Origin of the sequence: Ruegeria sp. HKCCD7221, from assembly GCF_013031225.1 — a bacterium.
GTDB lineage: Bacteria > Pseudomonadota > Alphaproteobacteria > Rhodobacterales > Rhodobacteraceae > Ruegeria.
The window spans coordinates 56,099-112,404 of record NZ_WPZE01000007.1 but is presented as its reverse complement, the minus strand read 5'-3'; the positions used below and the strand labels follow the sequence as shown (position 1 = coordinate 112,404).

At 57.7% G+C, this 56,306-nt stretch carries 54 protein-coding genes and 1 pseudogene (2 of these 55 running past the window's edge); 32 read left to right on the top strand and 23 right to left on the bottom strand.

Annotation, left to right across the window (positions count from 1 at the left end):
* Both rpsR and rpsF read right to left on the bottom strand, forming a co-directional pair.
* A protein-coding gene (gene rpsR / locus GOX73_RS16230) for a 30S ribosomal protein S18 (RefSeq protein ID WP_005608650.1) crosses the window boundary here: on the bottom strand, positions 1 to 150 show its 5' portion. Its footprint begins 78 nt before the window's first position; the window shows 150 of its 228 coding nt (coding positions 1-150); its start codon is at positions 148 to 150; the stop codon falls past the left edge of the window.
* Positions 151 to 177: 27 nt separating this feature from the next.
* Positions 178 to 531: a 30S ribosomal protein S6 gene (rpsF, locus tag GOX73_RS16225; protein ID WP_171122168.1), complete on the bottom strand. Its 354-nt coding sequence runs from the start codon at positions 529 to 531 to the stop codon at positions 178 to 180.
* 288 nt (positions 532 to 819) lie between these two features.
* Here rpsF and GOX73_RS16220 point away from each other — a divergent pair, with 288 nt between their 5' ends.
* Together GOX73_RS16220 and GOX73_RS16215 are read left to right on the top strand one after the other, a co-directional pair.
* Positions 820 to 1,338 (top strand): hypothetical protein, encoded by a 519-nt coding sequence (locus GOX73_RS16220; RefSeq protein ID WP_171122169.1) that lies wholly within the window; start codon positions 820 to 822, stop codon positions 1,336 to 1,338.
* A 126-nt stretch (positions 1,339 to 1,464) separates the two neighbouring features.
* Positions 1,465 to 2,037, top strand: coding sequence for a YceI family protein (locus GOX73_RS16215; RefSeq protein ID WP_171126532.1), 573 nt, complete (start codon positions 1,465 to 1,467; stop codon positions 2,035 to 2,037).
* Between the two features lie 58 nt (positions 2,038 to 2,095).
* On the opposite strand, the gene GOX73_RS16210 is transcribed toward GOX73_RS16215, so the two are convergent.
* Positions 2,096 to 3,322: a cytochrome b/b6 domain-containing protein gene (locus GOX73_RS16210; RefSeq protein WP_171135008.1), complete on the bottom strand. Its 1,227-nt coding sequence runs from the start codon at positions 3,320 to 3,322 to the stop codon at positions 2,096 to 2,098.
* 171 nt (positions 3,323 to 3,493) lie between these two features.
* Here GOX73_RS16210 and fabD point away from each other — a divergent pair, with 171 nt between their 5' ends.
* The 7 genes from fabD to mltG all read left to right on the top strand — a co-directional run bounded on the left by fabD (position 3,494) and on the right by mltG (position 9,825).
* On the top strand, positions 3,494 to 4,432 hold the full coding sequence (gene fabD / locus GOX73_RS16205) for an ACP S-malonyltransferase (protein WP_171135007.1): 939 nt from the start codon (positions 3,494 to 3,496) through the stop codon (positions 4,430 to 4,432).
* A gap of 41 nt (positions 4,433 to 4,473) precedes the next feature.
* The gene (fabG, locus tag GOX73_RS16200) at positions 4,474 to 5,211 is read left to right on the top strand and encodes a 3-oxoacyl-[acyl-carrier-protein] reductase (protein ID WP_171135006.1); all 738 of its coding nucleotides are present in this window, start codon (positions 4,474 to 4,476) and stop codon (positions 5,209 to 5,211) included.
* Positions 5,212 to 5,420: 209 nt separating this feature from the next.
* The gene (locus GOX73_RS16195; RefSeq protein WP_008756330.1) at positions 5,421 to 5,654 is read left to right on the top strand and encodes an acyl carrier protein; all 234 of its coding nucleotides are present in this window, start codon (positions 5,421 to 5,423) and stop codon (positions 5,652 to 5,654) included.
* Between the two features lie 140 nt (positions 5,655 to 5,794).
* Positions 5,795 to 6,334, top strand: a complete 540-nt coding sequence (locus GOX73_RS16190) for a GNAT family N-acetyltransferase (protein WP_171126535.1) — start codon at positions 5,795 to 5,797, stop codon at positions 6,332 to 6,334.
* Between the two features lie 118 nt (positions 6,335 to 6,452).
* A complete protein-coding gene (locus tag GOX73_RS16185; protein WP_171122175.1) occupies positions 6,453 to 7,196 on the top strand; it encodes a HisA/HisF-related TIM barrel protein in 744 nt (247 codons plus the stop codon).
* Positions 7,197 to 7,398: 202 nt separating this feature from the next.
* The gene (gene fabF / locus GOX73_RS16180; protein ID WP_171122176.1) at positions 7,399 to 8,664 is read left to right on the top strand and encodes a beta-ketoacyl-ACP synthase II; all 1,266 of its coding nucleotides are present in this window, start codon (positions 7,399 to 7,401) and stop codon (positions 8,662 to 8,664) included.
* Positions 8,665 to 9,825: an endolytic transglycosylase MltG gene (gene mltG, locus GOX73_RS16175; protein WP_171126536.1), complete on the top strand. Its 1,161-nt coding sequence runs from the start codon at positions 8,665 to 8,667 to the stop codon at positions 9,823 to 9,825.
* 34 nt (positions 9,826 to 9,859) lie between these two features.
* Here the strand turns inward: mltG and GOX73_RS16170 are convergent, their stop codons facing one another.
* Positions 9,860 to 11,122 (bottom strand): DEAD/DEAH box helicase, encoded by a 1,263-nt coding sequence (locus tag GOX73_RS16170; RefSeq protein ID WP_171126537.1) that lies wholly within the window; start codon positions 11,120 to 11,122, stop codon positions 9,860 to 9,862.
* 516 nt (positions 11,123 to 11,638) lie between these two features.
* Here GOX73_RS16170 and GOX73_RS16165 point away from each other — a divergent pair.
* The 5 genes and pseudogenes from GOX73_RS16165 (at position 11,639) to GOX73_RS20795 (ending at position 16,421) form a co-directional block, all read left to right on the top strand.
* Positions 11,639 to 12,001, top strand: coding sequence for a hypothetical protein (locus GOX73_RS16165; RefSeq protein WP_254429222.1), 363 nt, complete (start codon positions 11,639 to 11,641; stop codon positions 11,999 to 12,001).
* Between the two features lie 52 nt (positions 12,002 to 12,053).
* Positions 12,054 to 13,280 carry a DNA-packaging protein gene (locus tag GOX73_RS16160; protein ID WP_171126607.1) on the top strand — a complete coding sequence of 409 codons (1,227 nt, stop codon included), beginning with the start codon at positions 12,054 to 12,056 and terminating at the stop codon, positions 13,278 to 13,280.
* A 125-nt stretch (positions 13,281 to 13,405) separates the two neighbouring features.
* Positions 13,406 to 13,945: a luciferase family protein gene (locus GOX73_RS20805; protein ID WP_371808656.1), complete on the top strand. Its 540-nt coding sequence runs from the start codon at positions 13,406 to 13,408 to the stop codon at positions 13,943 to 13,945.
* A gap of 151 nt (positions 13,946 to 14,096) precedes the next feature.
* A pseudogene (locus GOX73_RS20800) lies at positions 14,097 to 14,927 on the top strand (phage portal protein); the annotation flags it as partial.
* Positions 14,904 to 16,421: a phage tail protein gene (locus GOX73_RS20795; protein ID WP_371808657.1), complete on the top strand. Its 1,518-nt coding sequence runs from the start codon at positions 14,904 to 14,906 to the stop codon at positions 16,419 to 16,421. The pseudogene GOX73_RS20800 and the gene GOX73_RS20795, both read left to right, overlap by 24 nt.
* A 158-nt stretch (positions 16,422 to 16,579) precedes the next feature.
* Here the strand turns inward: GOX73_RS20795 and GOX73_RS16150 are convergent, their stop codons facing one another.
* Complete coding sequence (locus GOX73_RS16150; protein WP_171122180.1) at positions 16,580 to 16,918, bottom strand: TraR/DksA C4-type zinc finger protein; 339 nt, start codon at positions 16,916 to 16,918, stop codon at positions 16,580 to 16,582.
* A gap of 84 nt (positions 16,919 to 17,002) precedes the next feature.
* Between GOX73_RS16150 and cysE the strand changes: the two genes are divergently transcribed.
* Positions 17,003 to 17,812 (top strand): serine O-acetyltransferase, encoded by an 810-nt coding sequence (gene cysE / locus GOX73_RS16145; RefSeq protein WP_171122181.1) that lies wholly within the window; start codon positions 17,003 to 17,005, stop codon positions 17,810 to 17,812.
* 7 nt (positions 17,813 to 17,819) lie between these two features.
* On the opposite strand, the gene GOX73_RS16140 is transcribed toward cysE, so the two are convergent.
* The 7 genes from GOX73_RS16140 to pgk form a co-directional block, all read right to left on the bottom strand.
* The gene (locus tag GOX73_RS16140; RefSeq protein WP_171126539.1) at positions 17,820 to 18,056 is read right to left on the bottom strand and encodes a hypothetical protein; all 237 of its coding nucleotides are present in this window, start codon (positions 18,054 to 18,056) and stop codon (positions 17,820 to 17,822) included.
* Between the two features lie 156 nt (positions 18,057 to 18,212).
* Positions 18,213 to 19,517: a pyruvate dehydrogenase complex dihydrolipoamide acetyltransferase gene (locus tag GOX73_RS16135; RefSeq protein WP_171135004.1), complete on the bottom strand. Its 1,305-nt coding sequence runs from the start codon at positions 19,515 to 19,517 to the stop codon at positions 18,213 to 18,215.
* 12 nt (positions 19,518 to 19,529) lie between these two features.
* Positions 19,530 to 20,900 (bottom strand): pyruvate dehydrogenase complex E1 component subunit beta, encoded by a 1,371-nt coding sequence (locus tag GOX73_RS16130; RefSeq protein ID WP_171126541.1) that lies wholly within the window; start codon positions 20,898 to 20,900, stop codon positions 19,530 to 19,532.
* A 3-nt stretch (positions 20,901 to 20,903) separates the two neighbouring features.
* The gene (locus GOX73_RS16125; protein WP_171126542.1) at positions 20,904 to 21,293 is read right to left on the bottom strand and encodes a VOC family protein; all 390 of its coding nucleotides are present in this window, start codon (positions 21,291 to 21,293) and stop codon (positions 20,904 to 20,906) included.
* Positions 21,294 to 21,296: 3 nt separating this feature from the next.
* Positions 21,297 to 22,292, bottom strand: a complete 996-nt coding sequence (gene pdhA / locus GOX73_RS16120; RefSeq protein WP_171122186.1) for a pyruvate dehydrogenase (acetyl-transferring) E1 component subunit alpha — start codon at positions 22,290 to 22,292, stop codon at positions 21,297 to 21,299.
* Positions 22,293 to 22,445: 153 nt separating this feature from the next.
* Positions 22,446 to 22,745, bottom strand: coding sequence for a septum formation initiator family protein (locus tag GOX73_RS16115; RefSeq protein ID WP_171122187.1), 300 nt, complete (start codon positions 22,743 to 22,745; stop codon positions 22,446 to 22,448).
* Positions 22,746 to 22,870: 125 nt separating this feature from the next.
* Positions 22,871 to 24,061, bottom strand: coding sequence for a phosphoglycerate kinase (gene pgk / locus GOX73_RS16110; RefSeq protein ID WP_171126543.1), 1,191 nt, complete (start codon positions 24,059 to 24,061; stop codon positions 22,871 to 22,873).
* Between the two features lie 132 nt (positions 24,062 to 24,193).
* Between pgk and GOX73_RS16105 the strand changes: the two genes are divergently transcribed.
* A complete protein-coding gene (locus GOX73_RS16105; protein WP_171126544.1) occupies positions 24,194 to 24,700 on the top strand; it encodes a peptidylprolyl isomerase in 507 nt (168 codons plus the stop codon).
* The gene (locus GOX73_RS16100) at positions 24,693 to 25,241 is read left to right on the top strand and encodes a peptidylprolyl isomerase (protein WP_171126545.1); all 549 of its coding nucleotides are present in this window, start codon (positions 24,693 to 24,695) and stop codon (positions 25,239 to 25,241) included. Before GOX73_RS16105 ends, GOX73_RS16100 begins: the two co-directional genes overlap by 8 nt.
* Before the next feature lie 51 nt (positions 25,242 to 25,292).
* Here the strand turns inward: GOX73_RS16100 and aqpZ are convergent, their stop codons facing one another.
* The 6 genes from aqpZ to GOX73_RS16070 form a co-directional block, all read right to left on the bottom strand.
* A complete protein-coding gene (gene aqpZ / locus GOX73_RS16095) occupies positions 25,293 to 25,979 on the bottom strand; it encodes an aquaporin Z (protein ID WP_171126546.1) in 687 nt (228 codons plus the stop codon).
* Positions 25,980 to 26,068: 89 nt separating this feature from the next.
* On the bottom strand, positions 26,069 to 26,878 hold the full coding sequence (locus tag GOX73_RS16090; protein ID WP_171126547.1) for a zinc-dependent peptidase: 810 nt from the start codon (positions 26,876 to 26,878) through the stop codon (positions 26,069 to 26,071).
* Between the two features lie 121 nt (positions 26,879 to 26,999).
* A complete protein-coding gene (locus GOX73_RS16085) occupies positions 27,000 to 27,500 on the bottom strand; it encodes a polymer-forming cytoskeletal protein (RefSeq protein ID WP_171122193.1) in 501 nt (166 codons plus the stop codon).
* A complete protein-coding gene (locus GOX73_RS16080; protein WP_171126548.1) occupies positions 27,490 to 28,815 on the bottom strand; it encodes a DUF5930 domain-containing protein in 1,326 nt (441 codons plus the stop codon). The genes GOX73_RS16085 and GOX73_RS16080 overlap by 11 nt, the downstream gene beginning before the upstream one ends.
* Before the next feature lie 179 nt (positions 28,816 to 28,994).
* The gene (locus tag GOX73_RS16075) at positions 28,995 to 29,831 is read right to left on the bottom strand and encodes a ferritin-like domain-containing protein (protein ID WP_371808655.1); all 837 of its coding nucleotides are present in this window, start codon (positions 29,829 to 29,831) and stop codon (positions 28,995 to 28,997) included.
* 63 nt (positions 29,832 to 29,894) lie between these two features.
* On the bottom strand, positions 29,895 to 30,356 hold the full coding sequence (locus GOX73_RS16070) for a peroxiredoxin (RefSeq protein ID WP_171126549.1): 462 nt from the start codon (positions 30,354 to 30,356) through the stop codon (positions 29,895 to 29,897).
* 68 nt (positions 30,357 to 30,424) lie between these two features.
* Here GOX73_RS16070 and GOX73_RS16065 point away from each other — a divergent pair, with 68 nt between their 5' ends.
* The 4 genes from GOX73_RS16065 to GOX73_RS16050 all read left to right on the top strand — a co-directional run bounded on the left by GOX73_RS16065 (position 30,425) and on the right by GOX73_RS16050 (position 36,972).
* On the top strand, positions 30,425 to 33,811 hold the full coding sequence (locus GOX73_RS16065; RefSeq protein WP_371808654.1) for a DUF3971 domain-containing protein: 3,387 nt from the start codon (positions 30,425 to 30,427) through the stop codon (positions 33,809 to 33,811).
* A gap of 44 nt (positions 33,812 to 33,855) precedes the next feature.
* On the top strand, positions 33,856 to 34,902 hold the full coding sequence (gene queA, locus GOX73_RS16060) for a tRNA preQ1(34) S-adenosylmethionine ribosyltransferase-isomerase QueA (RefSeq protein WP_171126610.1): 1,047 nt from the start codon (positions 33,856 to 33,858) through the stop codon (positions 34,900 to 34,902).
* Positions 34,903 to 35,014: 112 nt separating this feature from the next.
* Complete coding sequence (locus tag GOX73_RS16055; RefSeq protein ID WP_171122197.1) at positions 35,015 to 36,286, top strand: MFS transporter; 1,272 nt, start codon at positions 35,015 to 35,017, stop codon at positions 36,284 to 36,286.
* A gap of 110 nt (positions 36,287 to 36,396) precedes the next feature.
* Complete coding sequence (locus GOX73_RS16050; protein WP_171126551.1) at positions 36,397 to 36,972, top strand: DUF924 family protein; 576 nt, start codon at positions 36,397 to 36,399, stop codon at positions 36,970 to 36,972.
* Here the strand turns inward: GOX73_RS16050 and GOX73_RS16045 are convergent.
* On the bottom strand, positions 36,969 to 37,403 hold the full coding sequence (locus GOX73_RS16045) for a hypothetical protein (RefSeq protein ID WP_171126552.1): 435 nt from the start codon (positions 37,401 to 37,403) through the stop codon (positions 36,969 to 36,971). The genes GOX73_RS16050 and GOX73_RS16045 overlap by 4 nt on opposite strands.
* Before the next feature lie 216 nt (positions 37,404 to 37,619).
* Between GOX73_RS16045 and lpdA the strand changes: the two genes are divergently transcribed.
* Entirely contained in the window at positions 37,620 to 39,014 is a 1,395-nt protein-coding gene (lpdA, locus tag GOX73_RS16040; protein ID WP_171126553.1) for a dihydrolipoyl dehydrogenase, read from the top strand.
* A 141-nt stretch (positions 39,015 to 39,155) separates the two neighbouring features.
* Here lpdA and GOX73_RS16035 read toward each other — a convergent pair whose 3' ends face one another.
* Positions 39,156 to 40,541, bottom strand: a complete 1,386-nt coding sequence (locus tag GOX73_RS16035) for a dipeptidase (RefSeq protein ID WP_171126554.1) — start codon at positions 40,539 to 40,541, stop codon at positions 39,156 to 39,158.
* 331 nt (positions 40,542 to 40,872) lie between these two features.
* Between GOX73_RS16035 and hemA the strand changes: the two genes are divergently transcribed.
* From hemA to GOX73_RS16015, 4 genes are all read left to right on the top strand, one after another.
* Positions 40,873 to 42,096, top strand: a complete 1,224-nt coding sequence (gene hemA / locus GOX73_RS16030; protein ID WP_171126555.1) for a 5-aminolevulinate synthase — start codon at positions 40,873 to 40,875, stop codon at positions 42,094 to 42,096.
* Positions 42,097 to 42,224: 128 nt separating this feature from the next.
* On the top strand, positions 42,225 to 43,439 hold the full coding sequence (locus tag GOX73_RS16025) for a helix-turn-helix domain-containing protein (RefSeq protein ID WP_171126556.1): 1,215 nt from the start codon (positions 42,225 to 42,227) through the stop codon (positions 43,437 to 43,439).
* 71 nt (positions 43,440 to 43,510) lie between these two features.
* Positions 43,511 to 44,632 carry a flavodoxin-dependent (E)-4-hydroxy-3-methylbut-2-enyl-diphosphate synthase gene (ispG, locus tag GOX73_RS16020; protein ID WP_171126557.1) on the top strand — a complete coding sequence of 374 codons (1,122 nt, stop codon included), beginning with the start codon at positions 43,511 to 43,513 and terminating at the stop codon, positions 44,630 to 44,632.
* A 132-nt stretch (positions 44,633 to 44,764) separates the two neighbouring features.
* Positions 44,765 to 45,331 (top strand): hypothetical protein, encoded by a 567-nt coding sequence (locus tag GOX73_RS16015; RefSeq protein ID WP_171126558.1) that lies wholly within the window; start codon positions 44,765 to 44,767, stop codon positions 45,329 to 45,331.
* A 55-nt stretch (positions 45,332 to 45,386) separates the two neighbouring features.
* Here the strand turns inward: GOX73_RS16015 and GOX73_RS16010 are convergent, their stop codons facing one another.
* Entirely contained in the window at positions 45,387 to 46,145 is a 759-nt protein-coding gene (locus tag GOX73_RS16010; RefSeq protein ID WP_171126559.1) for a DsbA family protein, read from the bottom strand.
* Positions 46,142 to 47,524 carry a M48 family metalloprotease gene (locus GOX73_RS16005; protein ID WP_171126560.1) on the bottom strand — a complete coding sequence of 461 codons (1,383 nt, stop codon included), beginning with the start codon at positions 47,522 to 47,524 and terminating at the stop codon, positions 46,142 to 46,144. Before GOX73_RS16005 ends, GOX73_RS16010 begins: the two co-directional genes overlap by 4 nt.
* Here GOX73_RS16005 and GOX73_RS16000 point away from each other — a divergent pair.
* The 6 genes from GOX73_RS16000 (at position 47,523) to GOX73_RS15975 (ending at position 56,173) form a co-directional block, all read left to right on the top strand.
* Positions 47,523 to 48,680, top strand: coding sequence for a pyridoxal phosphate-dependent aminotransferase (locus GOX73_RS16000; protein WP_171135003.1), 1,158 nt, complete (start codon positions 47,523 to 47,525; stop codon positions 48,678 to 48,680). The genes GOX73_RS16005 and GOX73_RS16000 overlap by 2 nt on opposite strands.
* A 72-nt stretch (positions 48,681 to 48,752) precedes the next feature.
* Positions 48,753 to 49,973, top strand: coding sequence for an N-acetylmuramoyl-L-alanine amidase (locus tag GOX73_RS15995; protein ID WP_171126562.1), 1,221 nt, complete (start codon positions 48,753 to 48,755; stop codon positions 49,971 to 49,973).
* A gap of 95 nt (positions 49,974 to 50,068) precedes the next feature.
* A complete protein-coding gene (locus GOX73_RS15990) occupies positions 50,069 to 52,558 on the top strand; it encodes a PBP1A family penicillin-binding protein (protein WP_171126563.1) in 2,490 nt (829 codons plus the stop codon).
* A 90-nt stretch (positions 52,559 to 52,648) separates the two neighbouring features.
* Positions 52,649 to 53,773 carry a peptide chain release factor 2 gene (gene prfB, locus GOX73_RS15985; RefSeq protein WP_171126564.1) on the top strand — a complete coding sequence of 375 codons (1,125 nt, stop codon included), beginning with the start codon at positions 52,649 to 52,651 and terminating at the stop codon, positions 53,771 to 53,773.
* A gap of 186 nt (positions 53,774 to 53,959) precedes the next feature.
* On the top strand, positions 53,960 to 55,354 hold the full coding sequence (locus GOX73_RS15980; protein ID WP_171126565.1) for an amidase: 1,395 nt from the start codon (positions 53,960 to 53,962) through the stop codon (positions 55,352 to 55,354).
* 36 nt (positions 55,355 to 55,390) lie between these two features.
* The gene (locus GOX73_RS15975; protein ID WP_171126566.1) at positions 55,391 to 56,173 is read left to right on the top strand and encodes a DUF2189 domain-containing protein; all 783 of its coding nucleotides are present in this window, start codon (positions 55,391 to 55,393) and stop codon (positions 56,171 to 56,173) included.
* A gap of 9 nt (positions 56,174 to 56,182) precedes the next feature.
* Here the strand turns inward: GOX73_RS15975 and GOX73_RS20790 are convergent, their stop codons facing one another.
* Positions 56,183 to 56,306: the final stretch of a helix-turn-helix domain-containing protein gene (locus tag GOX73_RS20790; protein ID WP_254428709.1), read on the bottom strand. 629 nt of this gene lie beyond the right edge of the window; only the last 124 of its 753 coding nucleotides appear in the window; its start codon lies off the right edge, out of view; it ends in the stop codon at positions 56,183 to 56,185.

Here is a 56,306-nt window from a genome sequence, read left to right as displayed (position 1 = left end):
CGAAACGGCGGTGATGCGCGAGGGAACGATCTTGCCACGCTCAGAGATGTAGCGCTGCAGCAGACGGGTGTCTTTATAGTCGATCTTCGGCGCGTTCTCACCCGAGAACGGGCAGACCTTGCGGCGGCGGAAAAATGGTTTTGCGGCCATGGTTTATGTCCTTTCGTCAGGCGTTGATCAGCGGCGCTCGCGGCGGCCTTCGCGCTCATCGCGCTTCTGCATCTGGACCGAAGGGCCCTCGGCATGCTCGTCGACCTTGATGGTCAGAACGCGCATAACATCGTCGTGCAGTTGCATCAGGCGCTCCATCTCGTCTTTCGCAGCCACAGGCGCGTCAGTCTTGAGGAAGGCATAATGGCCTTTGCGGTTTTTGTTGATCTTGTAAGCCATCGTCTTGACGCCCCAGTACTCGCTGTCGACGACGCTGCCGCCGTTGTCAGCCAGAACGGTGCCGAAATGTTCGACAAGGCTTTCTGCCTGCGCGTTGGACAGATCCTGACGCGCGATCACTACATGCTCATACAGTGGCATGTGCACTCCTGTTTATATCAAGGCGCACTTCAAAGGCGGGGCCATTCAACCCTTCGCGACCCTGCCACGAGAGGCTGCGCGATTCATACGATTAGCGAAGGATGGCCCCGTATACACGTTTATGGCCGGGGGGCAAGTCCCGTCACATATGCCTTGGTGAAGTCCTGCTATTTCCTTTGGGTTGCCCAATTCCTGACGCTTTTCAATTCGAAATTGAATTGCATACCGGGACAAAAACCGGACCACACACCGGACCCAAGTCGGCAACCTGAAAACAGGGTGAGAAAAATGACCGCGATTAATACGAATACGTTTGAACAGTCCGCGAGCAACGCGGCTTTTGAAAAATCAGTTCCAGTCCTCATCACTTTCGCCCCCAACTGGAAGGTGCGGATGGTTCTGGCCCGCGTTGTAGGCGCCTTTCTGATTGTAATGTCCTTTTCGATGTGGCTGGCACCGGGCTCGGTCATGGCTGCGGAAGTATGGCCAATCAAACTGGTTGCATCGCTTGCTTTCTTGATCGTTGGGGTCAGTCTGCTGACAATTCAGGTTCTGGATGCGCGGCCTGATGCCTATTTCGACCCGATCCGCCGCGAGGTTCGGGTGTTGCAAAAGAACGAAAATGGACGCCCTCAGACCGTACTGCGTCGTAGCTATGACACACTGGGTGGTGCCAAATTTTCCGACGATCAGGTTGAGCTTTTCGATGTCGATGGCAGCCTGCTGATGAAGTTGCCGCTACAGTCGGCGGATGTCAGCCGAGCGCTGAAGGGTCAATTGAGCGGAAGTGTAACAATCTTCGCGTGATTTCCACTCTGTTCAAAAAGGAACAGATGTTGTGAGAGAATAAGACTTGTGTGCCGCCCTTGGGCGGCACATTTTCGTTATCGAGCAACCCAACAGGTTTGCATCCATAACATTGCGGAGATTGTCATGAAATCCACACTTCTTGCTGCTGCACTGGCCGTATCAGCGACTTCGGTGTTTGCGAGCGCTGAAAAATACGTTCTGGACCCCAGCCACAGCCAAGTCATCTTCAGCTATAACCACCTTGGCTTTTCGACCACTTACGGCATGTTCTCGGGTTTTGAAGGCGAGATCATGTTTGATCAGGAAAACCCGGCAGCTTCGAGCGTGACCGTGTCCATGCCTGTTGTCGAGATGTTCACAGGTTGGAAGCCGCGCGAAGATCACTTCATGACCGAGGATTTCTTTGGCGCAGCCGAAGGTGATCTGGTGACATTCACCTCGACCGGTATCGAGGTCACTGGCGAGAATACTGCGAATATCACAGGTGACCTGACCATGAATGGCGTGACCAAGTCGGTTGTACTGGACGCCAAGCTCAATCAGGTTGGCGAACACCCGATGGCTGGCAAGCCTTGGGCGGGTTTCGACGCAACAACGACACTTGTGCGCAGCGAGTTCGACCTTGGCCAATTCGCGCCTTTCGTTGGTGATGAGGTTGAGGTGCGCATTTCCGTCGAGGCCCAGAAAGCCGACTAAGGCGACCTTAGATATCGAATGCGAAACCGCCGGAGCCATAAGCTCCGGCGGTTTTTCATTATTCGCCGCGTGTCGCGGTCAGGTCCACCGAGACAACAACAGCAAAGCCCAAGGACTCTTCGGTGGGCTGTGATGTGCCGATGTCGAAATCCATACGGTTCAGCTCTAATTGCCCGTTGACGGTTGCGCGATCGCCTTCAAGGTCCAACGTGAATGGCAGAATGACATCTACGGATTTGTCACGGATTGACAGGGGCCCTCGTGCCTCATACCCGGTTTCGGTTTTGTACAGGTCTGCTTTGAACTGGGCTGTTGGAAACTGCGCGCTGTCAAAGAAATCCGCGCCCATGGCCTGACCGCTGACGGTGCCAAGGCTGAGCGATGGGATAGCAATCATCACCTCGGCTGACCCGGCTAGCCCGGGCTGTTCCGGCTCATCAAACGCGATGGCGGCGGTCCATTCCTCGAATTGACCTGTCACGGGGCTGCCCAATTGTGCGATCGTTATGGCTAGGGTACCCTCTTGAACTTGCCAGTCGGATTGTACCTCGGCCAGTTCGGTGGTGTCGGTGTCGGCGTGGGAATGATGGTCGAATGCACCGATGCTCCATCCGCTGATCAGAACTGCGCCCCAGACAGCCAGTGCTGTAAAAGCCGGAATGGCCGAGTGATGTTGCGCAGGTGGTTCAGGTGCCTTTGCGTTGCCCGGCAGCATTCGCCGAAGGGTGCTGTCCTTGTCGACGACATGGTGCTTGAGCGCCCCGGCAATGTGCAGGACCAGAGATCCCGCAAGTGTCCAGACGAACAGCCAATGCAGACTGGCTGTGAGCTCTGCCAGATGCGCGGATTTTGGAACGAATGGCAAGTTTTGCCCGAACGGCCACAGGATCGGCGCAAAACCTTCCGCCGCTGCGTGATGCACCCAACCGGTCAGAGGGACCAGAACCAATGACCCATAGAGAAGCCAATGAACGGTCTCGGCGGCGAAGGCTTCGGGTTTGTTATCGGCGTTCAAGAGGCCGGGCTTGGTTTGTGAGAAAGCCCAAAGGATACGGGCGAGCGCGACGAAGAAAACCGTGATGCCCACAGTCTTGTGCATTGAAAACAGACGAGCAGCCCGCGCGATGTCGTCCTCGGTGGTTGGGACCGTCGGATCATAAATGGCATGGGCAATGTCGTTTGCGATCCAGCCCAGCGGTAGGGCGGTCAAAATCAACAGGGCGGTCAGCCAATGAAAGGTCTTTGTGACGCTGCCATAACTGGAGAAGGTATTCGTCGCGGACATCTGATGCTCCGGAGGTAGTATCGCTTTGATCAACCTATCGCCATACAGTCAGGACACAATAGCGGGCCGCGCACAGCTATGGTGCCAAGGCGCAGACCCAAGGCAGTGCTTGTGCCGCGCGGTCACACGGTTTACACCCCGCCGCAACCTAACGTCATCCAAGAGGTTGCAATGACACGCGCATTTGTTTTCCCCGGGCAGGGCGCCCAGACCATCGGAATGGGCAAGGCTCTGGCCGAGGCGTATCCCACCGCGCAGGCGGTATTCGACGAGGTCGATGAGGCATTGGGCGAAAAGCTGAGCAGCCTGATCTGGGAAGGCGATATCGCTGAACTGACTCTGACCCAGAATGCACAGCCCGCATTGATGGCGACGTCGATCGCAGCGATGCGCGCATTGGAGGCTGAGGGCGTTTCCGTCACGGATGCCGCATGTGTGGCGGGTCATTCGCTGGGCGAGTATTCTGCTCTGGCAGCGGCTGGTGCGTTGTCTGTTTCGGATACGGCGCGCCTGTTGCGCACCCGGGGACAAGCGATGCAAAGCGCTGTTCCAGTGGGCGAGGGCGCAATGGCCGCGATCCTTGGGCTGGATTTGGATGCCGTCCGCGCTGTGGCCGACGAAGCCGCGCAGGGTGAGGTTTGTCAGGCTGCAAACGACAACGATCCGACGCAAGTTGTGGTTTCGGGCGCGAAGGCCGCTGTGGAACGCGCTGCTGAAATTGCCAAGGAAAAAGGTGCCAAGCGTGCCGTGATGTTGCCGGTGAGCGCGCCTTTCCACTGCGCGTTGATGCAGCCTGCGGCGGATGTGATGGCTGAAGCTCTGGCAGGGGTTGAAATCAAGGCGCCTGCCGTGCCGCTGATCGCCAATGTCCGCGCCGAGGCCGTTAGTGACCCGGATCTGATCCGCCAGTTGCTGGTCGAACAGGTCACAGGCTCGGTCCGCTGGCGCGAAAGCGTTCAGTACATGGCCGCGCAGGGCGTGACCGAAACGTGGGAGATCGGGGCAGGCAAAGCCTTGTCGGGCATGATCCGCAAAATCGACCGCGCGATCGCGGGTAAAGCTGTTGGCACGCCGGATGACGTGCAGAATGTGACCCGGGCCGAATCGTAAGACACAGCGCATCGCTGGATGCGTATGAAAAGGATAATCGAATGTTTGATTTGACAGGTAAGAACGCACTGATCACCGGTGCCTCGGGCGGGATTGGCGGTGAGATCGCGCGCGTTTTGCATTCTGCGGGCGCGACTGTTGCGCTGTCGGGTACTCGGGTTGAGCCGTTGGAAGCCCTTGCTGGCGAACTGGGTGGTCGCGCCCATGTGCTGCCCTGTAATCTGAGTGACCCCGAGGCTGTGGCAGCCCTGCCGAAGCAGGCGGCCGATGCGATGGGGTCGGTCGATATTCTAGTCAACAACGCAGGTATTACCCGCGACAACCTGTTTATGCGTATGTCGGACGAGGAATGGCAGAGTGTGATCGACGTCAACATGACCTCGACCGCGAAGCTGTGCAAATGCGTGCTGCGTGGCATGATGAAGGCGCGTTGGGGCCGGATCATCAACATCTCGTCTGTTGTGGGGGCCACGGGCAACCCCGGTCAGGCGAACTATGCCGCGTCCAAGGCGGGAATGGTTGGTATGACCAAGTCTCTGGCCTATGAGGTTGCCAGCCGCGGGATTACAGCGAACGCTGTGGCACCGGGATTCATCACGACCGCAATGACCGACAAGCTGACAGACGACCAGAAGGCGGGAATTCTGGGACAGGTTCCTGCAGGTCGCATGGGGGATGCCTCGGAAATTGCGGCGGCGGTTCTGTATCTTGCCAGCCCCGAAGCTGGATATGTTACCGGAACCACCTTGCATGTTAACGGCGGTATGGCCATGTTGTGAGCGCGGATCGGGGCAGGTGCGAAAGCGTTTGCCTCGGGCGTTGTCTGTGCTATAGGCGGCGCATAAATGCAGGGGTCGGCCACATGGTCGGCCTTCTACTTTCCCGGTAATCCGGGACCTTAACCGCCCGGATCGGGCAAATCAAAGCCAGCCTGAGCGGGCAAGGGCAGAACCGGGCACTACGCCCTGAAACGGAATGAGGAATAGACATGAGCGACGTCGCAGATCGCGTTAAAAAGATCGTTGTTGAGCACCTGGGTGTCGAAGAAGACAAAGTGGCGGAAAACGCTTCTTTCATCGACGATCTGGGCGCGGACAGCCTGGACACTGTTGAACTGGTCATGGCCTTCGAAGAAGAGTTCGGCATCGAAATCCCCGATGACGCAGCCGAGACCATCCAGACCTTTGGCGACGCCGTCAAGTTCATCTCTGAAGCGTCCTAAGACCTTCGAATTCAGTAAAAAGCGGCGCTTCCGGGCAACGGAGGCGCCGTTTTTTGTGCCCCAGCGGAATTCTTGCTTGTCAGCCGTGATATTCCTACGCAACCATTTGGGCGAGGCATAAATATCTGAGCGGGCAGGGCATGATACGATCCACCCCGATGATCAACACGGCACGTCTGACGCTTTGCGGCATGCGGCCCGAGGATTTTAACCGGTTCGCCGAAATCTGGCGCAACCCCTGTGTCGTGCGCCATATCGGCGGCACGCCTCGATCCCGTGGCGAAGCGTGGGATTCGTTCCTTAGAAACGCAGGGCACTGGCAAATGGCCGGATTTGGCCAGTGGGCGGTCATTCAACAATCGAATCGTCAGATGATCGGGCAGGCGGGGTTTTTCTATGGAAATCGTGCCTTGGGCGACGACTTTGACAGTTTTCCTGAGGCTGGATGGGTTCTGGCCCCCGAAGCGCAGGGTCGGGGTTTGGGCTTGGAGGCGGCGCAGGCCGCGCATGATTGGTTTGATCGAATTATGCCTGGGCCATTGGTTGCATTGGTGAATTCTTCAAATTCGTCTTCTCAGAAGCTGGCGGAAAAGCTGGGGTACGAGTTGATCAGAGAAAGCGAGTTCCAAGGTTCACCCGTTCATCTTTTGCGTCGAAACGGACCTCCTATGCGCCACTGAAACGCAAGGTGCGATGCCGCAAATTGCCCGTAGTTTGCCGAAACTGGAAGAACGCGGCCCCTGTTCTCTGACTATGATATTCTGAATTTCCAGATTGATTGGGCGGAGGAGCAAGCTCATGAGGATTTACCCCACGATGGAACTGCAGGGCGGCCGGTGCGTTACGCTGGACAAGGGCCGCTTGGACGAGGCCATGATTTGGCATGTGAATCCTTCAGAAACGGCGCATGGCTGGGCCACTGCCGGAGCTGAGTGGATGCACCTGACGGATTTCGACGCAATCGAAGGGCGCGACACGAACTCGGAACTGGTCGAAGAGATTATCCGTTCGGCAGAGATTCCCGTGCAGTTGGCGGGTGGCATGCGGACCCGCGAGCAAGTTGAATATTGGATCGACAAGGGCGCCGGGCGGATCGTGATCGGTACCTTGGCGGCCTGGGACCCCAATCTGGTCAAAGAGCTTGCCAAGCTGCATCCGGACCAGATCGTTTTGGCCGTGGACGTCTGGCAGGGTCAGGTCATGACCGAGGGCTGGCGCAGTCAGAGCGCCTTTACCCCCGAGGCATTTATTGAGGCATTCGCCGACACGCCTTTCGCCGCCATTCTCGTGACTGATATCGACAGCGATATGGAAGACGTTGAGGCGCAGTTGGGTTTGATCTCGGGTCTGGCCGAAAAGTCTCGTACGCCTATCATCGCAAGCGGCGTTGTGCGTACTGCGGATGACATTTCTCGTTTGGCCTACATCCCCAATATCTCGGGTGCACTTGTCGGTCGGGCGTTGTTCCGCAAGACGATTGACTTGTCAGAAGCCCTGAGCGTCGCAAGCGCGGCTCATGAGCCCGTGGCGGAATTTCAGTAAGATAAGCCCGAATGCTCTGTCCTCCTCCTCATCTATTTTGAGGGGGCGGATTATTTTTTTAGGCTTGGGGTTACCGCTTTCGGCATTTCTTTGCCTTTCGCAGCGTCAGGTGTTCAACGCAGAATTTGCTGTTGCTCTTGCCCCCGCACCCCGGCACGGGGTATGAGCGTTTCTTAAACACGAAGCAGGCAAGAGGCACTTCATGCGCAGAGTCGTTGTAACCGGTCTGGGATTGGTCACTCCGTTGGCTAGCGGGGTCGAGGAAACCTGGTCACGGCTGTTGGATGGAGAATCCGGCGCGGGACCAATCACGCTGTTCGACGCCGAGGCAAGTGGGGTCACGACGACCTATGCCTGCGAAGTCCCCCGCGGCGATGGAACAAACGGGACGTTCAACCCCGATGAATGGATGTCGCCAAAAGAGCAGCGTAAGGTTGAAGACTTCATTCTATATTCGATCGCGGCTGCTGAAATGGCCTGCAAGGACGCGGATTGGCTTCCCGAAGATGAAGAGGCGCGCCTACGTACCGGTGTTCTGATCGGTTCGGGGATTGGTGGTCTGGGATCCATTGCGGAAACGGCGAACTTGATCCGTGACAAGGGGCCACGCAGGGTGTCCCCCTTCTTTATTCCCGGCGCGTTGATCAACCTGGCCTCGGGTCAGGTTTCCATCCGCCACGGTTTCAAGGGGCCGAACCATTCGGTGGTGACTGCATGTTCGACAGGCGCCCACGCAATCGGCGACGCAAGCCGGATTATCCGTGCAGGAGACGCCGATGTCATGGTCGCAGGTGGCGGCGAAGGCTGCATCTGCGAGATCGGCATCGCGGGTTTCAATGCCTGCAAGGCGCTATCGACCAAATATGCAGATAACCCCAAAGCCGCGAGCCGTCCTTACGATGTTGATCGTGACGGGTTTGTCATGGGTGAGGGGTCCGGAATCGTCATTCTGGAAGAATACGAGCACGCCAAGGCGCGTGGCGCGAAGATTTATGCCGAAGTGTTGGGATACGGCATGTCCGGCGACGCCTACCATATCACCGCCCCCAGCGAGGATGGTGATGGTGCAGAGCGTTCAATGCAGGCCGCGCTGCGCAGTGCCGGGCTGGAGCCAAAGGATCTGGACTATATCAACGCGCACGGCACGTCGACCATGGCGGACACAATAGAGCTGGGCGCAGTTGAACGTTTGCTAGGCGAACACGCCGCAAACGCGACCATGTCCTCGACCAAATCTGCCACAGGCCACCTGCTTGGGGCTGCTGGCGCGATTGAGGCGATCTTTTCTATCCTGGCAATCCGGGATCAGGTGGCCCCGCCGACGATCAATCTGGACAATCCCGCTGTTGAAACACCTATCGACTTGGCTCCGAACGCCAAGCGAGAGCGTGAGATCAACGTGGCACTGTCCAACTCGTTCGGGTTTGGTGGCACGAATGCCAGCGTGATCTTCGGAAAGGCCAGCTAAATGTGGCGCGCTCTGGCGTCCAATATGCTGACCATTCTGGTGGTCGGCCTGTTCTTGTCGGGCGGACTTATCCTTTGGGGGCAGTCGCGCTACAAAAACGAAGGCCCACTGGAAACCGCGATCTGCCTTCAGGTCGAGCGCGGGTCCAACATGACCGAAGTCAGTCAGAAACTGGAGGATCAGGGCGCGATCAGTAGCGCGATGATCTTCCGTATGGCGGCAGATTACACGGACAAAGCCCCGCAGTTGAAAGCGGGCAGTTTCCTGGTGCGCGAAGGTTCGTCGATGGAGCAGATCATCGACGAAATCACGCGTAGCGGTGCCAGTACCTGCGGGTCCGAAATTGAGTACCGCATTGGTGTGACGCGTATCCAGACTCGGGTGCGTGAGTTGAATCCCGCAACGCTCGATTTTGATGAGATTGCGTCATTCGATGTCGCCGAAGAGGAGGCACCTGCGGCCTATACCGAGAAACGCAATGACGCTGATACGCGCTATCGGGTTTCGGTGGCCGAAGGCGTTACTGCGTGGCAGGTGGTCGAAGGGCTGAAGCAGATTGATGCGCTGACCGGGGAAGTTACCGAAATTCCTGCAGAGGGAATGTTGGCACCCGACAGTTATGATGTGGTACGCGGCGCTGACAGGAACGCCATTCTGCAGGGTATGCAGGACAGGCAGCAGTTGCGCGTCAACGCGGTCTGGGAAAAGCGACAGGATGATCTGCCAATCAGCAGCCCGGAAGAAATGCTAATTCTCGCGTCGATCATCGAAAAGGAAACAGGCGTTCCGCATGAGCGTGGACAAGTGGCCAGTGTTTTCGTGAACCGACTTGAGCGTGGCATGAAGTTGCAGACAGACCCGACCGTCATTTACGGCGTAACGAAAGGTCAAGGGACCTTGGGCCGCGGCTTGCGTCGGAGTGAACTTCGCCGCGCAACGCCTTGGAATACGTATGTAATTGACGGTTTGCCGCCAACTCCGATTGCAAGTCCAGGTCTAGCAAGCCTGGAAGCCGCCGTAGCCCCGGAAGACACGAACTATGTGTTCTTTGTTGCGGACGGTACAGGCGGGCATGCTTTTGCGGAAACGTTGGACGAGCATAACCGTAATGTCGCCAAATGGCGTGAGATAGAAGCCGAACGCCAAAGTTCAGGAAACTAAAAAAGGTGCCGCGTGTTGCGGCACCTTTTTCAATTCATGCGGCCGGTTTTCTTTTCTGCCGCCGACGCTGGTTTGATCTGGGCTTGGCCGACGCGTTGGCGGCCTGTGGCTTTGGCCCACGACGGCGGAACCCGCCACGTTTGCGCGGTTTTTTGGGCTCTGCAAACTCGGGCATTGTGCCGCTGGCGACGGGGATTTCGATCTTCATCAGCTTTTGAATCTGCTTCAACTGATCCAGTTCATCCGGCGCACAGAATGCAATAGCTTCACCTTCGCGACCTGCGCGAGCGGTGCGGCCGATCCGGTGCACATAGTTGTCGGGCACCTCGGGCAGGTCATAGTTAATTACATATGCCACGCCGGGAATGTCGATGCCGCGCGCGGCCACGTCAGTTGCCACAAGCACGTTGATCTCACCCGCGCGAAACGCCTTGATTGCACGGTCGCGTTGGCCTTGGCTTTTGTTGCCGTGAATGGAGGCCGCGTTAAAGCCGTCAGCGACGAGGTCTTTCATCAATCGCTCTGCGCCATGCTTGGTGCGCGCAAATACCAATGTCAGAGCATCGGCGTCTTCAGACAGAATCTCGCGCAGCTTGGCGGGCTTTTCCGCCCGGCTCAGGAAGTGGATCGACTGTGTGATCTTGTCAGCCGCCTTCCCCGGAGGAGAGACCTGAATGCGCTGGGGGTTCGTCAGATAGGTCTGGCTGATTTCTTCCATCTGCTTGGGCATCGTGGCGGAAAACAACATGGTTTGACGCGGTGTGCCAAGTTCGGGCGCGATACGGCGCAAGGCGTGAATGAACCCCATGTCCAGCATCTGGTCAGCCTCGTCCAACACCAGATGGCGGACCGAGCTGAGATCAACAGCGCCGCGTTCCATCAAATCAATCAGGCGACCGGGTGTTGCGACAAGGATATCGGTTCCGCGTGCAAGGAAGGAAATCTGCTTGCCGATGGACTGACCACCCACAACGGTTGCGACGCGGATTTTTGTTTTTTTTGTCAGGGTTCGCAGGCTTTCCGCGATCTGATTGACCAGCTCACGCGTCGGCGCAAGGATCAACGCCTTGGCTGTCTTGGGGGCAGGTTTGCCGGGTTGCGCCAGCAGGTGATCAATCAGCGGCAACCCAAAGGCCAGAGTTTTTCCGGTGCCGGTTTGCGCCAGCCCCATAATGTCGTGACCCTGCAGCGCCATCGGAATGGCCTGATTCTGGATCGGTGTGGGTTGCGTAAAGTTTGCGCGTTTCAGCGCGTCATTCAGGGCCGGGGCAAAGCCCAGCATGTCAAAGTCGAACAAGTAATCATCCTTTTCAATCCGTGGCCGCCTATTAGCCACGAACAAATACATCGACACGTGCGCACCGCACGAGCCTACAGGGTTTCGCGAAGCCTCGGGACGCGCAGGCGAGCCCTGTGCCGTCCGGCCATCGCAACAAGAACCCTGCGTGAAGGGGAACTGGAGAGGTTTGGGCGCTGTAAGGTCGAATACGACCGTCTATGCTCACGCGGCAGCGCTGTGTTTCGGGGCACATGCGTGTTTGGCGAGGGAATGTCAAGTTTGCCGTTGTGTAATAGGCGAGTTTCCCAATCGGTGTGCTTGTTATCAAGGATATGGCGGGTCGTGATCCAGAGGTGGAAGGTCTTGAGAAATAGTTAAATTACAGGTCGGTTCCTGTTGCGTGAGTGTTGCGTAACTATTTGACTTTACGAACTTATTATCCTAGACTTGGTGTCATGCTAGAAGAGGTGGGTATCGGCCGCGGGTAAGCCCGGTGGCCGATTTTTGCTTCTCTCGTGCGGAGAAAACTCACGCATGAGGTCACAGGCACACATGACTTTGATTACCCCGGAAGAGCGGATTACCCAGACGGCTGACTTGTTGCAGTCGCTTGAGCGATCCATTCGCGATCTGCGCGAAGCAGCGGAAGAACTGCGCAGGCAGATCGGTGCCGGGGAGGATGCAGACTTTGCCGGAGCAGGCAAGCAACTGGGTCAGTTAGAGGGGCTGATCCGAAGTTGCCAGAAAGTGGAGATAAGCTTTGTCGAACAACATCACAGACAAGCCGGAATTGCCCAAGGGGGCTATGCGCTCGACCTTCAGCGCGCTCGATTTGAAATCGGGTGCAGGCTGGCTCGCCTCCGCCGATGCTGCGGTGAGGGACAGATTTCTGAGTGAGATCGGGGAGGGGGGGCTGTGTGCCCTCCCTTTCCTGTTCGAGTTTTGGGCGCTGCCGCATCAATTGCCGCCCGAGGGGGATTGGCGGTCGTGGGTGATCATGGGGGGGCGCGGGGCAGGTAAGACACGCGCAGGGTCCGAGTGGGTGCGTGCGATGGTCGAAGGGTCTAAGCCGCTGGACAGGGGAGAGGCCAGTCGGGTGGCGTTGGTGGGCGAGACATTTGATCAGGTGCGCGACGTGATGATTTTTGGCGATAGCGGGATTTTGCAATGCTCGCCCCCGGATCGTCGACCTGTTTGGAAGGCATCGGAACGCAAGTTGATCTGGCCCAACGGAGCCGAGGCGCAGGCGTTTTCGGCGCATGATCCCGAAGGGCTGCGCGGCCCGCAATTCGATGCCGCGTGGGTAGACGAACTGGCCAAGTGGAAAAAGGCCGAAGAGACCTGGGATATGTTGCAGTTTGCCTTGCGTCTGGGTGAGCGGCCGCGGGTCTGCGTGACGACCACGCCGCGCAATGTGAAGGTTTTGAAGGATTTGCTGGCCTCTCCGTCCACCGTGCAGACCCACGCGCCGACCGAGGCGAACCGGGCCAATCTGGCGGACTCGTTTCTGGCCGAGGTACGCGCGCGCTATGCTGGTACGCGGCTGGGGCGGCAGGAATTGGATGGGGTTTTGCTCTCGGATGCTGAGGGCGCGTTGTGGACAGGCTCGATGCTGGATGCGGCGCGGGTAGATAAAGCGCCCGGTTTGGATCGTATCGTAGTGGCGCTGGACCCTGCGGTGACAGCGGGGGCGCATGCGGATGCCTGTGGTATCGTAGTGGTCGGCGCGCAACTACAGGGGCCGCTTGAGGAATGGTGCGCCTATGTGCTGGCCGACCGCACTGTGCAGGGCGTTGGTCCTGCGGGCTGGGCGCAGGCGGCGATTGACGCGATGGATGAGTTCGGGGCCGAACGGCTGGTGGCCGAGGTCAATCAGGGCGGGCAACTGGTGGAAGAGGTCGTCCGGCAGGTGGACCCTCTGGTCCCGTTCCGCGCTGTGCGGACCTCACGCGGCAAGGTGGCGCGGGCCGAGCCTGTGGCGGCGCTTTATGAGCAGGGGCGGGTGGGCCATGTGGCCGGGCTGGACGCGCTGGAGGAGCAGATGTGCCAGATGACCGCGCGTGGGTTCGAAGGTCAGGGCTCGCCCGACCGGGTCGACGCGTTAGTCTGGGCGCTGCATGAGTTGGTTGTTGGGCCTGCGGGGTTGTATCGGCGGCCTAGGGTGCGGAGTTTGTGAAGAGGCCGCAGCGGAGAGCCTAGTACCCCCCCCAACTATGACACCAAGCTCGAATGCAAAACGTACCTAGAAGCATTGCTTTGCACCTAAGTTGATGTGATCATTTCGAGAGGGGGGGGCTAGTTATGAGCATCCGGCGCACTTTCCAAATTTGCTTCGCTGTAGCGATGATATGTATTGCTCATAAGCCTTCGCTCGCGCAAAGCATCGAAGTGCCAGAAAGGACAACTCCGAGACCGGAAACAACCCGAGGCGTCCCACATGTTCAGATTGGAGTTGCGCCTGTTCCGGGGTTAACAGAGGACCTATTGAGGCGCGTCAATGAAATTCCTGATGTGGAAGTTCGTGAGACTGTGATCTCAATGCCCGGAGCCAAAGGGTTTTGGTTGGCAGACAACCTTTCGTTAGCGCATCCTGAGGTAATAGTGGGTGGTCGGGAATTTGCACATGTGCATCCTGATGGCTCACTCCACGCATCGCTTGAACCTGAAACGGCTCGGGTCGCGATAGATGCTGGCTGGGCCGTCGCGCACCCCTGGTCGCAAAAACGGCCGGGGTGGGAAGGATTTGTGATGATTTTTACTCCTTCATCGGAAGTCGAGCTAGATGTTGTTTTCCAATTGGTTTTGGCATCATACAACTATGTGACCGGAAGGTCATTGTAGAGGAATTAGTACCTAGCCGGAGAAGCGGATCGTTTCCTGATCGCCTCTACGTTGCCCAACCCCCGAACGCCCTATTCCTGAAGCTTAAACTTCTTTCCGTCATAACTCCTTTTCAACAAGCCGGGCAGAGCGGCGGCAGAAAGGAGCACAGATGGTATTCGATTTCTTGCGTCATAGATCGGCTGAGGCAGCGCCCGAGGCGAAGGCGAGCGCGGCGGGGCCTGTGGTGGCGTGGCAGACGGGTGGGCGCGTGGCGTGGAGCCCTCGGGACGCGGTGTCGCTGACGCGGACTGGGTTTTCGGGGAATCCGGTGGGGTTCCGCTCGGTCAAGCTGATTGCTGAGGCGGCGGCGGCGCTGCCTTTGGTGTTGCAGGATCAGACGCAGCGATTTGATGTGCATCCGATCCTGAACCTCATGCGGCGACCGAATGCGGCACATGGGCGGGCGGAGTTGATGGAGGCTCTGTTCGGGCAGTTGCTATTGTCGGGCAATGCCTATGTTGAGGCGGTACAAGCCGAGGAAGGTTTGCCGCTTGAGTTGCACGTTCTGCGATCCGACCGGATGAGCGTGGTGCCGGGAGCGGATGGCTGGCCCAAGGCTTATGACTATACGGCGGGCGGCAAGACGCACCGGTTCCCGGCGGATGCGATCTGCCACATAAAGTCCTTCCATCCTCAGGACGATCATTATGGGTTCTCGCCTATGCAGGCGGCGGCGATGGCGATTGATGTGCATAACAGCGCGTCGCGGTGGTCCAAGTCACTGTTGGACAATGCCGCGCGGCCTTCAGGGGCGCTTGTGTGGAAGGGCGATGGCCATGGAGTGATGGCCGAGGATCAGTTCCGGCGTCTGTCGGATGAGATCGAACAGAACTATCGCGGGGCGCGGAATGCGGGGCGTCCGATGGTTTTGGAAGGGGGCTTGGATTGGAAGCCGATGGGCTTTTCGCCCTCGGACATGGAGTTTCAGAAGACCAAGGAACCCCTGATGTTGCGGTACGGGTTCGACACGATTGAGCGTGACGGCATCCTTCTGTTCCAGATGCGTGACGGACGAACACCGATCCCTATTGATCCGGAAAAGCTTGCGATCAGTTCGGATATCGAAGGTTCAATCGAACACCGGCGCGAAGCAGAAGCCGAGATGACAGGTCGCGTTCGCCTGCGTTTTGTTCAATCGGACGCAGACCACGACATCGTTGCCGAGGAGGCTGTGCCGCCGGACGCACGTACGCACGCTGTGTCGATAAACGAGATGCCCTTGTCAATGACACGCGCCGAAGGCCGTCAGACATCCGAGCGGTGGCTGAGTGAGGCAAGAATAGCCCGAGAAACGGCACGTTTTGCCCTCCCTCCATCGATGTCCCGTGTGGGCGCGGGGGATGTCGTCAGCTTGAACGGAAGCGACCAGGGTACGCGATATCGTATCGACCGCTTGGAGCAGGCCGAGTTACAAATCGCAGACGCCGTCCGGATTGAACCCGGCATTTATGCGGCCACGGACTTGCCCGACGACACGATCGCCGAGAATCCGTTTGTGGCCCCGGTTCCCGTGTATTCTGTGTTTCTGGATCTGCCATTGATGAGCGGGTCCGAGGCACCGCATGCGCCATATTTGGCGGTGACGGCCAATCCGTGGCCCGGAGGTGCAGCCGTCTATTCCGCGCCAACTGACGAAGATTATGTGCAGGAACAAGTCGTTTCTGGTCAGGCGGTGATTGGCTTGACGGAAAGCCCACTGATGCGTTCAACCGCAGGAGTTTGGGACGAAGGCGCCCCGCTAAATGTCCAACTCATTGATGGCGTTTTGGAATCCCGCCCACGTTCCGCGTTGTTGAGCGGTGCCAATCTTGCTGCGATCGGGGACGGAACGCCCGACAATTGGGAATTATTCCAATTTGCCGACGCCAACCTTCAAGGCCAGGGAACTTACGCGCTGTCTGGGCGGCTTCGTGGGCAGTTCGGAACTGACGCTATCATGCCCGAGGTTTGGCCCGAAGGTTCGGTGTTTGTGTTATTGGACCCACGCGTAGTACAGACCGGGCTGCTTCGGTCAGAGCGCAGGCTTGCGAAGCACTATAGAATTGGGCCGGCTACGCGTGGGTATGATGACCCGTCGTTTGTCCACCAAGTCGAGGCGTTCAATGGCAATGGTTTACGCCCCTACGCCCCGGTGCATCTGCGTGTTCGTAGATCAGGGGCGGGTGATACGTTTTCGTGGATGCGTCGAACCCGAATTGACGGAGGCGACTGGGCCGGAATCGACGTCCCGTTGGGCGAAGAGTCCGAAGCTTATCTGATACAGATTCGGGCTGAAGAGTCATTGGTGCGTGAGGAACTGGTTCAAAATTCCCGCTGGACATATACGTCGGCTGCAAAACTCGCCGACGGTGTGTCCGGTTCCTACACAGTCCAGGTGGCACAGGTTTCGGCCAGCTATGGTCCCGGTCTGCAAGCATTTCTTACGGTAGGTTAGATGGCTAAGTAATTAGCCTTCTTCTTAGAAGCCTTCTCAGGCGACGCGAGCAACAAAAGGCGCCGCCTGCGACACGACATCGCCATTTCGCCTGTATGGTGAGCGAGGCAAAATCACCGACAGAGTGGTGAGAATGCAAAAATAACCAAGTAAACGGCTCACCCGGATGCGCAGCTAACGCACTTGGTGGCCGCATGATCCAAGTTCAGGCGACCAATTGGGATCTCTTCACCGCAGTCTTCGCAGAATCCGTATTCTCCCTCGTCGATCCTAAGCAATGCCGCCTTTAATCTGTTCATTTCGACGTCCCTGTTGGCTTGCTGAGCCTTGGCCATTGCCTGGTTCTGCAACGCGTCCATCCTGCTAAGGCGCCCTATGGCTTGTTGGTCCAGTTCAACAATGGCTTGCGCCTTCTTTCCTGCTTCCGAGTTGTCAGCAAGTTCCGCTAAACGACTGCGTATTCGGGCCTCGAATTCGGCCATCAAAGAAGCATTCATTTTCGTTATCCTGCTGATCACGGGTTTGCGTTTGGCGTTTTTGCCTCTAAATGGCATTCTAGGCGCAGCAAAGGATCAAAAGCCATGTTGGAAACGCGCAGTCACGTTACACCCGTCGACCCCGTCTGGGATCGCATCACGACCGAAGCTCAATTGGCCGTTGAGAATGAGCCGTTGATGGGCGGGTTGGTGCACGCCTGTATTCTGCACCACCGCAGTCTAGATAGGGCATTGTCCTACCGGGTATCGGCCAAGCTGTGCTCGAATGAAATGTCCATGATGGTATTACGAGAGATCGTGGACGAAGCTTATGCGGATGATCACTCGCTGATCGAGGCGGCCCGTGCCGACTTGATGGCTGTGTACGAGCGCGACCCGGCTTGCCATCGCCTGCTGCAGCCGATTCTGTACTTTAAGGGCTATCAGGCAATGCAAGCCTATCGCGTGGCGCATTGGCTATGGCAAAAGAAGCGCTACGATCTGGCGTATTTCTTCCAGATGCGTTCATCCGAGATTTTCGGGATTGATATCCACCCGGCCGCGAAAATAGGCAAAGGGATCATGATTGATCACGCCCATTCCATCGTAATCGGCGAAACTGCGGTTGTCGGTGACAATGTGTCGATGCTGCATTCCGTCACGCTTGGCGGGACCGGCAAGGAAGAAGAACAGCGCCATCCGAAAATTGGTGACGGTGTTCTGATCGGTGCAGGTGCCAAGGTGCTCGGCAATATTGAAGTGGGTCATTGCAGCCGAATTGCTGCCGGATCGGTTGTCTTGCAGGCCGTGCCTGCGTGCAAAACCGTTGCGGGCATTCCTGCAAAGATTGTCGGCGAAGCAGGTTGTGATCAGCCTGCAATTTCAATGGACCACATGCTGGGCAAAGATCAGTAACTCACACTCAGTTCGGGCGGTTGTTCTTTTCGTTCAACCGCTTGAGCCGCTTTTCTTCCCGCCGTTTCTTTCGCTCTTCAATCCGTTTGTTGCGCTCGGCTTCCCATTTGGCGGCCGCGCTTTTGGAATTGAACTTCGAGTTTTCACCTGGATAGCTGTTGGGCTTGGCATAGGCATCCGCAGGTGCAATTGCAGCCAGCATCAACAAAATCAAACCTGTCCGAGTAAGCCGTGTGAAGGTCATGGGGCACCTTTGCATCCGTGTCTGATTTGCAAACAACTTGACGCCCCGCGCGTGCTCAAACAACAGTTGGCCGGATCACGTTTCCTCACTTCCCGGCCAGACACGAAAAAGCCGCGCCAGAACGTGCGGGCGCGGCTGTTGCGGTTTCTCTTGGTGTTAGGCCAGCATGACCATGGGGTTCTCAAGGTTTTCGACAATGGCTTGCAGCAGTTCCGCGCCAAGCGCTCCGTCGATCACGCGGTGGTCCACGGACATCGTTACGGACATCACTGTTGCAACGGTCAGCTCTCCGTCATCGCCTACAACTGGTTTTTTGACGCCTGTACCCACTGCAAGAATGCCAGCGTGCGGCGGGTTCACGATGGCGTCGAAATTGTCGATGCCAAACATGCCCAGATTCGAGATTGCGAATGTGCCGCCCTGATATTCATGCGGTGCCAGTTTGCGTTCACGAGCGCGACCAGCAAGGTCTTTCATCTCGGTCGACAACGCGGACAGCGACTTGGTGTCGGCATCCTGAAGAACCGGGGTGAACAGACCGCCCTCGATAGCGACGGCAACAGCCACATCTGACGGTTTCAACTGCAATACCCGATCACCGGCCCAGACCGCGTTGCAGGCCGGAACCTGCTGCAACGCGTTTGCGACAGCCTTGATGATGAAGTCGTTGACGCTCAGCTTCACGCCACGGCCTTCAAGCTGTTTGTTCAACTGGCTGCGGAACTTGAGCAGCGCATCCAGCTTAATATCGCGACGCAGGTAGAAATGCGGGATGGTCTGCTTGGCCTCGGACAGGCGCGCGGCAATGGTTTTGCGCATCCCGTCCAGCTTGATTTCTTCGTAATCGCGGGTTTCGTACATTTTTGCCACGGCATCCGCCGACGGGCCAGCCGGGGCTGCCGCTGCCGGAGCCGCTGCTGCAGGTGCAGGTGCAGGGGCCGGAGCAGGCGCGGTGGCTGTAGCGCCTTCCACATCTACTTTGACGATACGGCCATGCGGTCCCGAACCGGTGATCTGCGCCAGATCAAGACCCTTTTGCGCAGCGATACGACGGGCCAGCGGCGAGGCGAAGATACGGCCACCGTCGGCTTTGGCCGGTGCTGCCGGAGCAGGGGCAGGTGCCTCGGACGCCCCAGAGGCGGCCTCGTTACCCGCGGCGGCTGCCGGAGCAGCCGCGGGGGCTGCGGTAGCTGCCGCGCTGATGTCGTCAGCGCTTTCGCCATCTTCCAGCAGAACTGCGATGGCGGTGTTGACCTTGACTCCTTCGGTGCCCTCGGGGATCAGGATCTTCCCGATGGTGCCTTCGTCAACGGCCTCAAACTCCATTGTGGCCTTGTCGGTTTCGATCTCGGCCAGCAGGTCGCCGCTTGATACGGTGTCGCCCTCTTTCACCAGCCATTTGGCAAGGGTGCCTTCCTCCATCGTGGGGGAAAGGGCGGGCATCAGAATTTCTGTGGGCATCTGTGTCGCTCCTTACCGGTAGGTCACTTGTTTGACGGCTGCGATCACCTCATCGGTGGTGATCAGTGCCAGTTTTTCGAGGTTCGCTGCATAAGGCATCGGAACGTCCTTGCCGGTGCAGTTGATGACCGGAGCATCCAGATAGTCGAACGCCTCTTGCATCACCACCGAACTGATATAGCTGCCGACCGAGCCTTGCGGCCAGCCTTCTTCGACTGTCACCATACGGTTGGTTTTCATCACCGAGTTAATGATCGCGCCGGTGTCCATCGGGCGGATAGTGCGCAGGTCGATCACCTCGGCGCTGATACCTTCCTCGGCCAGCTTGTCAGCGGCTTCCAGCGCGTATTGCATGCCGATGCCAAAGCTCACGATGGTCACGTCCGAGCCTTCGCGCCAGATGCGCGCCTTGCCCAGCGGGATGGTCAGATCATCCACTTGCGGGACATCGAAAGAGCGTCCGTAAAGGATCTCGTTTTCAAGGAAGATCACCGGGTTGGGGTCGCGGATCGCCGATTTCAGCAGCCCTTTTGCATCAGCAGCCGAGTAGGGCATGACCACTTTCAGACCGGGGATCTGCATGTACCAGGCGGCATAGTCCTGAGAATGCTGTGCGGCCACGCGGGCGGCAGCACCGTTGGGGCCTCGGAACACGATGGGGCAACCCATTTGACCGCCGGACATATAAAGCGTTTTGGCAGCAGAGTTGATGATTTGGTCAATCGCCTGCATGGCGAAGTTAAAGGTCATGAACTCGACAATCGGCTTCAACCCACCAAAGGCCGAACCAACTGCGATCCCGGCAAAACCGTGTTCGGTGATGGGCGTGTCGATCACACGCTTGCTGCCGAATTCGTCCAACAGGCCTTGGCTGATCTTGTATGCCCCCTGATATTCGGCGACCTCTTCGCCCATCAGGTAGACGTCTTCATCGCCGCGCATTTCTTCGGCCATCGCGTCGCGCAGGGCTTCGCGAACGGTTTCGGATTTCATCTCAGCGTCCGCAGGCCAGTCCGGGGATAGATCGACAACCGGTGCAGCAGGGGCAGCGGCAGGAGCGGGGGCCTCAACCGCCGCAGGGGCGGCCTCAGCCACAGCTGCGGCTGCGGGCGCAGCCGTGGGCAGGGCAGAGGCGTCCTCGCCTTCTTCCACGAGGACCGCGATAGGTGTGTTCACCTTGACCCCTTCGGTACCTTCCGCGATCAGAATTTTGCCGACGATGCCTTCGTCAACGGCCTCGAACTCCATCGTAGCCTTGTCGGTTTCAATCTCGGCCATGATATCGCCCGAGGATACGGTGTCGCCTTCTTTGACCAGCCACTTGGCCAGCGTGCCCTCTTCCATCGTGGGCGAAAGGGCGGGCATGAGAATTTCGGTTGCCATGTCTCAGTTTCCTTCCGGGGCCGGGGTAATCATCCCGACGATGTTTCCTTGTCCATCTTCCACATAGGCGCAGCGGCCTATGCCAGGATAATCGGTCGGCGGCAGCGCTTCGGCGCCGCCATTTGCCAATGCCCACGCATAGCGTTCGTCGCAATCTCCGACCTCAAAGGTCATGGTGCCGCCGCGCACCGGGCTACCGGCAGCGGGCGCTTCGCCATGGCGCTGCATCAGGCCACCGGTCAGCCCTAGGCTGCCGCCGATCTGGTCGCCACTGATCAGATGATAGCCGACTTCTTCGCCGCCGGGCATTGGTGTGAACGCCCAGTCGAATAGGCCGGTATAGAACGCTTTGGCCTGTTCGACGTCACTGACGTGAATTTCGAAATGCGGCATCTGTCAGGCCTCGGCGTAGATATCTGTCCAGAGCTCTTCCACAGAAGGCTCGGGGCTTTCTTTCGAGAATTCGGCAGCCTGATTGACGATCTCTTTGATCTCTTTGTCGATCGCCTTCAGGTCGTCCTCGGTCGCGTGTTTGCCGGTCAGCAGTAGTTCGCGCACATGCTCAATTGGATCGCTTTGCTCGCGGACCTTCTGAACCTCTTCGCGGGTGCGATACTTGGCCGGGTCGGACATCGAGTGGCCGCGATAGCGATAGGTTTTGACCTCGAGGATGTAGGGCCCCTTACCAGCGCGACAGTGGGCGACGGCTTTCTCACCGGCCTCTTTGACGGCCAGAACGTCCATGCCATTGACAATTTCACCGGGGATACCGAAGGCCTCACCTCGGTGGTAGATGTCTTTGGTCGAGGTCGAGCGCGCCTGAGAGGTCCCCATAGCGTATTGATTGTTTTCGATCACGAATACGACGGGCAATTCCCACAGGGCGGCCATGTTGAATGTCTCGTAAACCTGACCCTGGTTGGCCGCACCATCACCGAAATAAGTAAAGGTGACTCCACCGTTTTCCTTGTACTTGTCGGCAAAGGCCAGACCTGCGCCCAACGGAACCTGCGCGCCAACGATGCCGTGCCCACCATAGAAGTGCTTCTCTTTAGAGAACATGTGCATCGAGCCGCCCTTGCCCTTGGACAGGCCGCCAATACGTCCGGTCAGTTCGGCCATCACGCCGCCCGGATCCATGCCGCAGGCCAGCATGTGACCGTGGTCGCGGTAAGAAGTAATCCGCTTGTCGCCGTCCTTGGCTGCGGCCTCGAGGCCCACAACAACGGCTTCCTGGCCAATATACAGGTGACAGAATCCACCAATAAGACCCATGCCATAAAGTTGACCGGCCTTTTCTTCGAATCGGCGGATCAGCAGCATCTCTCGGTAGTAGGTGGTCAGTTCTTCCGACGAAACGTTTGGTTTCTTTGCGGTTTTTCGCGCAGCCATTGTGGCGATCTCCCCCTCTCGGCAAGATAGTTTAGCGTTAAACTATCTCATAAAGCATTTGCCGCTTTCTGGCGAGGGTAAATGTGACGCAGCGTCCGATCTTGCGAAAATCGGGTTGCGGCTTGCTAAAAAAACGATCGATTCAGTGGAGGATCAACGGATGACAACCTCATCTGAGCGGATCATTCCCAGCACAGAGCGTGCTTGCTGGTCCAACAAATCCAAGTCCAGATAAGTATCCGACAAACGGCGGGTCAGGTTCTCCATCTCTGCAATTTCTGCCTCGAGTTTGTCGAGGTCGCGCGACAGAGCGTCCCGTTCCGCTGCAATCTCGACCCGTCGGAACAGGCCATAGTCACCTTGCACGGCGGCAAAGGTGAAATAAACACCCAGCATAAACGCCACCATAAAGAATGCGACTGCGCCCAAACCGGGCCGATTGGAACGGGACACTCTGTTTACCGCCGTATGAAGTCTGCCTCAATAACGGGTCCTTTTTGGACCTCTGAAAGCACTATGTCACAGGTGATTCGGGTTGTGAATCCCCTGATTCGACAAAAACGCACGGGCTAGTGGATTTATTGCTCTAGCGCCGCAACACCGGGTAGGGTTTTGCCTTCCATCCATTCCAGAAACGCGCCGCCTGCAGTCGAGATGTACGAGAAATCCTTGGCCGCACCCGACGCATTCAAAGCCGCGACCGTGTCACCCCCACCCGCGACTGAGACCAATTGCCCGGACCGCGTCAGTGCCGCGGCTTTCAGCGCTGCCGCGTTGGTTGCGGTATCGAAAGGCTCAATCTCGAACGCGCCCAGCGGCCCGTTCCAGATCAGGGTCTGGCTTTGTCCGAAGATGTCTGAAATCGCCGCCACGCTGTCGGGGCCTGCGTCAAGGATCATTCCGTCATCCGTACATTGATCGGCGGGCAGAACCTGATGAGGGGCACCTGCTTCGAACTTTTCGGCCACGACGATGTCGGTGGGCAGGACGATGGTACAGCCCGAGGTTTCGGCCTTGTTCATGATCTCGGCTGCGGTGTCTTTCATCGCTGTTTCCGCCAGCGATTTGCCCACGTTCAGATCCTTGGCCACCAGAAACGTGTTGGCCATGCCGCCACCGATAACCAGGTAGTCCACCTTGTCGATCAGATTGCCCAGAAGTTCCAGCTTGGTCGAGACCTTGGCCCCGCCCACAACGGCTGTCACAGGGCGTTTGGGCGCGCCCAAAGCGCCCTCAAGCGCCTCAAGCTCGGCCTGCATCAGCCGACCAGCGCAGGCAGGCAGCATGCGGGCAATAGCCTCGGTCGAGCTGTGAGCGCGGTGCGCGGCGGAAAATGCGTCGTTGCAATACACATCGCCCAGACACGCTATACCGGCAGCCAGATCAGCGTCATTCTTGGTTTCCGCTGCGTGAAAGCGGGTGTTTTCCAAAAGCAGCACCTGACCGGGTTGCAACTGTTCGGCGGCCAGTTCCGCCTCGGTGCCGACGCAATCGGCGGCGAATAGGACAGTCGAGCCAAAAGCGGTCTCAAGCGTCGGGACCAGTTGCTTCAGCGATAGGTTCTCGCGGCGTTCACCGCCGGGGCGTCCAAAATGCGCCAGCAGGATCGGTTTGCCGCCCGCCGCAAGGATGTCGCGTACCGTGGGCACGATGCGCTGGATGCGGGTCGCGTCGGTCACAACGCCGTCGACAACTGGTACGTTGATGTCCACGCGTACCAGCACACGCTTGCCGTTCAGGTCCATATCATCCAGCGTTTTCCAGCCCATCGTTTCATCCTTGTCGTTACAACCGCTTTAGGCGGTTCTTTTCCTGCATTTTGCCCTCAGGTCAATGCGTCACTTGGCATTCATGCGTCCGCGTCATAGGTATTTGCGCAAGATAAACGACAGGAGGGCCTCATGGCCGAGATCAAGGATCCCGAAAACACCATCATCATCGAACTGAAAGACGGCAATGTCGTCATCGAGCTGCTGCCCGATGTGGCCCCCCAGCACTCGGCCCGGATGAAAGAACTGGCCCGTGGTGGTGAGTATGACAACGTGGCCTTCCACCGTGTGATCGACGGTTTCATGGCGCAGACAGGCGACGTGCAGCACGGCGATATGGAAGACGGATTCAACATCCGCATGGCCGGTACAGGTGGGTCGTCGCTGCCGAACGTTCCGGCAGAATTTTCGAAACTGCCCCACGATCGCGGCACATTGGGCGCGGCACGTTCGCAGAACCCGGACTCGGCCAACTCGCAGTTCTTCATCAACTTCAAGGACAATCACTTCCTGAACGGCCAGTACACCGTCTATGGCCGCGTTATCGACGGGATGGAGCACGTGGACGCCATCGTCCGGGGTGAGCCGCCGATGAGTCCCGACCGTATGATCAGCGTTAAGGTGGCAGCCGATGTATAAGCTGGCAGCCGCATTTGCTTTGCTGGCCAGCCCCGCGTTGGCCACTGGGTTGCAGATCGAGATCGAGGGCGAGGGGGCTAATGGCACCGTAACCGTTGATTTGTTTGACGATCTGGCTCCGAAGCACGTTGAACAGATCAGAACCCTTGCCGCCGAAGGCAAGTATGACGGTGTGGTCTTTCACCGCGTGATCGATGGCTTCATGGCACAGACCGGCGACGTGGAACATGGCCGTCTGGGCAGCGATCTGCGTCGTGCTGGCACCGGTGGGTCGGACCGGCCTGACCTGCCTGCCGAGTTCTCGGACTTCAATTACGACCGCGGTGTCGTGGGCATGGCACGGGCGCAAGACCCCAACAGTGCCAATTCGCAGTTCTTCATTATGTTTGCGCCCGGTCCGTTTCTGAACGGCCAATATACTGTTGTTGGACAGGTGACCGACGGGATGGACATTGTCGACGCGATCAAGCGTGGCGATGGCCCCAACGGAGCAGTCATCGGACAGCCCGACGTGATGACAAAAGTTACTGTAACCGAGTAACAAAAAAGGCCCCGACGCAGATTGCGCCGGGGCCTTTTTGTTAGACGGGGCTTAGTCGTCGCCCATGGCTTTCCAGATCACGGCCCCAATCGCACCGCCGATCAGCGGGGCCACCCAGAATAACCAAAGTTGTGAAAGGGCCGGGCCGTCGGCAAACAGCGCAACACCGGTTGAGCGCGCCGGGTTTACGGATGTATTCGTCACCGGGATCGAAATCAGGTGGATCAGCGTCAGGCCCAACCCGATGGCGATGGGGCCGAAACCAGCCGGAGCACCCTCAGACGTCGCGCCCAGAATGATTACGATGAAAAACGCCGTCAGTACGATCTCGATGATCAAGGCGGACATCATCGAATACCCTTCGGGGGACGCTTCGCCATAGCCGTTGCTGGCAAAGCTTCCGACCCCAGTGAATTCGGGTGCGCCGCTTACGATCAGGTACAGGACGACCGCTGCGGTAATTGCGCCGACGACCTGGGCGATCCAATAGGGAATAAGGTCTTTTGCCGGGAACCTTCCACCGATCATCAGGCCAAGACTGACGGCAGGATTGAAGTGCCCGCCCGAAATATGGCCGACCGCGTATGCCATTGTCAGAACGGTTAAGCCAAAAGCGAAAGATACACCCAGCCAGCCGATGCCGACATCGGCGACGACTGCCGCTAAGACGGCGCTGCCGCAGCCGCCCAGTACCAGCCAGAACGTGCCGAAGAATTCGGCCATGAGTTTTGATGACATGAAAAGCCCTCCGAAAAACAATGGGTTCAGTGTAATTCAAAAAACCTGTTTTGTGAAATTTTTAGGGAACCCGGTTCCGCCAAGGCAGGTTAATTCCAGGTTACGGGATCCAGCCGGAACAGCGTGGCCAACTGCTCGTAAATGCCGGGGGCCTCGGACTTCAAGGCGCGGGGCCGTTCAAAAAAGACCTCGACCGATACCGCAAAGAACTCTTCGTGCCCGACGGCGCCATATGGGTCGATGACCGTGTGCCGCCCTTTTTCTACGGATTGAACATGGGCATCGTATGCCGCCAGAAATGCTCGTTCCCACTCGGCGAAGGTCTGGCCTTCGCTGAGGATTGGAACGCCGTTGGTTCCGCCCGACAGATCGTCGATCTGATGTGCGAATTCGTGCAGGACTACGTTTTGTCCATCATGATCATCTAATGCGCCTTGCCTGCTGTGAGACCACGACAGAATGACCGGCCCCCGGTCCCAGCTTTCCCCGGTGCGGATGATTTCCTTTTCGCTGACCACATAGCCGTCCTGCCTGCGTTGCCGGGACTTGAAGGCGTTGGGGTAGATCAGGATCGTGGTGAGGTGATCGTACCAGAGCGTGTTGTTGATAATCAGGAGACATGCCTGCGCGGCGATGGCCAGACGCATTTCTTCCGTGACCTCAAGACCGTCACAACCAAAAAACCGGACCTGATTCAGAAACAGGTTCACCTTGCCGTCGAGGCCTACGCGCAGGTCAGGCGGCAAACGGCGCACTAAGGGAACCTGGGCTTCAATTATGGCGCGCTGTTCAGGGGTAAGTGGGGTGGACAGCAGGGCCTTACGCTCCTGTGTTCTGGCCCAATGGCGATAGGTAAAAAAGCCTGCGATCAACAGAACTAAGGCAAAGAAAATCCACATTTCACAAGCTTATACAGGCGGGTTGCGTCTTGGAACCTGAAAGTGCGCCGTGGTCCAAGGCAAAAAGAAACGCCGCAGGTTTCCCTGCGGCGTTGAATTTTCAATTCGGGCGAAGCAGGTGTTACTGCTTGACCTCAGCCGCCGGATTTGCGCCGCCCTTGGCACTGCGGCCAGGGTTCAGCGGGTCGTCCTGACGCTGGACCGAGCCTTCGAAATGCGCGCCGCTTTCGATGGCGATGGTCTTGTGGATGATGTCGCCTTCGACACGTGCGGTCGAGGTCAGGCGTACTTTCAGACCACGCACACGGCCAACGATGCGACCATTGATTACGACGTCATCTGCGGTGACTTCGCCCTTGATGGTCGCGGTTTCACCAATCGTCAGAAGATGCGCGCGAATGTCGCCTTCGACAGTTCCTTCAACCTGGATATCGCCCGAGGTTTTCAGGTTGCCGGTGATGTGCAGATCCGAAGACAGAACCGACGCCGGAGGCTTGGGCTTGGGCGCGGTGCTCGCCTTGTTTTCTGACGGTGCAGGGGCAGCCGGTGTTGCTGGTGCGGCGGGTTTTGCCGCTTCTGGTGCATTCGAACCGGGCTCGTTGATTTTGCTCTTAGAAAACATTTCTCGCAGCCTTGATGTAAGTCATTGGGTTAACAGGTTTTCCGTTCACGCGTACCTCATAGTGCAGATGCGTGCCGGTCGACCGTCCGGTGCTACCCATATCAGCAATATGATCCCCGCGCGAGACCCTTTGACCAACCTTTACCTTGATCTTGGTATTATGGGCGTAAAGTGTCTCAATTCCGAAGGCATGCTTGATTTTTACCAGCCGTCCAAACCCGGATTGCCAGCCTGCATGGGTGACCACTCCGTCAGCGGTCGCAAATATATCCGTTCCATGTGCACCTGCAAAATCAGCACCGTTATGCATGCGGCGACCTCCGGTCTTGGGGTCGCGGCGTGTCCCGTAGCCACTGGTGAAGCGGACAACCGAGTTTACCGGGCTTGCAAACGGCGCTTTTTCTGCAGCAATGCGATAGAGGTTCAGCTGATCCATCTGCTGCAGCAGGGTATTCGCGCGGATTTCGTCGGGGGTCAGTTCCTCACCGCGCGTGCTGAAGGATATGGGGGTTAGGGGGCCACCCATGCCACTGTACCCACGCCGCACTTCTTCGATGATACGGTCGGTGGGCATTCCTGCTTTGCGGAACATCTTGTCGAGCGGCTCGACAGAGATGACCATTGCCTCTTCTAGCTGACGGAAAATTTCGTCGCTGCGTTCCTGCATTAGCTGGATTTCCAGTTCCAGCTCGTCGCGCTGATCCAGCGCATCCTTGGCATCGGCCGCGATCTGATCACGTTCCATCGCGGTCCTGACCAATGCCTCGGTCATGAAGTTCATTTGGGCAGGGTTGGTGGCATATGCCATCTGCACCTCGCCCGAACCTGCCTCTTGGTTCATCTTGGCCAGCTCTGTGCGGGCTTCTTCGCGCTGCTTCATTGTCGCGCGCAAGGTCGTCTGGATCACTTCGATCCCGGTCTCAAGCTCGCGGCGGCGGTTTTCCGAGGCCAGCAGCTCGGACTGCATGGCGGAAATCTGTTCGAGCGCCGCGTTGAACCGGTCTTGCGCCATCAACGCTTCTTGCGCGCGCACATCGCGTTCGGCCGACAGAACATTCAGCCGTTCCTGATAGGTGGCCTGATCTCGTTTCGCCTGTTCGCGGAAATTGCCCGATCCGATGCTGTCCATCAGCAAGATCGCGGTCGCGACAGCGGTCCAGCCAACAATCACCGCAACGCCAGCAACAGCAGCGACCTGCGTTTCCGAACTAAGCCGGATGAACCGTGTGTCGTTGTCGGATTTCAGAAAAACCCTGCGTTCCGGAAAATGCCGTTCAAGCAGCGAGTGTAGTTTGATTGCCAGACGTGTTCGCACGCGTCTTCCCTCTTCATCCCCAAGATCGGGATCGGTCGTGAGTGATAGCCGTCCCTTGGCCGAAGTGCATAGAGGGAGCTCAGGTTTTGGGCAAGTTTGTTAACCAGTTTACCCAACAAAGTAGGTTTTTCCCGCCAATTCTCGGCGGGAAATTGCCGATAACGTCAACATGAGCACGTTTAATGGTCGTGTCCGGGCTGAGGCAGGTCTTCAGTCAAAGGCCAGTAGAAATCTGGCGGCAACCCCGCTTCGGCGCGTTTTTCCTCGTTGAAAGGGGGCTTCAGGACGCCGTGGAAATACCGCCGAACCAATTCGTGAAACACATCCTTTGGGTCGGTATTCTCACGCCCACATAGGAAATGGAACCACTTTGATCCATAGGCCACGTGCCCGACTTCTTCGGCGTAGATCACCTCGAGTGCAGCGATAGCCTGTTCAGCCGTCGCCTTGCGGAAGATGTCAATCATTCCGGGGGTTACATCCAGCCCGCGGGCTTCCAGCACCATCGGAACCACAGCCAGCCGTCCCATCAAATCCTCGGCCGTATCTTCGGCCGCGCGCCACATTCCCGCATGGGCGGGCAGGGCACCGTAATAGCTGCCCATCTGCTCAAGGCAGTCGCAAACCATCTCGAAATGACGTGACTCTTCTTCTGCGCATTTCACCCAGTCGTCGTAGAAACCGATTGGCATCGGCACATGTCCGAACCGGGCGATGATGTCCCAGTGCAGATCAACGGCGTTCAGTTCGATATGAGCCACGGCGTGCAGCAGGGCAATCCGCCCGGCCTCGGTTCTTGGTCGGCGTTTTGGAACATCGCGGGGCGACAGCAATTCAGGCTTTTCTGGCCGCGACGGGTAAAGCGGTGGGGTCGCTGTCCCAATCTCAATCTCAGGTGCATCACCCTTGCGCGACGCGAACCATTCAGCGGCATAGCGTTTGGAAAGGGCGGTTTTTGCGCGCCCTTCCGCAGTGGTCAGGACTTCGGTCGCCATCTGGGTCAGTGTTTTCGACACCGGGTTTCTCCGCTTTTGCGTTTGCGCGGGTCTTAGACTGGATGGCGGTTGCAGAAAAGAGGGTCAGAGCGCGCGCGCAGCCTCAAGTACCTCATCCACGTGACCGGGAACTTTGACCTTGCGCCAGACACGGGCGATCTTGCCGTCGGCGTCGATCAGAAAGGTCGAGCGTTCGATCCCCATCGACTTGCGCCCATACATGTTCTTTTCCACCCAGACGCCATAGTCCTCGCAAACGGTTGACCCCTCGTCGGATAGCAGAGGGGTCGTCAGGTTGTGCTTGGCTACAAACTTGTCGTGCTTGGCAATGGTGTCCCGCGAAATGCCGAAAATTTGAGCGCCCGCCTCGGCAAAGGCTTGAAGTTGTTCCGAGAAACCGATGGATTCCTTGGTGCAGCCCGGCGTATCATCGCGGGGATAGAAGAAAAGAACGACGGCACCGCCGCGCAGGTCTGACAACGTGACCTCGCCACCGCCGTCGCGGGGCAACGTGAAATCAGGGGCAGTGTCTGTAACGTCGGGCATTGGAAACTCCGTTAAAGGTTTTTAAGTGCTGCCCGTCATCATAGGGCGGCGCGAGCGGGTTGAAAGGCGTGGATAGAAAATTGGTGCAGCACGAAGACAAAAGTGCAGACCATCCGGGCAAACCCCGGCGCGGTCGGTCGCGTCGTCGTACTGCCCTTCGCTGGACGATGTGGTTCGCTCTTTCGCTTGCTGCGATGGCTTTTGCAGGGTGGTTCTTTCTGATTGGTCAGCAACTGCACGCCCCGAACTGGATGCGGGTTCAGGCTGAAAAGCGGCTTGATCAAACGCTGGGCGGGCTGAAAATCCGCTTCGGGGATGCCACCTTTTTTGTAAATGAGCAGTGGCGCCCCCGGCTTCGCCTGACGGATGTGACCATTAGCGATGCCGCCGGACAGCAAATCGCTCAAGTGTCGGACTTGCGCACACGCCTGTCGATGCGGGGGCTTTTGCGGGGGCAAATCCGGCCAAGGCGCATAGTCCTGCAAGATGCCCAGATCGCCCTGACGCGCGGCGAAGATGGCGCGCTATCGCTGACGGTCGGCACCGGCAGCTCGCCTGTACAGCAGGCACCCACACTGGCTGAACTGATCGAAGAATCCGACGATGTATTTCTTTCTCCGATCCTGTCGGGCCTTAGATCGGTTGAGTTGCAGAACCTGACGTTGGACTATCAGGATTTGCGCCTGGGCCGTGCCTGGGTGTTCGACGGAGGGCATATTTCGATTGCGCGCAGCGGGGACGAAATGCGCCTTGCCACCGGGTTTTCGGTTTTGACCGGCCGGGATTATGCCAGCTCGATCGAGGCCAATTATTCCAGCGTTTTGGGCACGCCCGAGGCAAGTTTCGGCATTTCCATCACCGATCTGCCCGCTGAGGATATCGCAGGACAAAGCCTTGCGCTGGCGTGGTTGCAAGAGCTTGACGCGCCGATTTCCGGCGCCCTTCGCGGCAGCGTCGACGATCAGGCCGCATTGGGCCCCCTGTTCGCGACACTGAATATTGCCGCAGGTGTCATCCAGCCGACGCCCGAGACACAACCCATTCGATTTGACTCTGCGCGGACCTATTTCACCTATGATCCCGCTGCGCAGGTGCTGGATTTCAACGAAGTCTCGATCGTTTCCGATCTGGGGTCGGTTCAGGCCAGCGGCTCGGCTTATCTGCAGGGGATTGACGACGGGACATTGGAAAGCCTAACGGCGCAACTGGATCTGAACAAAATTGATATCTATCCCGGTGGTCTTTTCCCCGAGTCACTTGAATCCGCACGGGCAAATCTTGATTTCCAACTGAAGCTGGCACCGTTCGAGGTGCGATTGGGGCAACTGACGCTGGTCGACGCAGACCACACTTTGCGTGCTTCGGGTAATTTGATCGGCCGCCCGGATGGATGGGTGGCGGCGCTGGATGCGCATCTGGATACAATGACTGCCGACCGGTTGCTGAATTACTGGCCTGAAATTCTGGCCCCGAAACCACGGCTCTGGGTGTCTGAAAACCTGTATGAAGGCCAATTTAGGAACGTCGAGTTTGCATTGCGACTGCAACCGGGGCGCAAGCCGGACATTTACTTGGGGCTTGGGTTCGAAAACGCCAAAATCCGCTACGCCAAGACTTTACCCCCCATTCAGGACGCGCAGGGTCGGGTCAGCTTGCTTGACGATCGGTTTACCGCATCTGCCGAAAGCGGGGTGGTGATCGCCGATGCTGGCGGGGCGGTCGATGCTTCGGGCACGTCGTTCATCATTCCCGATACAACAATCAAGGGCCCGTCACCGGCCATTGCCCGGATAAAAGCGCGGGGTTCAGCGACTGCGGCGCTGTCGCTGCTTGATCGCAAACCTCTGGAGTTGTTGACGAAAGCCGGGCTGCCTGTGGATCTGGCTCAGGGTGAGGTCAACCTGTCGGGTACTCTGGCGTTGCCTATGAAGAAAGGTTTGAAATTCGAAGAAACAGAGTTCCACTTCACCGGCGAAATCGACAACGTTGCAAGCGACCGGTTGGTGCCGGGATTCTCGGTCAGTTCAGACCGCCTGAATGTACAGGGCGATCAGAATTCGGTCGAGATTGGCGGGTATGGTCTGTTTGGTGATGTTCCGGTTGACGTGACATGGCGCCAACCCATCGGTGGTTCAGGCCCACAACGCAGCGAGGTTACCGGTGAAATCGAACTGTCGCCCCGTCTGATGACCGAGCTGAAAGCCGGATTACCGCAGGGTATGCTGACGGGGCAGGGAACCGCACAGGTCTCTATCGGCATCGGAGCAGGCGACCCAATAAAGCTGGCAGCGACCTCTGATCTGGTTGGTGTTGCCTTGGCCATACCCGAACTTGGCTGGCGCAAAGGCAGACAGACCGCCGGAACATTGAATGTCGACGCCACGCTGGGCGATCAGTTGCGTGTGGATGAGCTTAAGCTGGACGCGGCGGGTTTGCGTACCACGGCTTCGATCTCGTTTCGCGAAGGGGGGGATTTTAACAAGGTTCAGTTCAGCTCTTTCGATCTGGGCAACTGGCTGGCCGTCCCTGCCGAGCTGGTGAATCGTGGGTCGTCCTTGCCGGATATCCGCGTGCTGGGCGGTGTCATGAATTTGGGTGGTGCCACTTTCGGCGAAGGTAGCAGCGGTGGTGGAGGCGGCGGGCGCGGGCCTGCACTGGACGTCGTGCTGGACCGCTTGCAGGTCACAGAATCGGTCGCGCTGACGGGATTCAACGGATCATTCCAGACGTCGGGCGGCATCACTGGCGCATTCACCGCCGGCGTGAACGGAGGCGCGTCGGTTCGCGGACAGGTCACTCCGCGCGGTGGGCGCAGCGCCGTGGAATTAAAGTCGTCCGATGCCGGTGAGGTGCTGCGATCGGCAGGGGTCATCACTCAGGCACGTGGCGGCTCGCTCGATATGAGCCTCGAGCCCGTTGGCGCGCCCGGGAACTATGACGTTAACCTAAAGATCGTGAATACGCGGATCACGGATGCCCCTGCGATGGCCGCCTTGCTGAACGCGATCAGCCTTGTTGGTTTGTTGGATGAAATGGCGGGGCAGGGTATCTTTTTCTCGACCATTGAAAGCCGGATGCGCATTACGCCGACCGAGGTCAAAGTCCTCAGCGGAAGCGCGGTTGGCCCGTCCATGGGTCTGTCTTTTGATGGGACGATAGATACGGTCGCGGGAATGCTGAATCTGCGGGGTGCGATTTCGCCGATTTATCTGGTCAACGCGATCGGCAGCGTTTTCACCAAAAAGGGTGAGGGCGTTATTGGCTTCAATTATAATCTAACGGGCCCACTGACTTCGCCCAAAGTGTCTGTGAACCCCTTGTCGGGCCTTGCGCCGTTGTTCTTGCGCAACCTCTTGCGCGCCCCGGCTCCAACTGTGACCGACGGCCCGAATTCCCTGCCTGTAAAGCCTGATGAGCCGAAAAAGACCTTTGGCTCCCCTCCGAAGGATCATTGATCTGGGCTATTGCTGAATCCGGTCTGGCCTTGTATGGCGCGCGCATGAAACTCAGCGATTTCGATTTCCACCTGCCCGAAGATCTGATTGCCACGCGCCCGGCAACGCCGCGTTCGTCGGCGCGATTGCTTGTGGTCGATGGCGACGCAATCTCGGACGCGCATGTGTTTGATCTACCCGATTGGTTGCAGCCCGGGGATCGCCTTGTCCTTAACGATACGCGTGTGATCCCGGCGCGCCTGAACGGACGGCGGCACCGTGACAGCGCACAGGGCCCCGTTTCAGCGGCGATCGAAGCAACCCTGCTAGACCCGCAAGCCGATGGAACGTGGGCCGCGCTGATCAAACCGCTGAAGAAGGTGAAGCTGCACGAAGAGATCAGGTTCTCGGACCAACTCAGCGCCACTTTGGAGCGGGTAGATGACGGGCAGGCGTTTCTGCGGTTCAACCTGACCGGAGAGGACTTTGATGCCGCGCTGGAACATGCCGGTGCGATGCCCTTGCCGCCCTATATTGCGGCCAAGCGTCCGGCGGACGATCAAGACAAGACAGATTACCAGACAATCTGGGCCCGAAATTCGGGTGCGGTGGCTGCACCGACCGCGTCGCTGCATTTCGACGACGCGCTTATGCGCGCGTTGGACGAGCGCGGTGTGCAAATCACTCATGTCACACTGCATGTCGGTGCGGGGACCTTTCTGCCGGTGAAAGTCGAAGACGTGACTACGCATAAAATGCACGCTGAATGGGGCAGGGTCAGCGCGCAGGCTGCCCACGAAATCCAAAAGACCAAGGCCGCTGGCGGACGGGTTATACCAGTTGGAACCACTGTGCTGCGCCTGATCGAAAGCGCCGCGCGCTCTGGCCGGATCGAACCGTGGGAAGGCGAGACAGACATATTCATCTATCCCGGCTTCCAATTTCACGTCACCGACGCGCTGATGACCAACTTTCACTTGCCGAAATCCACGCTTCTTATGCTGGTGTCGGCCTTGATGGGGCAGACTCGCATGAGCGATGTCTACGCCCACGCAATCGACCAGAAATATCGGTTCTTTTCCTACGGAGATGCGTCGCTTTTGATACCGTGACCGCCGCGTTGTCGGGATCGCATTACGGTTATGTCGTAGACAAGCATGCCCAGAGCCGTTTTTCATATCAAAACGAATCCGTAATTCAGACCGATTTTTCGCGGAGGTCCCAATGATCCAGGTCCTGTCCAGCGCATGGGCGCTTCTTCTTGGCGTGGGCCTGCTTATGGTCGGCAACGGTTTGCAAGGCACGATCCTTGGTGTTCGCGGCGAGATTGAGGGGTTCTCGACTCTCGAGATGTCCTTTGTGATGTCGGCGTATTTCGTGGGTTTCCTCGGCGGATCGCGCTTGGCGCCCGAGATGATCCGGCGCGTGGGGCACGTCCGTGTCTTTGCGGCGCTGGCTTCGTTCATTTCGGCCGTGATGATCATGTATCCAATGCTGACCGAACCTGTGGCTTGGATTCTGGGCCGTGTCGTAATCGGGTTTTGCTTTTCCGGCGTGTACGTTACGGCCGAAAGTTGGCTGAACAACGCCGCCAGCAACGAAAACAGGGGGCAGGCGCTGTCGTTGTATATGATCGTCCAGATGACCGGGATCATTACGGCGCAAGGCTTGATGCTGGTCGGAGACCCCGCGGGCTATGAGACTTTCGTGATCGCGTCGATTCTGGTTTCGATTTCCTTCGGGCCGATCCTGTTGTCAATTTCACCTACACCAGCCTTTGACACGACCAAGCCGATGACCCTGCGCGAATTGATGGGTAAGTCACCGCTCGGCTGTGTCGGCATGTTCCTGTTGGGCGGCGTGTTCTCGGCTCAGTTCGGTATGGCGTCGGTGTATGGTGCACGGGCTGGGCTGACGTTGGTCGAAATCTCGACCTTTATCGCCGCGTTCTACGTCGGGGCCGTCGTCTTGCAGTATCCGCTTGGCTGGTTTTCCGACCGCATGGATCGCCGGTTTCTTATCATGCTGGTCGCCATCGCCGGGGCCGGAGGGTCGATTGCCGGCATGTTGTTCGGAACGACATTTCCGATCCTGCTGATTGCCGCTTTCGTGATCGGTGGGATGTCGAATCCGCTCTATTCCCTGTTGATTGCGCATGCCAATGACTTCCTCGAGCATGAGGATATGGCGGCCGCTTCTGGCGGTCTGGTTTTTATCAACGGGTTGGGTGCGATTGCCGGGCCGCTGATCACCGGTTGGTTAATGGGCGACGCCGTGTTTGGCCCTCAGGGGTTTTTCCTGTTCATTGCGATGTTGCTGGTCATAACCGCAGGGTACGCAATGTATCGCATGACACAACGCGCCGCGATCCCGGTCGACGAAACGGGTACGATGTCTCCGCTTTACCCCACAGCCTCACCCGTTGCGTTTGAAGTAGCGCAGGAAGTGGCCATCGAGGCGGCGGAAGCCGAGCAGGACACGCAAGATATTGCCTAAGACACGGATTTATGTCGCAAGTGTTGCAATATGTTACTGTAACAAACCTGTAAAACGTCCTTAAATGACGTTACGTCCCTGGGGGAGGCGAACAGACGGAGTTTAGGGCAATGGCAGGGCCTGAAGACGTACTGAGTTTTTGGTTGGATGAAGTCGGTCCCAAGGGTTGGTATTTGCAGGACGATGCGCTTGACGCTGAAATCCGCGAAAAATTCCATACCATGTGGGATGCAGCAAATGAGGGCAAGTTTTCCCTTTGGCTGACCTGTCCCAGTGGTGCGTTGGCGTACATCATCCTGATGGATCAATTTCCACGCAACATGTTCCGAGGCAGCGCCAAGGCGTTTGCATCTGACCGTGCGGCCTTGTCAGCGGCCAAATGTGCTGTGGACAAGGGGTGGGATCTGAAGATCGACGAGCCCGCAAGGCAGTTCTTTTATCTTCCCCTGATGCATTCGGAAAATCTGTGTGATCAGGAACGCTGTGTGCGGTTGATGTGTCAGAATGTCAGCAAGGATTCGAGTAATCTTTTACATGCGCGTGCACACCGTGAGGTAATCCGGCAATTCGGGCGGTTCCCATACCGCAACGAAGCGCTGTCGCGGCCAATGACCGAGCCTGAAGCGGCGTATGTGGACATGGGCGGCTATGGCGCGACGGTCCGAGAGTTGCAGGCCGCCGGTTAAGACGCAGGCACGCATCCACGTATTTCAATGATCCGGTCGGCGATTGCGTCGGCCGAGGCCTCAATGGCCGTATTGATCAATTCGTCTGGTGATTCAGTCAGTTCCGAAATCCGGGCCTGCTTTGCCTGTAGCTCTTTTTCCAAATCGTCGAGCTTGGCTAAAGCGGTCGAGATTTTCTGTGCCGCTGCGCTATTCGCAAGGCTTTCGCCAATTTGAATCGAGGACAAGTCGCTGCGTAAAGCCGCCAACTCACCTCGTACCCCCTGGAGTTCCTGTTTGAGGGGAGCAACAATCTGGATATTCTCAGCGAAGGCTGTCGTGATGCCTTCGACCGTTGAGGCCAGTTTCCACCCCAGAAACAGACACAGCGCTACCAGGATGAGTGTGGCGTTCAGCAATGCAAGTAACAGATCTTTAAGCGTTCTGGCCATGATAAGCCTCTTTAATTTCTTGGGTTAAACAATTGCCATCGACGACTGGCCCCTAACTTCTAGCCATAGAAGGCCGCTGGGTATAGGCTCAAATCAGTGCATTTGGCGCCACTTGACCCTGCGTTGCTTTTGTCGCGGGGGCAATGTATTGATGCGTTAAAGAAATTAGTTTAATGGTAAACTAATTTCTGAATCGACCTGCGCCGAGAGGGAAACATGGCTGCACAATCTTTTGATCTGATCGTAATTGGCGCCGGTCCCGGCGGGTATGTCGCAGCTATTCGCGCGGCCCAGCTGGGCCTGAAAACCGCTGTAGTAGAACGTGAACATCTTGGCGGCATCTGCCTGAACTGGGGATGCATACCGACCAAGGCGCTGCTGAGGTCGTCAGAGGTATTTCACCTGATGGAACGGGCCAAGGATTTCGGACTGAAGGCGGACAAGATCGGCTATGATCTGGACGCTGTTGTCAAACGCTCACGCGGGGTTGCCGCGCAGTTGTCCGGCGGCATTGGTCATCTGCTGAAGAAGAACAAGGTCACCGTGGTGATGGGCGAGGCGACAATCCCTGCCAAAGGCAAGGTTTCGGTCAAAACCGACAAGGGAACCGAAGAGCTGACGGCCAAGAATATTGTTCTGGCCACAGGCGCCCGCGCTCGTGAATTGCCGGGCCTTGAGGCGGACGGCGATCTGGTCTGGACCTACAAGCACGCATTGCAGCCGCCGCGCATGCCCAAGAAACTGCTTGTCATCGGATCCGGTGCGATCGGTATCGAATTCGCCAGCTTCTACAACACGTTGGGGGCAGATACGACAGTGGTCGAGGTGATGGATCGCGTGTTGCCCGTTGAAGATGCAGAAATAAGCGCCTTTGCCAAAAAAGCATTTACCAAGCAGGGCATGACCATCATGGAAAAGGCGATGGTCAAACAGTTGGACCGTGCCAAGGGCAAGGTGACCGCACATATTGAGGTCAAGGGAAAAGTGGAAAAGCATGACTTTGACACTGTAATCTCAGCGGTCGGAATCGTCGGCAATGTCGAGGGGTTGGGCCTCGAAGCATTGGGCGTCAAGATTGACCGGACACATGTGGTGACGGACGAATACTGCCGGACCGGGGTCGATGGCCTATACGCCATTGGTGATATCGCAGGCGCTCCGTGGCTGGCGCACAAGGCCAGCCACGAAGGGGTCATGGTTGCCGACCTGATCGCGGGCAAGCACGCGCACCCGGTCAAGCCAGAAAGCATCGCGGGCTGTACTTATTGCCAGCCGCAGGTCGCGTCAGTGGGGTATTCCGAGGCGAAAGCCAAAGAGCTAGGCTATGATATCAAAGTTGGCCGCTTCCCTTTCATAGGCAACGGCAAGGCGATCGCATTGGGCGAACCTGAAGGGATGATCAAGACTATTTTCGACGCCAAGACCGGAGAACTCTTGGGTGCACATATGATCGGCGCCGAAGTCACGGAGTTGATTCAGGGGTATGTTGTCGGGCGTCAGTTGGAGACAACCGAAGAAGACCTGATGAATACGGTCTTCCCGCATCCGACACTGTCGGAAATGATGCATGAAAGCGTACTGGACGCGTATGACCGGGTAATCCATATGTGATGGGCCGCCAATGGGGGCTCTGCCCCCGCCGCCCGTACCGGGCGACTCCCCCGGGATATTTTTAGCCAGATGAAGCGGGGGATCCCTACTTCATCTGGCCCCAAATATCCCGGAGCGCGAGGCAGAGCCTCGCATTAAAGTCTATCTGGTCAGAGCGTCCAGAATGCGCGCCCACGATCGGATGCCCTTGTGGAAGCTTTTGACGTCGTATTTCTCATTGGGGGAATGGATCGCGTCATCGTCGTTGGCGAAACCAACCAGCATCGAGTCCAGTCCGAGCTCGGTGTTGAAATAGCCGACGACCGGGATAGAGCCTCCCATACCTGTGAAGACGGCCTCGCGGCCCCATTCATCGGATAAGGCACCCCGCGCTGCTTCGAATTCGGGGCGGTCCAGATTCATGACAGAAGCGGGCGAGCCTTCTAGGTCGTTATCCCATTCGATTTTTGCATCCGTCGACAGGCGTTGTTCGACATGTTTTCGTATCTTGTCGCGCAAGTCATCCGGATCCATTTCGCCGACAAGACGGCAGGTGATTTTGCAATGGGCTCGCGACGGTATAACCGTTTTTGACCCGGCACCGTTGTATCCACCCCAAAGCCCGTTTACCTCAAGCGTTGGGCGGGCCCATTGCTGTTCAAGCGCGGAAAACCCTTTTTCGCCGTGTGGCTGCGTGTATCCAACTGAGTTGAGATATTCGGCCTCATCAAACCCGCAGCCTTCCCATTGGCGAAGCTGTTCGGCTGGAACGTCGTGGACACCTTCATAAAAACCGTTAACGGCGACGCGGCCAGTTTCTTCATCGTAAAAGGACGCCACAATTTTAGATAATTCGCGAAGGGGATTCAGGCCGGGGCCACCATAGTGGCCCGAATGCAGGTCAACCCGGGGTCCGATGATTGTGAATTCGTCTTTGAGCATTCCGCGTAGTTGAGATGCGATGGAGGGAACGCCACGCGACACCATTGACGTGTCGCAGACCAAGGCCAGATCTGCCTTTAGTTCAGCCGCGTTTTCGCGCAGGAACGGGACCAGTGAGGGTGAGCCGGATTCCTCTTCACCTTCAAAGAAGAACGTGATGCGGCAGGGTAGGGTGCCGTGAACGGCTTTCCAGGCGCGGCATGCTTCGACGAAGGTCATCAATTGACCTTTGTCATCGGATGAGCCTCGGCCCCGGATAACCGGGCCATTCTCGGTCTCTTCGATCGCCGGGTCGAACGGGTCACGATTCCACAGGTTCAAAGGGTCGACGGGCTGCACGTCATAGTGACCATAGAACAGCACATGCGGCGCGTCGCTGTCCTCACCTATATGTCCCACGACCATGGGATGCCCGGTGGTTTCCCGCTTTTCCGCCGCAACTCCGATGGATTTCAAATCCGAGACCAACCAGTCGGCGGCCTGACTGACATCAGCGTCATAGGCCGGATCCGTTGAAATTGAAGGAATGCGGAGCAGTTCCATCAGGCGGTCAATTGAGGTTTGAAGATCGGCGTCGATACGGTCCAGAACAGAGTCCAGCGACATGGGGGTCTCCTGCCATGATGATTTGGCGGAACCCTATCAGCGCTATCGGCGCCGTCCAGTGCGCTTTTGACGATCGTAGGGCGGGAGGCGAAAATAGTAGGTGGATTTTCCGTATTGCCTGCGTCGTTTCCCCGCGTCTGTTTGCCGAAACTTTACTTGTCGAGTGGGATGCAAAAAGATATTTGATGCAAATCAAATACGCATTCTCTTAGCTCGTTATATGTCTTGAGCTTAAATTGAGTGCATCGGTGCAATTTCGGATCTTCCGGAAACGGTGCCATGAAAGACGTTCGACCGTTGTGAACAAGGTCGGGCAAGTAAGGAGAAACCGGTGGACTATAGTGCTCAGCTTGATTCAGCGATCGCAAGGCTACATGACGAAGGCCGCTACCGGACTTTCATTGATATCGAACGGCGCAATGGCCACTTTCCTCATGCTGTTCGGACGCGTCCTGACGGGTCGCAGCAGGATATCACCGTATGGTGTGGCAACGACTATTTGGGTATGGGGCAACACCCGGTCGTACTAAACGCGATGCACGAGGCCGTTGACGCCGCCGGAGCTGGTTCGGGCGGCACGCGTAACATCTCGGGGACGACTGTGTATCACAACCAGCTTGAAGCCGAGCTTGCTGATCTGCACGGAAAAGAAGCGGCGCTGCTGTTCACAAGCGCTTATATCGCCAATGACGCAACGCTGAGCACGCTGCCAAAGCTGTTTCCGGGTCTGATCATCTATTCTGATGCATTGAACCACGCCTCAATGATCGAAGGTGTGCGCCGCAATGGAGGTGCCAAGCGCATATTCCGCCACAATGATGTCGCCCATCTGCGAGAGTTGCTTGAGGCTGACGATCCCAAGGCGCCCAAGCTGATCGCATTTGAATCCGTGTATTCGATGGACGGTGATTTTGGCCCGATCGAAGAAATCTGCGACTTGGCGGATGAATTCGGCGCGTTAACCTACATTGATGAGGTCCACGCTGTCGGCATGTACGGCCCGCGCGGAGGCGGTGTGACAGAGCGGGATCGTTTGGCGCATCGTATCGACATCATCAACGGTACATTGGCAAAAGCTTTTGGCGTGATGGGTGGCTACATTGCCGCGAGTGAAAAGATGTGCGACGCCGTACGCTCTTACGCGCCGGGCTTCATCTTCACGACCTCTCTGCCGCCTGCGGTGGCAGCAGGCGCAGCGGCGTCTGTCGCGTATCTGAAGAGTGCGACAGAACTGCGCGAACTGCATCGAACTCAGGCACAGATCCTCAAATTGCGCCTCAAGGGGCTGGGACTGCCTTTGATTGACCACGGCAGCCACATCGTTCCTCTGATCGTCGGTAACCCGGTCCACACCAAAATCCTGAGCGATCGGTTGCTGGACGACCATGGAATTTACGTTCAGCCGATCAATTTCCCGACGGTTCCGCGTGGAACCGAGCGCTTGCGATTCACCCCGTCGCCGGTGCATGGGCCCGACGAAATGAACCGTCTGGTGGTCGCGATGGACGAACTTTGGTCACATTGTGCGCTAAATCGCGCCGAACTTGCTGGTTAACCTAACGCCAAAGTGTGCAACTTGTTTGTCGCGTGTTAAGCTTACGCTAACAAAATCAGTGATCGAATCATTTAGGCAGTGATTCGGCGCTAGCGTAAAACACGCGTAGGCAAAATGGGGCAGCAGGGATGATTGGGCGCAGATCTCAGCGCGAATCCGAAGACGACGTTGACGTCCGGCCGAAAGGCTATGACGATTATGAGGTGCGACTTGGTGATATGATGCGCGGCGAACGCGCCACTATGGGCAAATCTCTACTGGATGTTCAGCGAGAACTGCGGATCAAGGCCAATTACATCGCAGCCATAGAAGACTCTGATCCAGATGCCTTCGACACACCCGGCTTCATCGCCGGGTACGTGCGTTCTTACGCGCGTTATCTGGGTATGAACCCTGATGAGACATTTACGGCCTTCTGCAAAGAAAGCGGATTTGAGGTCGCGCACGGCATGTCCGCAGAGGCGTCCGTTGTCCGTAAGCCGGTGGGCGGCTTGCCCGCCCGGGGTCCGATGGGCCGTGACCCGTTCATTTCGCCCAATACGCCGTATATTCCAGGCAAAGAGTCTCTGGTCAGCCAAATTGAACCTCGTGCGATTGGATCGTCCGCCGTGCTGTTGGCTTTGATCTGCGGTATTGGCTACGGCGGGTGGGCAGTTCTGAACAAAATCCAGCAAGTGCAGGTTAGCCCGGTTGAACAAGCCCCTGTCGTTCTGTCCGACCTTGACCCGCTAAATGTCGCGCGTGCTGTCGGGTCAGTGGAAGAGGTGGCGACCATTCAAACCCCCAGCGCCGAAGCACTGGATCGTTTGTATCGGCCACAGGCCCTGGATGTTCCCGTGCTTGTCGCACGTGACGCACCGATTTCGACACTTGATCCGCGTTCGGTCGGAACATTCCTTCCGCCAGAGCCGCCAAAGATCGAAGTGGCCGAGGTGCACACTGTCGAACGCCCGGCACTGCCGCAGGTGGTTGAACAACTGGACACGACGCTCAAAATCGTAGCCGTCAACCCGGCATGGATGCGGGTTACAGCCGCGGATGGCAGTATCATATTCGAAGGCACTCTTGGCACGGTCGAGCAGGGCAACACGTTCGAAGTTCCGCTTACAGAAGAACCTCCGCAACTGCGCGCCGGGGCGTCCGGTTCGGTATATTTCTCGATGAACGGTGAACATTTTGGCCCTGTTGGAAATCCTGGAACGGTCGCAAAAGGCGTAATCCTGTCCAAGGATGCCGTGGCTGAGCGTTACGATGTTGCCGATCTTGAGGCTGAACAGAATAGCGCCCTTAAGCGTTTGGTCGCCGAATTGCAGGCTGAGGCGCTGCAAGACCCGGCTGAGTGATCTTGCCATTGCGGAGCCTTGGCAGGCGAACTATTTAAAGCTGCAACTCAGGCTGCCTTGGACCCGATCCCATGTCCCTTAATCACGTTCGCCCGTGGCGAAACATCTATCGCCGCAAGTCCCGTCAGATCATGGTTGGCAGTGTTCCGGTTGGGGGCGATGCGCCCATCGCCGTGCAGACGATGACGAACACCCTGACGACGGATGTCGCGGCGACCGTGGCGCAGGTTCAGGCGGCGGCCGAGGCAGGAGCGGATATCGTTCGGGTTTCGGTCCCTGATGAGGCGTCCTCAAAGGCCCTGAAGGAAATCGTGCGCGAAAGCCCGGTTCCGATCGTTGCCGATATCCATTTCCACTATAAACGCGGGATCGAGGCTGCTGAGGCAGGTGCCGCCTGCCTGCGGATCAATCCGGGCAACATCGGTGATGAAAAACGCGTGCAGGAGGTTATCAAGGCCGCGCGTGACCACGATTGCTCGATCCGCATCGGGGTTAACGCTGGGTCTTTGGAAAAGCACCTGCTTGAAAAATATGGCGAGCCGTGCCCCGACGCGATGGTCGAAAGCGGATTGGAACATATCCGCATTCTACAAGACAACGACTTTCACAACTTCAAGATCAGCGTGAAAGCCAGCGACGTGTTCCTGTCAGCCGCCGCCTATCAGGGTATTGCCGAGGCCACCGACGCCCCCATCCATCTGGGCATCACCGAGGCCGGGGGGCTGGTCAGCGGCACAATCAAATCGGCCATCGGTCTGGGCAATCTGCTGTGGATGGGTATCGGCGATACGATCCGTGTCAGCCTGTCCGCCGACCCGGTCGAAGAAGTGAAGGTGGGCTATGAGATTCTGAAATCTCTGGGCCTGCGCCATCGCGGCGTGAACATCATCTCGTGCCCATCCTGTGCGCGGCAGGGATTCGACGTGATCAAGACAGTTGAAGCATTGGAGCAGCGACTGGAACACATCAAGACGCCCATGAGCCTATCCATCATCGGCTGCGTCGTGAACGGGCCGGGTGAGGCGCTGATGACCGATGTTGGCTTTACCGGCGGTGGAGCCGGTTCTGGCATGGTGTATCTTGCGGGTAAGGCCAGTCACAAGATGTCTAACGATCAGATGATCGAGCACATCGTAGAAGAGGTCGAGAAGAAGGCCGCCGAACTGGATGCAGCCGCAGAAGCTGCGGAATAGCGTCGTTTCGGTTTTCGTTTAGGGCGGACTGTTTCTAACGAAAAACCTTGCCTGTCAGCAGGAGACGTCATTCTTTTGCCAAACTTAACCTGAAAAACGTCCTTTAGGTTGAGCAGTTCAAGGCATTTTCAAATGAAGTTTCTTTTAAGCGTGGCCGCAGCTTCCTGTGCCATTCTGACGGCGTGCAGCAGTGGATCAGACGAGTACGACAGGTATCCCCGGGACGTGAATGTTCCGGTCCCGGAAAACGCCATAAACACCAAGTTGCGCTATCTCTCGGCTGATCTCGCGCCGTATAATCAGAGTGGTACAGTCACAAGCATCATCGTGACCCTCGGGCCCGGCGGACAGTCAAAGCCGCCCAAGGACACGCCTCTGGTGCTGGCAGACCCGGCATTGGCTGCACGGGTTGCGGCATCCTTGTGGGACGGAAGCGACTCTCGAGCCGCGATGAGCCTTGCACAGCATGTCGCGCGTTCGACGTATTGCCGCTCTGGTCCAATTACCCCCAACAACGGTGTTCGCCGGATTTCGAACCCGCAGGACATTAGCGCCGTTCTCGCAGAAAGTCAGAAGCAGGGGCGTGATGTCGTTCCCGCAGGTATCAAGGGAACGTCCTTGCCTGCCGCGCAATTTCGGTCGGATGGCACGAACAGGTGGGTTGTTTGGCTGAAATGCGACGCGCCCTTTCCGTACTAAGCGCGTGTTGCACAAAGAATGAGCGGAGGCGGGTGATGGTCCGCCTCCAATCAAATTAGCCCTGTTCGGCGCGCACGACGTTTGCGATCTCGATCATCTGGTCAGCCGTCAGGTATCCGCGCAGCATCTCGGTTCCCAGAACAAACGAAGGCGTGCCGGAAATCTGCATGCGCCGCGCCAACTCGCGCGTTTGGTTGATCTCATTCGTCACCTGATCACTGTTCATCGCTTCGAGGATTGCGTCGCTGTCCAGACCCAACCCGTCCGAGATACGGCGCAGGGTCACTTCGGACGGCTCGCCGCCGAATTCCAGAAGTGCGTCGTGAACCTGTTTGTAAGCGTCGTCGCCAGCCACATGTTTGGTTGCAACGGCAAAGCGTGATGACAGGACCGATGCATCGCCCAAAATCGGAAACTCTTTTATAACCAACCGGATATTGCCGTCTTCTGACAAAAGCTCGGCCACTTCGGGGACGGCCCGGCGGCAATAGCCACAGCGATAGTCCATGAACTCGACCAGGGTGATATCGCCGTCCGGGTTGCCGCCAACCCAGCTATATCCATCATTGAACAACTCATCGGCGTTGGCGCTCACCAACTCCTTGTCGGCCTGTGCTTCGGCCACTGCATTTCGCTGCTCAAGGATATTGATGGCCTCGATGATCACTTCCGGGTTTTCCAGAAGATACTCGCGAACCTGTTCTCCGAATTGTTGCTTTTCAGCCTCGGTCATGGCGTTCAGGTCCAATGCCTGAGCGGGGCCTGTGATCAACGAAAGCCCCAGCAGGGCTGGCGCAGCGTGTCTGAGGATCATTTTCGTTTCCTTTTTGTTTTCTTAGCTTGTTCTGAGGCAATCAGCACATCCTGTGCACGTTGCCAACCAGGTGAGCCTTCGGGCAATTGCCCGACAGCCCGTCTTGCGTGAACACCTGCATCTGCCAGCCGACCTTGCAAGGCATATCTTTCGGCCGTCACGGCCGAGGCCATGCCTTTGTTGCCGACTTTCGCATATGCAACGCCCAAATCCTGCATCAATCGGGCGTTTCGGTAGTCTCTATTTCTTGCCTTTTCAAGGGCTTGTAAGGCGTTATTGGTCTGACCTTGCGCCAGGAGCGCCCGACCGTATCCGGCAAGGATCAGCGCATTGTTGGGGGCCAGATCCACTGCCTTGCCATATGCAGCAACCGCGTCCTGTACCTTGCGGTTTTCCAACAATATTTGCCCTTTGAGTTCGTAATAAAATGGATCATCGGGCCGAATATCCAGTGCTTGGTTGATTGCGGCTCTGGCGTTCGCCAGATCGCGGTTCTGGTGATAGGCCGCCGCTTCGCGCATGAGGCGGATGTCCCGCGCGCTTTCTTCCTTAGCCCGGCGCATGGTCCAGGTCGGTGACCGTAGAAAGGCCGACAGTTTACCCTTTGTGCGCGCGAACCAGTAATCAGCACTTTGGTTGGGTTGCGCTTTATCTCCGAATTCTTCCATGAAAGCTTCGGCAGCCCGCAGGCGCTCACGGCTGGTGGGGTGCGAGCGCATGTAGGGGTCTTGATTGATTGTGCTTAACAGTTCCTGTCCCGCAAATTTCTGGTGCAGCGCAACCATTCCGCTGGGCGAGATACCCGCCCATCTGAGATAGCTGGCAGCACTGCGATCAGCCGAAGATTCTTCGGCACGGGTATGTGCCAGAAAACTGCGCAGGGCCGAGCCGGAGGTGCCCGCCGCGATGCCAGCAGCAGCCTCGCCACCGCCCGCAGCGGCCACCACAAGGGCAAGTGCGGTTCCCAACTGCGCGTTCTTTTGCGCGGCTTTCAGGTTCTCCACCCGCCGTGCCAGATGGCCATTGGCGATATGCGCGGCTTCGTGTGCAATCACCGCCTGCAGCATTTCCGGGCTTTCGACCGTCAGGATCAGACCGTAATTCAGGTAGATCGCGTTATAGTCGATGACGAAGGCGTTGAACGTGCTGTCATTCACCACCAGAATTTGCACACGATTGGTGTTCAGCCCCGCTGCGCGCAAGACGGGAAATGCCAGTTCACGCAGCCCGTATTCGATATCGGGGTCACGGATCAGGCTTTGCGCTGCGGTTTGAATGGCGCTTGAAAACCATGTCACTGCGATCAGCAACAGGGCCGGGATTGACGCCAGCCTGGATACGCGTTCAAAAGCCATGGCTGCAACATGGGAGATGGGCATGAGAAACTCAACCCGGTCCGGGGTCGATCCCTTTATCGTGATGGACGTTATGGAGGCCGCGCGCCGGGCTGAAGAGGCCGGACGCACCATCATTCACATGGAGGTTGGCCAACCGGGAACCGGTGCGCCGCAAGGGGCGACTGATGCTCTGGCAAAGGCCATGAAAGAAGGGCCACTGGGGTACACGGTTGCTCTGGGCCTTCCGGCTCTGCGGCAGCGGATCGCGCGGATGTTTGGTGAATGGTATAACGTCGACCTCAACCCCGAGCGTGTTGTGGTCACGCCGGGCTCATCAGGCGGATTCCTTTTGGCCTTCACGGCGCTATTTGACAGCGGCGATCGTGTCGGTATAGGCGCGCCGGGTTATCCGTCCTACCGGCAGATTTTGAAGGCTCTGGGGCTTGTGCCGGTCGATCTGCCAACCGCGCCGGAAAACCGTCTCCAGCCTGTGCCGTCAGATTTCTCGGGGCTTGATCTTCAGGGGCTTATGGTCGCGTCGCCAGCCAATCCAACTGGGACAATGCTAGATCATACGGCGATGCAGGCGCTTATCGGGGCCGCGCACGAGCAGGGCGCCTCGTTCATCAGTGATGAGATTTATCATGGGCTGGAATATGAGGCCAAGGCCGTCACAGCGTTGGAAGTGACGGATGAATGCTATGTGATCAATTCGTTCTCGAAATATTTCTCGATGACGGGCTGGCGTGTGGGCTGGATGGTTGTGCCCGAAGATCAGGTGCGCGTTGTCGAGAGGATCGCCCAGAACATGTTCATCTGCGCGCCGCACGCCAGTCAGGTTGCGGCTTTGGCCGCGATGGAGTGCGAAGATGAATTGCAGGCAAACCTTGATGTCTACCGGGCCAACCGCGCCCTGATGCTTAAGGGGTTGCCCAAGGCAGGCTTCACGAACATCGCACCGCCTGACGGGGCATTTTATGTCTATGCCGATGTGTCCGACCTGACGCATGATAGCCGTAGCTTTGCTGCGGAAATCCTTGAAAAGGCGGGTGTGGCGGTCACTCCGGGTCTCGATTTCGATCCTGTGCGTGGCCATACGACATTGCGGTTTTCCTACGCCAGATCGACGGCAGACATAGAAGAAGGCCTGTTGCGTCTGCAGCGGTTCATGGCTGAACGCTCTGTGTCGGTGGGTTGAGCGCGGGGCGTTCACAAGCGGGCGTTGTTCGGCTAAGCTGGGCGTCAAACGATCTCGGGAAAACTTGAGGCCATGAGCAGGATTCTATTCGCCATTGCGCTGATCTGGGCGCTGAAAGGTGCTGCCGTTGCGCATGATTTCAGCGCGCTTGCACGCGTGTTGCCCGATGACAGCCGTGTCGCTGATAACGGGCGCGCCGGAGTTCAGGTGCAACTTGGTCTCAGTCAGGGCGTGCCATACCGGGTTTTCACCCTGCGCGATCCCTATCGAATGGTTCTGGATTTCCAGGAGGTCGACTGGACCGGCCTGGACCGCGACAGCTTTTTGCAAACGGATCGAGTCAGTGGGGTGCAGTATGGGGCCTATGTGCCCGGGTGGTCGCGCATGGTTCTGGAGCTTGGCGCGCCTTTGGCGGTTGAGACTTCGGATATGCGCGTCGATCCGGTAACGGGTAAGGCGCAGTTGATTTTGGACTTGAAAGGGACTGATTTTGATACGTTTTCCGCCAGTGCGGGCGCGCCGCGCCAGCCCGGTTGGGATCTGCCGGAAGCATCGGTTACCCCTCCGGCGCGGGATGAGGACGGAACGCGCCTGCTTCGGGTGATGCTGGATCCTGGGCACGGCGGGATCGACCCCGGTGCCGAGGTTGATGGTCTGAACGAAAAGACCCTCATGCTGACCTTTGCGCGCGAGCTGCGCGAAATGCTGTTGCGTGCTGGGGGATACGACGTGGTCATGACACGCGTCGACGATCAGTTCGTGTCGTTGGAGCGCCGCATCACGCTGGCGCATCGGGCAGGTGCTGACGTCTTTATCTCGTTGCATGCAGACATTCTGTCCGAGGGGCGGGCGCACGGTGCTGCCGTCTATACTCTGTCCGAGGATGCGTCGGATGTGGCCAGCCTCAGACTGGCAGAGCGTCATGATCGCGGCGATCTGATATCTGGAATTGATCTGAGCGGTTCGGACGATCAAGTGGCGGATGTTTTGTTGGACATGGCCCGCAGGGAAACCAAGCCGCGCACCGACGCGCTTGCGCGAGCTTTGGCCGAAGGGATGACACAGCAGGGTGGGCCGATGAACAACCGCCCGATCCGAACGGCCTCGTTTTCGGTGTTAAAGGCGGCTGACATCCCATCTGTTCTGATTGAACTGGGGTTTCTGTCCAGCCCCAGAGACCTTGAGAACATACGAAACCCTGAATGGCGTACCGGTATGGCGCGCGGCATTCGCGACGGGCTGGAGCGCTGGCGTCAGGATGATCTGGTCAGACGGTCACTTATTGGGCAGTGACCCTGCGGCGCAAAACGGCTAATATTGGCCATCGTGTTTTGACCCCGGGCAGGGGCATCACTATATAGGCGGCACCGCGAGCAAAAGGCAGTAACGTGATCCGTTTCATTCTATCCATTTTCGGGGCGATCTTCAGCCTCGTGACATTGGGCATTTTTATGGCCGCACTGGTGATTGGTGCGGTCTTTTGGATGTATGGGCGCGATCTGCCCAGCCATGAATCGCTGGCGCAGTACAAGCCGCCGACGATCAGCCGGATTTATTCCGGCGAGGGTCAGTTGATCGACGAATTCGCGCAGGAACGCCGCCTGTTCACACCGTCCGAGGAAATCCCTGATCTGGTGAAGCAGGCGTTTATCTCGGCCGAGGACAAGAATTTCTACACCCATCAGGGCTATGACCCGCGCGGTATCATTGCGGCGGGTGTCGAAGCGGTGAAATCCAAGGGTGAGAATGTGCGCGGGGCGTCCACGATCACCCAGCAGGTGATGAAGAACTTTTTGCTGTCCGGCGACCGTCGGGCCGAGCGAAAGATCAAGGAAATCATCCTCGCCACGCGGCTTGAGGATACGCTGGACAAAGAACAGATCCTTGAGCTGTATATGAATGAAATCTTTCTGGGTCAGAACTCATATGGTGTGACCGCAGCGGCCCAGACCTATTTCAACAAAACTTTGCAGGAACTTGCCCCGCATGAGGCGGCAACCCTTGCCGCCATGCCCAAGGCACCGTCCGATTTCCACCCGGTGCGCGAGAAAGACCGCCTGTTGGCCCGCCGCAACTATGTGCTGCGTGAGATGAACCAGAACGGGTATATTGATCAGGCGACCTATAAGGCAGAAACCAACATGCCTCTGCGCTCGGTCCAGAACGGTGATTTCGAAAGCTTCCGCACCGCTTTGCCGCCGCGTGATTACTTCACCGACGAAATCCGCCGCCAATTGAGTGAGGATTTTGGTGAGGGCGAATTTTTCACCGGTGGCTTTACCGTCCGCGCCTCGGTTGACGAAGAGATGCAGGTCGAGGCGGCCCGTGCCTTGCGTGTAGCTTTGCAAAAATACGACCGTTCCCGCGGTAAATGGCGTGGCACGGGCGAGGTGATCCCTGAAGACAAGCTGACGGATGAGGTGCAGTGGCGCGAGGCGCTGGCCATCACCGAAGTCCCGCGTGACGTGGTCCTGCCAACGCAATGGTATCCTGCCGTCGTTTTGAATGTCGCCGATCAGTCATTGACCGTGGGTATTGAAGACGGCCCGGCAGACGGCACTGTCCCGCGCTCTGACATTCAGTGGATGCAGGGTAATTTTCAGGACAATTTCAAGCGCGGTGACGTTATCCTGGTCATGGCCGGGGAAGAGGGCCAATGGTCCGCCCGACAGGTGCCCGAAGTACAGGGCGGTTTCGTCGCGATGGACGTAAACTCGGGGCGTGTTCTGGCGATGCAGGGCGGGTTCTCTTATCAGGACTCTGTGTTCAACCGAGCGACGCAGGCGCAACGTCAGCCGGGGTCGAGCTTCAAGCCCTTCGTCTATGCCGCGGCGCTTGACAGCGGATACAGCCCGGCAACGATCGTTGTGGACGCCCCGATTGAGGTGAATACCCCGCAAGGTTTGTGGCGGCCCAAGAACTCGTCCAACAAGTTCTACGGCCCGACTCCGCTGCGCACCGGGATTGAACAGTCGCGGAACCTGATGACCATTCGTTTGGCGCAAGAGGTCACGATGCCGGTGGTAGCCGGATACGCCGAACGCTTTGGTGTGTATGACCGGATGGGTGCGTTCCTTGCCAACTCTTTGGGGTCCGAGGAAACGACGCTTTACAAGATGGTCGCAGCCTATGCGATGTTCGCAAACGGGGGCGAGCGGGTTGAACCGACACTGGTTGACCGGATTCAGGATCGGTTCGGTAAGACAATCTACCGCCACGATGACCGGCAATGTCTGGATTGTAACTCAAGCTGGCTGGAACCGGACGAGTCGCCCACCATCGAAACCAACCGTAGTCAGGTCATGGATGCGATTACAGCTTATCAGTTGACCTCGATGATGAAGGGCGTTGTCGATCGCGGTACAGCGTCGAGCCACGTCAATCTTCCGGTGCCGACGGCTGGCAAAACCGGCACGACCAATGAATCCAAGGACGCTTGGTTCATTGGCTTTACATCAAACATCGTCGCTGGTTGCTACATTGGATATGACCGCCCGCGCCCGATGGGGCGGGGGGCGTACGGTGGCACGATGTGCGGCCCGGTGTTCCAGAGCTTTATGGAAAAAGCTGTCGAAAAGTATGGTGGAGGCCCGTTCGAAGTTCCCCCGGGTGGGCATTTCATCAAGATTGACCGCTTCAGCGGCGCGCGCCTGCCTGCGGATGCAACCGGCGAATACGTTGTGGCCGAGTATTTCCGTGACGGCGTAGATGGCTTTATCGACCGCGTTTACGACGGCGGTTTTGCAATGGGATCAGATCTGCCTTTGTTTGAAGAGGTCCACAGCTCAGGCCGTCAGGTGACCACATCGACAGGCAACACAGTCACCGTCGGCCCAAATGCCAGCCAGGGTGAGTTGCAGGGCGGCGGGCTATATTAACGATGCGCAGTATTCGGGGTCACGCCGTCTTGTGGTGACCCCACGCACTTGCTATCACGCAGGCCTGATTGAGCAAGTTGGGACGTAACCATGCGCGCCGAAACCCAGAATATCGTGGCGGAAATCGAAAAGTCTCTGGAGCTGCTTGCGCAGCGCATGGACTATGAAACTGCGCCGCACCGGTTGGAGGAATTCAACGCGAGGGTTGAGGACCCCAACCTCTGGGACAGCCCGGAAAACGCGCAGAAACTGATGCGCGAGCGTCAGATGCTAGTAGACGCGATCGAGACATATGAGTCGATCAAGACGGATTTGAGCGACAATATCGAACTGATCGAACTGGGCGAGATGGAAGAGGACAACGAGGTTGTCGAAGACGCCGAGTCTGCGATCAAGTCCTTGCAGGCCAAAGCCGCCAAGAAAGAGCTTGAGGCGCTGTTGGACGGTGAGGCGGACAGCAACGACACCTTTCTCGAGATTAACTCGGGCGCGGGCGGCACAGAAAGCTGCGACTGGGCGTCAATGCTGGCGCGGATGTATGTGCGTTGGGCCGAGAAGAAGGGTTACACGGTCGAGCTACAATCTGAGACCGCCGGAGAAGAAGCGGGGATTAAGTCCGCCGCTTACAAGATTTCCGGCCATAATGCCTATGGCTGGCTGAAGTCGGAAAGCGGTGTGCATCGGTTGGTGCGGATTTCGCCCTATGACTCGGCGGCCAAGCGGCATACCTCGTTCAGTTCGGTCTGGGTTTACCCGGTGGTGGACGACAATATCGAGATTGAGGTGAATCCGTCGGATATTCGAATTGATACCTATCGGTCTTCTGGCGCAGGTGGTCAGCACGTGAACACCACGGATTCTGCCGTGCGGATTACGCACATCCCAACTGGCATTGTTGTGACGAGTTCCGAGAAATCGCAGCACCAGAACCGCGATATTGCGATGAAGGCCCTGAAATCGCGCTTGTACCAGCAAGAGCTGGATCGCAGGAACGCCGATATCAACGCCGCGCACGAGGCCAAGGGTGACGCAGGTTGGGGTAACCAGATTCGGTCTTACGTGTTGCAGCCCTATCAGATGGTCAAGGATTTGCGGACGAACCACGAAACTTCGGACACCAAAGGTGTACTTGATGGTGATCTGGATGAGTTCATGGCGGCGACGCTGGCGCTGAACGTGGCGGGCAAAAGCCGGTCCGAGGCGCAGGGCGATTAAGCTGGGTAGGGGGCGCTGCCCCCGCCGCGGCAAGCCGCGACTCCCCCGGGATATTTTGGGCCAGATGAAGGGGATCCCCAGGTTCCGGGTGACCGGGAAAGATACATCTAAACAGTGGGTTTTATTGACAGGGCGCCCCCGTTAGGCTGATCACCACAGAGTGATGCGAATGCCAAAGAGCCCCGAATGGACCTAAGACAAACGAGCGCGACTGCATTGTTGGCAGAGATGTCCGGGCGACGTGTTTCAGCAGTCGCCGTTATGCGCGCAACCCTGGACAAAATCGCTGAGGTCAACGGAGCTTTGAATGCTATCGTTGCTTTGCGCGACGAAGATGATCTGATGGCAGAGGCGCGGGCCTTGGATGAGGGGCCGATCAAAGGACCGCTGCATGGGTTGCCCGTCGCTGTCAAAGACCTTGTGAATGTGGCGGGGATCCCGACCTCGCAGGGGTCGCCATTATTCAAGGATGATGTGCCTGACGAGGACGACCTGATCGCGGCGCGGATGCGGGATGCTGGTGCGATATTGATCGGTAAGACTAACACGCCCGAATTTGGGCTTGGGTCGCATACGTTTAACCCTGTCTACGGGGCTACACGAAACCCCTATGACTCGGAACGATCCTGCGGTGGATCATCTGGAGGTGCTGCTGTTGCGTTGGCCACCGGGATGGTCGCGTTGGCGGATGGGTCGGACATGATGGGCAGCCTACGCAACCCGGCTGCGTGGAATAATGTCTACGGGTTCCGCCCGTCGTGGGGGCTCGTGCCGGCACAGCCCGTTGGGGATGGATTTCTGCACCAACTATCGACATTGGGGCCTATGGCCCGAAGCCCTGAGGATCTTGGGCTTTTGCTGGACGTGATTTCCGGCCCCGACAAGCGGCAGCCTCTGAGCGCGCCAGTTCAGGCCGTATCACCGGTTACACCGGCTGATCTGAAAGGGGTGCGCATCGGCTGGTTGGGGGATTGGGGCGGCGCATTTCCGTATGAGGATGGAATTTTCGATCTTTGTGAGGATGCGCTGAAGGTTTTCTCGCGCTTAGGGGCCACTGTTGAAGCCGTGGATGCGCCATTTGAGGCCGAGAGGATGTGGAAAAGCTGGGAGACTCTGAGGTCATGGAGTGTGGCCGCGGGTCTTGCACCGCTTACCGAGCACAGGTCGATGCTGAAGGATACAGCCCAGTGGGAGCTTGATCGCGGGCTGGGGTTGACTGCAATGCAGGTGCATCGGGCAAGCCTCGTGCGGTCGGATTGGTTCCGTCGCGCAGTTGAGGTGTTTGACGAATTTGATGTCTTAGCCCTGCCTTCTGCGCAGGTTTGGCCTTTTAATCTGGATACGCCGTACCCAACCGAAATCGCCGGGAAAAAGATGGATACCTACCATCGGTGGATGCAAGTTGTTGTGCCCGTCAGCCTGATCGGACTTCCAAGTTTGTCGGTTCCGGCCGGGTTTGGGCCCGACGGGATGCCGATGGGTATGCAGATTTTTGGACCTCGTGGTGCGGACGCGCGTGTTTTGTCCATTGGGGCTGCGTATCACAAAGCTACGAAATGGCCGCAGAAGCGACCCGCCTGACGAATTCGGGTGGAATAAGGGGAGGAGAGACTGAGAATGGAAAAGCCTTTTGGCGTTCCGAAGATGGGGCCCGTCACGACGGACATGCTGCGCGAGGCCATGCGCCGGGCCTGGGTGGATTTTCGTCGCGCGCCGATGTTCGGGTTGATGTTTGCCGGCGTTTACGTGGTGGCGGGTTGGGCCATTGCCTGGGTCACGATTCAGACGCAAACGTCTTACTGGCTTGTGTTGGCCGCGATTGGGTTTCCTCTGCTCGGTCCGTTTGCCGCTGTTGGATTGTATGAGGTGTCGCACAGGCTAGAGCAGAACGAGCCGCTGGGATTCGGGGCAATCTTTGGGGTGGTTGCACAACAAGGTCGGCGTCAACTGCCATCTATCTGTGCGATCATCGTCGTGATGTTTCTGTTTTGGTTCTTTCTGGGTCATATGATCTTTGCCCTGTTCATGGGATTGTCCACCATGACCAACGTATCCACCTCGCTTGAGGTGTATCTGACGCCCAATGGACTTACGATGCTGGCAGTGGGATCGGTGGTCGGGGCGGTTTTCGCAACCGTTCTTTACATGATCACGGTGCTGTCGATTCCGATGCTTTTGGATCGGGAATTGGACTTTGTGACCGCCATGATTGCCAGTTACAGCTATGTCAGCGCAAATTTTCCAGTCATGCTGGGGTGGGGCGTGTTCGTGGCTGTTCTGACTTTTGTGGCGATGGTGCCCTGGTTTCTGGGCTTGTTTTTGGTGTTGCCGCTGCTTGGCCATGCAAGTTGGCATCTCTACCGCTTGATTACTCAGGCAGAAACGGTAGAGCCGGATTAAGTTCCCAGTTCAGGCCACTATTTCTTCGGCTGTTCGTTCAGCGCGTCGGGCGGCCCTTGCCGCTGAAAGCGCCGCCTTGGGTTTGGGGCCAAGATAGCGCAGCGCAAGCCTGCGCATTGTTGTGTCATTCGCG

Bases quoted from the DNA above. Each gene is read 5' to 3' on its own strand.
- rpsF (WP_171122168.1), bottom strand. From the start codon at position 531: ATGCCACTGTATGAGCATGTAGTGATCGCGCGTCAGGATCTGTCCAAC.
- GOX73_RS16220 (WP_171122169.1), top strand. From the start codon at position 820: ATGACCGCGATTAATACGAATACGTTTGAACAGTCCGCGAGCAACGCG.
- GOX73_RS16215 (WP_171126532.1), top strand. From the start codon at position 1,465: ATGAAATCCACACTTCTTGCTGCTGCACTGGCCGTATCAGCGACTTCG.
- GOX73_RS16210 (WP_171135008.1), bottom strand. From the start codon at position 3,322: ATGTCCGCGACGAATACCTTCTCCAGTTATGGCAGCGTCACAAAGACC.
- fabD (WP_171135007.1), top strand. From the start codon at position 3,494: ATGACACGCGCATTTGTTTTCCCCGGGCAGGGCGCCCAGACCATCGGA.
- fabG (WP_171135006.1), top strand. From the start codon at position 4,474: ATGTTTGATTTGACAGGTAAGAACGCACTGATCACCGGTGCCTCGGGC.
- GOX73_RS16195 (WP_008756330.1), top strand. From the start codon at position 5,421: ATGAGCGACGTCGCAGATCGCGTTAAAAAGATCGTTGTTGAGCACCTG.
- GOX73_RS16190 (WP_171126535.1), top strand. From the start codon at position 5,795: ATGATACGATCCACCCCGATGATCAACACGGCACGTCTGACGCTTTGC.
- GOX73_RS16185 (WP_171122175.1), top strand. From the start codon at position 6,453: ATGAGGATTTACCCCACGATGGAACTGCAGGGCGGCCGGTGCGTTACG.
- fabF (WP_171122176.1), top strand. From the start codon at position 7,399: ATGCGCAGAGTCGTTGTAACCGGTCTGGGATTGGTCACTCCGTTGGCT.
- mltG (WP_171126536.1), top strand. From the start codon at position 8,665: ATGTGGCGCGCTCTGGCGTCCAATATGCTGACCATTCTGGTGGTCGGC.
- GOX73_RS16165 (WP_254429222.1), top strand. From the start codon at position 11,639: ATGAGGTCACAGGCACACATGACTTTGATTACCCCGGAAGAGCGGATT.
- GOX73_RS20805 (WP_371808656.1), top strand. From the start codon at position 13,406: ATGAGCATCCGGCGCACTTTCCAAATTTGCTTCGCTGTAGCGATGATA.
- GOX73_RS20795 (WP_371808657.1), top strand. From the start codon at position 14,904: ATGGAGTTTCAGAAGACCAAGGAACCCCTGATGTTGCGGTACGGGTTC.
- GOX73_RS16150 (WP_171122180.1), bottom strand. From the start codon at position 16,918: ATGAATGCTTCTTTGATGGCCGAATTCGAGGCCCGAATACGCAGTCGT.
- cysE (WP_171122181.1), top strand. From the start codon at position 17,003: ATGTTGGAAACGCGCAGTCACGTTACACCCGTCGACCCCGTCTGGGAT.
- GOX73_RS16140 (WP_171126539.1), bottom strand. From the start codon at position 18,056: ATGACCTTCACACGGCTTACTCGGACAGGTTTGATTTTGTTGATGCTG.
- GOX73_RS16135 (WP_171135004.1), bottom strand. From the start codon at position 19,517: ATGCCCACAGAAATTCTGATGCCCGCCCTTTCCCCCACGATGGAGGAA.
- GOX73_RS16130 (WP_171126541.1), bottom strand. From the start codon at position 20,900: ATGGCAACCGAAATTCTCATGCCCGCCCTTTCGCCCACGATGGAAGAG.
- GOX73_RS16125 (WP_171126542.1), bottom strand. From the start codon at position 21,293: ATGCCGCATTTCGAAATTCACGTCAGTGACGTCGAACAGGCCAAAGCG.
- pdhA (WP_171122186.1), bottom strand. From the start codon at position 22,292: ATGGCTGCGCGAAAAACCGCAAAGAAACCAAACGTTTCGTCGGAAGAA.
- pgk (WP_171126543.1), bottom strand. From the start codon at position 24,061: ATGGGCTGGAAAACGCTGGATGATATGGACCTGAACGGCAAGCGTGTG.
- GOX73_RS16105 (WP_171126544.1), top strand. From the start codon at position 24,194: ATGGCCGAGATCAAGGATCCCGAAAACACCATCATCATCGAACTGAAA.
- GOX73_RS16100 (WP_171126545.1), top strand. From the start codon at position 24,693: ATGTATAAGCTGGCAGCCGCATTTGCTTTGCTGGCCAGCCCCGCGTTG.
- aqpZ (WP_171126546.1), bottom strand. From the start codon at position 25,979: ATGTCATCAAAACTCATGGCCGAATTCTTCGGCACGTTCTGGCTGGTA.
- GOX73_RS16090 (WP_171126547.1), bottom strand. From the start codon at position 26,878: ATGTGGATTTTCTTTGCCTTAGTTCTGTTGATCGCAGGCTTTTTTACC.
- GOX73_RS16085 (WP_171122193.1), bottom strand. From the start codon at position 27,500: ATGTTTTCTAAGAGCAAAATCAACGAGCCCGGTTCGAATGCACCAGAA.
- GOX73_RS16070 (WP_171126549.1), bottom strand. From the start codon at position 30,356: ATGCCCGACGTTACAGACACTGCCCCTGATTTCACGTTGCCCCGCGAC.
- queA (WP_171126610.1), top strand. From the start codon at position 33,856: ATGAAACTCAGCGATTTCGATTTCCACCTGCCCGAAGATCTGATTGCC.
- GOX73_RS16055 (WP_171122197.1), top strand. From the start codon at position 35,015: ATGATCCAGGTCCTGTCCAGCGCATGGGCGCTTCTTCTTGGCGTGGGC.
- GOX73_RS16050 (WP_171126551.1), top strand. From the start codon at position 36,397: ATGGCAGGGCCTGAAGACGTACTGAGTTTTTGGTTGGATGAAGTCGGT.
- GOX73_RS16045 (WP_171126552.1), bottom strand. From the start codon at position 37,403: ATGGCCAGAACGCTTAAAGATCTGTTACTTGCATTGCTGAACGCCACA.
- lpdA (WP_171126553.1), top strand. From the start codon at position 37,620: ATGGCTGCACAATCTTTTGATCTGATCGTAATTGGCGCCGGTCCCGGC.
- GOX73_RS16035 (WP_171126554.1), bottom strand. From the start codon at position 40,541: ATGTCGCTGGACTCTGTTCTGGACCGTATCGACGCCGATCTTCAAACC.
- GOX73_RS16025 (WP_171126556.1), top strand. From the start codon at position 42,225: ATGATTGGGCGCAGATCTCAGCGCGAATCCGAAGACGACGTTGACGTC.
- ispG (WP_171126557.1), top strand. From the start codon at position 43,511: ATGTCCCTTAATCACGTTCGCCCGTGGCGAAACATCTATCGCCGCAAG.
- GOX73_RS16015 (WP_171126558.1), top strand. From the start codon at position 44,765: ATGAAGTTTCTTTTAAGCGTGGCCGCAGCTTCCTGTGCCATTCTGACG.
- GOX73_RS16010 (WP_171126559.1), bottom strand. From the start codon at position 46,145: ATGATCCTCAGACACGCTGCGCCAGCCCTGCTGGGGCTTTCGTTGATC.
- GOX73_RS16000 (WP_171135003.1), top strand. From the start codon at position 47,523: ATGAGAAACTCAACCCGGTCCGGGGTCGATCCCTTTATCGTGATGGAC.
- GOX73_RS16005 (WP_171126560.1), bottom strand. From the start codon at position 47,524: ATGCCCATCTCCCATGTTGCAGCCATGGCTTTTGAACGCGTATCCAGG.
- GOX73_RS15995 (WP_171126562.1), top strand. From the start codon at position 48,753: ATGAGCAGGATTCTATTCGCCATTGCGCTGATCTGGGCGCTGAAAGGT.
- prfB (WP_171126564.1), top strand. From the start codon at position 52,649: ATGCGCGCCGAAACCCAGAATATCGTGGCGGAAATCGAAAAGTCTCTG.
- GOX73_RS15980 (WP_171126565.1), top strand. From the start codon at position 53,960: ATGGACCTAAGACAAACGAGCGCGACTGCATTGTTGGCAGAGATGTCC.
- GOX73_RS15975 (WP_171126566.1), top strand. From the start codon at position 55,391: ATGGAAAAGCCTTTTGGCGTTCCGAAGATGGGGCCCGTCACGACGGAC.